This is a genomic window from Streptomyces sp. NPDC102258, from assembly GCF_055584685.1.
The window spans coordinates 193,347-248,353 of sequence record NZ_JBVJLO010000010.1 but is presented as its reverse complement, the minus strand read 5'-3'; the positions used below and the strand labels follow the sequence as shown (position 1 = coordinate 248,353).

The 55,007-nt window shown below is 72.1% G+C and carries 54 protein-coding genes, 1 pseudogene and 2 riboswitches (2 of these 57 cut by a window edge); of the genes and pseudogenes, 18 read left to right on the top strand and 37 right to left on the bottom strand.

Going from position 1 to position 55,007, the window contains the following annotated elements:
• The 4 genes from metF to ACZ6ZT_RS19285 all read right to left on the bottom strand — a co-directional run.
• Position 1, bottom strand: a 1-nt sliver of a protein-coding gene (gene metF, locus ACZ6ZT_RS19300) for a methylenetetrahydrofolate reductase [NAD(P)H] (RefSeq protein ID WP_469720581.1). It extends 914 nt beyond the left edge of the window; only 1 of the gene's 915 nt is visible here; only part of the start codon is in view: it crosses the left edge, with 1 base visible at position 1; its stop codon lies off the left edge, out of view.
• A gap of 68 nt (positions 2–69) precedes the next feature.
• Complete coding sequence (gene thiE / locus ACZ6ZT_RS19295) at positions 70–708, bottom strand: thiamine phosphate synthase (RefSeq protein ID WP_469720579.1); 639 nt, start codon at positions 706–708, stop codon at positions 70–72.
• Positions 709–773: 65 nt separating this feature from the next.
• On the bottom strand, positions 774–1,139 hold the full coding sequence (locus ACZ6ZT_RS19290; RefSeq protein WP_469720577.1) for an Rv2175c family DNA-binding protein: 366 nt from the start codon (positions 1,137–1,139) through the stop codon (positions 774–776).
• Positions 1,140–1,212: 73 nt separating this feature from the next.
• Complete coding sequence (locus ACZ6ZT_RS19285; protein ID WP_469720575.1) at positions 1,213–2,445, bottom strand: NAD(P)/FAD-dependent oxidoreductase; 1,233 nt, start codon at positions 2,443–2,445, stop codon at positions 1,213–1,215.
• A gap of 123 nt (positions 2,446–2,568) precedes the next feature.
• Positions 2,569–2,681: riboswitch (TPP riboswitch) on the top strand.
• On the opposite strand from ACZ6ZT_RS19285, the gene thiO reads away from it, so the two are divergent.
• The 3 genes from thiO (at position 2,679) to ACZ6ZT_RS19270 (ending at position 4,863) form a co-directional block, all read left to right on the top strand.
• Positions 2,679–3,866 (top strand): glycine oxidase ThiO, encoded by a 1,188-nt coding sequence (gene thiO / locus ACZ6ZT_RS19280; RefSeq protein WP_469720573.1) that lies wholly within the window; start codon positions 2,679–2,681, stop codon positions 3,864–3,866. It overlaps the preceding riboswitch by 3 nt.
• Positions 3,863–4,063 carry a sulfur carrier protein ThiS gene (gene thiS, locus ACZ6ZT_RS19275; RefSeq protein ID WP_469720571.1) on the top strand — a complete coding sequence of 67 codons (201 nt, stop codon included), beginning with the start codon at positions 3,863–3,865 and terminating at the stop codon, positions 4,061–4,063. Before thiO ends, thiS begins: the two co-directional genes overlap by 4 nt.
• 5 nt (positions 4,064–4,068) lie before the next feature.
• Positions 4,069–4,863, top strand: a complete 795-nt coding sequence (locus ACZ6ZT_RS19270) for a thiazole synthase (RefSeq protein ID WP_469720569.1) — start codon at positions 4,069–4,071, stop codon at positions 4,861–4,863.
• Positions 4,864–4,942: 79 nt separating this feature from the next.
• Here the strand turns inward: ACZ6ZT_RS19270 and ACZ6ZT_RS19265 are convergent, their stop codons facing one another.
• Positions 4,943–5,524 (bottom strand): HD domain-containing protein, encoded by a 582-nt coding sequence (locus ACZ6ZT_RS19265; RefSeq protein WP_469720567.1) that lies wholly within the window; start codon positions 5,522–5,524, stop codon positions 4,943–4,945.
• 4 nt (positions 5,525–5,528) lie between these two features.
• Complete coding sequence (locus ACZ6ZT_RS19260; RefSeq protein ID WP_469720565.1) at positions 5,529–6,866, bottom strand: hypothetical protein; 1,338 nt, start codon at positions 6,864–6,866, stop codon at positions 5,529–5,531.
• A gap of 120 nt (positions 6,867–6,986) precedes the next feature.
• Between ACZ6ZT_RS19260 and ACZ6ZT_RS19255 the strand changes: the two genes are divergently transcribed.
• The 5 genes from ACZ6ZT_RS19255 to ACZ6ZT_RS19235 all read left to right on the top strand — a co-directional run bounded on the left by ACZ6ZT_RS19255 (position 6,987) and on the right by ACZ6ZT_RS19235 (position 11,252).
• Complete coding sequence (locus ACZ6ZT_RS19255; protein WP_469720563.1) at positions 6,987–7,160, top strand: hypothetical protein; 174 nt, start codon at positions 6,987–6,989, stop codon at positions 7,158–7,160.
• Positions 7,153–7,473 carry a hypothetical protein gene (locus ACZ6ZT_RS19250; protein WP_469720561.1) on the top strand — a complete coding sequence of 107 codons (321 nt, stop codon included), beginning with the start codon at positions 7,153–7,155 and terminating at the stop codon, positions 7,471–7,473. Before ACZ6ZT_RS19255 ends, ACZ6ZT_RS19250 begins: the two co-directional genes overlap by 8 nt.
• Before the next feature lie 333 nt (positions 7,474–7,806).
• Positions 7,807–9,753 carry a Stk1 family PASTA domain-containing Ser/Thr kinase gene (pknB, locus tag ACZ6ZT_RS19245; protein WP_469720559.1) on the top strand — a complete coding sequence of 649 codons (1,947 nt, stop codon included), beginning with the start codon at positions 7,807–7,809 and terminating at the stop codon, positions 9,751–9,753.
• Between the two features lie 13 nt (positions 9,754–9,766).
• Positions 9,767–10,624 (top strand): deoxyribonuclease IV, encoded by an 858-nt coding sequence (locus ACZ6ZT_RS19240; protein WP_469720681.1) that lies wholly within the window; start codon positions 9,767–9,769, stop codon positions 10,622–10,624.
• 91 nt (positions 10,625–10,715) lie between these two features.
• Positions 10,716–11,252: a DUF4396 domain-containing protein gene (locus tag ACZ6ZT_RS19235; RefSeq protein WP_469720557.1), complete on the top strand. Its 537-nt coding sequence runs from the start codon at positions 10,716–10,718 to the stop codon at positions 11,250–11,252.
• 12 nt (positions 11,253–11,264) lie between these two features.
• Here ACZ6ZT_RS19235 and ACZ6ZT_RS19230 read toward each other — a convergent pair whose 3' ends face one another.
• Complete coding sequence (locus tag ACZ6ZT_RS19230) at positions 11,265–11,897, bottom strand: sulfite oxidase-like oxidoreductase (RefSeq protein ID WP_469720555.1); 633 nt, start codon at positions 11,895–11,897, stop codon at positions 11,265–11,267.
• 194 nt (positions 11,898–12,091) lie between these two features.
• On the opposite strand from ACZ6ZT_RS19230, the gene bfr reads away from it, so the two are divergent.
• The gene (bfr, locus tag ACZ6ZT_RS19225) at positions 12,092–12,571 is read left to right on the top strand and encodes a bacterioferritin (RefSeq protein WP_469720553.1); all 480 of its coding nucleotides are present in this window, start codon (positions 12,092–12,094) and stop codon (positions 12,569–12,571) included.
• Positions 12,572–12,649: 78 nt separating this feature from the next.
• Here bfr and ACZ6ZT_RS19220 read toward each other — a convergent pair whose 3' ends face one another.
• Positions 12,650–12,925, bottom strand: a complete 276-nt coding sequence (locus ACZ6ZT_RS19220; RefSeq protein WP_469720551.1) for a (2Fe-2S)-binding protein — start codon at positions 12,923–12,925, stop codon at positions 12,650–12,652.
• Between the two features lie 159 nt (positions 12,926–13,084).
• Positions 13,085–14,440, bottom strand: a complete 1,356-nt coding sequence (locus ACZ6ZT_RS19215) for a class II 3-deoxy-7-phosphoheptulonate synthase (RefSeq protein ID WP_469720549.1) — start codon at positions 14,438–14,440, stop codon at positions 13,085–13,087.
• A gap of 405 nt (positions 14,441–14,845) precedes the next feature.
• Between ACZ6ZT_RS19215 and ACZ6ZT_RS19210 the strand changes: the two genes are divergently transcribed.
• Positions 14,846–16,744, top strand: coding sequence for an anthranilate synthase family protein (locus ACZ6ZT_RS19210; protein WP_469720547.1), 1,899 nt, complete (start codon positions 14,846–14,848; stop codon positions 16,742–16,744).
• 40 nt (positions 16,745–16,784) lie between these two features.
• Here ACZ6ZT_RS19210 and ACZ6ZT_RS19205 read toward each other — a convergent pair whose 3' ends face one another.
• The 5 genes from ACZ6ZT_RS19205 to ACZ6ZT_RS19185 all read right to left on the bottom strand — a co-directional run bounded on the left by ACZ6ZT_RS19205 (position 16,785) and on the right by ACZ6ZT_RS19185 (position 21,773).
• Positions 16,785–17,789 (bottom strand): 2-hydroxyacid dehydrogenase, encoded by a 1,005-nt coding sequence (locus ACZ6ZT_RS19205; RefSeq protein WP_469720545.1) that lies wholly within the window; start codon positions 17,787–17,789, stop codon positions 16,785–16,787.
• Positions 17,790–17,879: 90 nt separating this feature from the next.
• Positions 17,880–18,908 (bottom strand): 6-phosphofructokinase, encoded by a 1,029-nt coding sequence (locus ACZ6ZT_RS19200; protein ID WP_469720679.1) that lies wholly within the window; start codon positions 18,906–18,908, stop codon positions 17,880–17,882.
• 155 nt (positions 18,909–19,063) lie between these two features.
• On the bottom strand, positions 19,064–19,708 hold the full coding sequence (locus ACZ6ZT_RS19195) for a response regulator (RefSeq protein WP_469720677.1): 645 nt from the start codon (positions 19,706–19,708) through the stop codon (positions 19,064–19,066).
• An 80-nt stretch (positions 19,709–19,788) separates the two neighbouring features.
• The gene (gene macS / locus ACZ6ZT_RS19190; RefSeq protein ID WP_469720543.1) at positions 19,789–21,000 is read right to left on the bottom strand and encodes a MacS family sensor histidine kinase; all 1,212 of its coding nucleotides are present in this window, start codon (positions 20,998–21,000) and stop codon (positions 19,789–19,791) included.
• Between the two features lie 38 nt (positions 21,001–21,038).
• Entirely contained in the window at positions 21,039–21,773 is a 735-nt protein-coding gene (locus tag ACZ6ZT_RS19185) for a lysophospholipid acyltransferase family protein (protein ID WP_469720675.1), read from the bottom strand.
• A gap of 166 nt (positions 21,774–21,939) precedes the next feature.
• On the opposite strand from ACZ6ZT_RS19185, the gene ACZ6ZT_RS19180 reads away from it, so the two are divergent.
• The 3 genes from ACZ6ZT_RS19180 to ACZ6ZT_RS19170 all read left to right on the top strand — a co-directional run bounded on the left by ACZ6ZT_RS19180 (position 21,940) and on the right by ACZ6ZT_RS19170 (position 24,297).
• Entirely contained in the window at positions 21,940–22,719 is a 780-nt protein-coding gene (locus ACZ6ZT_RS19180) for an alpha/beta hydrolase (RefSeq protein ID WP_469720541.1), read from the top strand.
• Positions 22,712–23,257 (top strand): hypothetical protein, encoded by a 546-nt coding sequence (locus ACZ6ZT_RS19175; protein WP_469720539.1) that lies wholly within the window; start codon positions 22,712–22,714, stop codon positions 23,255–23,257. The genes ACZ6ZT_RS19180 and ACZ6ZT_RS19175 overlap by 8 nt, the downstream gene beginning before the upstream one ends.
• 182 nt (positions 23,258–23,439) lie before the next feature.
• The gene (locus ACZ6ZT_RS19170; protein ID WP_469720537.1) at positions 23,440–24,297 is read left to right on the top strand and encodes a hypothetical protein; all 858 of its coding nucleotides are present in this window, start codon (positions 23,440–23,442) and stop codon (positions 24,295–24,297) included.
• On the opposite strand, the gene ACZ6ZT_RS19165 is transcribed toward ACZ6ZT_RS19170, so the two are convergent.
• From ACZ6ZT_RS19165 to ACZ6ZT_RS19155, 3 genes and pseudogenes are all read right to left on the bottom strand, one after another.
• Entirely contained in the window at positions 24,288–25,133 is an 846-nt protein-coding gene (locus tag ACZ6ZT_RS19165; RefSeq protein ID WP_469720535.1) for an aldo/keto reductase, read from the bottom strand. The two genes, ACZ6ZT_RS19170 and ACZ6ZT_RS19165, sit on opposite strands and share 10 nt — an antisense overlap.
• Positions 25,067–26,278, bottom strand: a pseudogene (locus ACZ6ZT_RS19160) (JmjC domain-containing protein). The gene ACZ6ZT_RS19165 and the pseudogene ACZ6ZT_RS19160 overlap by 67 nt, the downstream one beginning before the upstream one ends.
• Before the next feature lie 90 nt (positions 26,279–26,368).
• Positions 26,369–26,524 carry a hypothetical protein gene (locus tag ACZ6ZT_RS19155; RefSeq protein ID WP_469720533.1) on the bottom strand — a complete coding sequence of 52 codons (156 nt, stop codon included), beginning with the start codon at positions 26,522–26,524 and terminating at the stop codon, positions 26,369–26,371.
• Between the two features lie 411 nt (positions 26,525–26,935).
• On the opposite strand from ACZ6ZT_RS19155, the gene ACZ6ZT_RS19150 reads away from it, so the two are divergent.
• Positions 26,936–28,294, top strand: a complete 1,359-nt coding sequence (locus ACZ6ZT_RS19150; RefSeq protein WP_469720531.1) for a hypothetical protein — start codon at positions 26,936–26,938, stop codon at positions 28,292–28,294.
• Here the strand turns inward: ACZ6ZT_RS19150 and ACZ6ZT_RS19145 are convergent.
• The 7 genes from ACZ6ZT_RS19145 to ACZ6ZT_RS19115 all read right to left on the bottom strand — a co-directional run bounded on the left by ACZ6ZT_RS19145 (position 28,264) and on the right by ACZ6ZT_RS19115 (position 35,058).
• Positions 28,264–28,797 (bottom strand): NUDIX hydrolase, encoded by a 534-nt coding sequence (locus ACZ6ZT_RS19145; protein ID WP_469720529.1) that lies wholly within the window; start codon positions 28,795–28,797, stop codon positions 28,264–28,266. The two genes, ACZ6ZT_RS19150 and ACZ6ZT_RS19145, sit on opposite strands and share 31 nt — an antisense overlap.
• 783 nt (positions 28,798–29,580) lie before the next feature.
• Positions 29,581–30,360 carry an endonuclease/exonuclease/phosphatase family protein gene (locus ACZ6ZT_RS19140; protein WP_469720673.1) on the bottom strand — a complete coding sequence of 260 codons (780 nt, stop codon included), beginning with the start codon at positions 30,358–30,360 and terminating at the stop codon, positions 29,581–29,583.
• Between the two features lie 85 nt (positions 30,361–30,445).
• Positions 30,446–31,387 carry an ROK family glucokinase gene (locus ACZ6ZT_RS19135; protein ID WP_469720527.1) on the bottom strand — a complete coding sequence of 314 codons (942 nt, stop codon included), beginning with the start codon at positions 31,385–31,387 and terminating at the stop codon, positions 30,446–30,448.
• 61 nt (positions 31,388–31,448) lie between these two features.
• Positions 31,449–31,910, bottom strand: coding sequence for a DUF5304 domain-containing protein (locus tag ACZ6ZT_RS19130; RefSeq protein WP_469720525.1), 462 nt, complete (start codon positions 31,908–31,910; stop codon positions 31,449–31,451).
• Positions 31,911–31,996: 86 nt separating this feature from the next.
• On the bottom strand, positions 31,997–33,142 hold the full coding sequence (locus tag ACZ6ZT_RS19125; RefSeq protein WP_469720523.1) for an ArsA family ATPase: 1,146 nt from the start codon (positions 33,140–33,142) through the stop codon (positions 31,997–31,999).
• Positions 33,143–33,705: 563 nt separating this feature from the next.
• Complete coding sequence (locus tag ACZ6ZT_RS19120; protein WP_469720521.1) at positions 33,706–34,152, bottom strand: SRPBCC family protein; 447 nt, start codon at positions 34,150–34,152, stop codon at positions 33,706–33,708.
• A gap of 123 nt (positions 34,153–34,275) precedes the next feature.
• The gene (locus ACZ6ZT_RS19115) at positions 34,276–35,058 is read right to left on the bottom strand and encodes a metallophosphoesterase family protein (RefSeq protein WP_469720519.1); all 783 of its coding nucleotides are present in this window, start codon (positions 35,056–35,058) and stop codon (positions 34,276–34,278) included.
• 300 nt (positions 35,059–35,358) lie between these two features.
• Between ACZ6ZT_RS19115 and ACZ6ZT_RS19110 the strand changes: the two genes are divergently transcribed.
• Positions 35,359–37,155, top strand: coding sequence for an AMP-dependent synthetase/ligase (locus ACZ6ZT_RS19110; protein ID WP_469720517.1), 1,797 nt, complete (start codon positions 35,359–35,361; stop codon positions 37,153–37,155).
• A 51-nt stretch (positions 37,156–37,206) separates the two neighbouring features.
• Here the strand turns inward: ACZ6ZT_RS19110 and ACZ6ZT_RS19105 are convergent, their stop codons facing one another.
• The 6 genes from ACZ6ZT_RS19105 to ACZ6ZT_RS19080 form a co-directional block, all read right to left on the bottom strand.
• Complete coding sequence (locus ACZ6ZT_RS19105; RefSeq protein WP_469720515.1) at positions 37,207–38,823, bottom strand: GMC oxidoreductase; 1,617 nt, start codon at positions 38,821–38,823, stop codon at positions 37,207–37,209.
• Positions 38,824–39,011: 188 nt separating this feature from the next.
• Positions 39,012–40,154, bottom strand: a complete 1,143-nt coding sequence (locus ACZ6ZT_RS19100; protein ID WP_469720513.1) for a glycosyltransferase family 4 protein — start codon at positions 40,152–40,154, stop codon at positions 39,012–39,014.
• 23 nt (positions 40,155–40,177) lie between these two features.
• Positions 40,178–41,302 carry a hypothetical protein gene (locus ACZ6ZT_RS19095; protein WP_469720511.1) on the bottom strand — a complete coding sequence of 375 codons (1,125 nt, stop codon included), beginning with the start codon at positions 41,300–41,302 and terminating at the stop codon, positions 40,178–40,180.
• Positions 41,303–41,332: 30 nt separating this feature from the next.
• Positions 41,333–42,388 (bottom strand): C40 family peptidase, encoded by a 1,056-nt coding sequence (locus ACZ6ZT_RS19090; protein ID WP_469720509.1) that lies wholly within the window; start codon positions 42,386–42,388, stop codon positions 41,333–41,335.
• Between the two features lie 248 nt (positions 42,389–42,636).
• The gene (locus ACZ6ZT_RS19085; protein ID WP_469720507.1) at positions 42,637–43,689 is read right to left on the bottom strand and encodes a C40 family peptidase; all 1,053 of its coding nucleotides are present in this window, start codon (positions 43,687–43,689) and stop codon (positions 42,637–42,639) included.
• A gap of 287 nt (positions 43,690–43,976) precedes the next feature.
• Positions 43,977–45,341 carry an NYN domain-containing protein gene (locus tag ACZ6ZT_RS19080; protein ID WP_469720672.1) on the bottom strand — a complete coding sequence of 455 codons (1,365 nt, stop codon included), beginning with the start codon at positions 45,339–45,341 and terminating at the stop codon, positions 43,977–43,979.
• Positions 45,342–45,655: 314 nt separating this feature from the next.
• Here ACZ6ZT_RS19080 and ACZ6ZT_RS19075 point away from each other — a divergent pair, with 314 nt between their 5' ends.
• Both ACZ6ZT_RS19075 and ACZ6ZT_RS19070 read left to right on the top strand, forming a co-directional pair.
• Complete coding sequence (locus ACZ6ZT_RS19075; protein ID WP_469720505.1) at positions 45,656–46,378, top strand: rhomboid family intramembrane serine protease; 723 nt, start codon at positions 45,656–45,658, stop codon at positions 46,376–46,378.
• Positions 46,375–46,656: an Lrp/AsnC ligand binding domain-containing protein gene (locus tag ACZ6ZT_RS19070; RefSeq protein WP_030291798.1), complete on the top strand. Its 282-nt coding sequence runs from the start codon at positions 46,375–46,377 to the stop codon at positions 46,654–46,656. Before ACZ6ZT_RS19075 ends, ACZ6ZT_RS19070 begins: the two co-directional genes overlap by 4 nt.
• Before the next feature lie 42 nt (positions 46,657–46,698).
• Here the strand turns inward: ACZ6ZT_RS19070 and ACZ6ZT_RS19065 are convergent, their stop codons facing one another.
• The 6 genes from ACZ6ZT_RS19065 to ctaE all read right to left on the bottom strand — a co-directional run bounded on the left by ACZ6ZT_RS19065 (position 46,699) and on the right by ctaE (position 53,935).
• A complete protein-coding gene (locus tag ACZ6ZT_RS19065; RefSeq protein ID WP_469720503.1) occupies positions 46,699–48,087 on the bottom strand; it encodes an aminotransferase class V-fold PLP-dependent enzyme in 1,389 nt (462 codons plus the stop codon).
• Positions 48,088–48,318: 231 nt separating this feature from the next.
• Positions 48,319–48,435, bottom strand: a riboswitch (SAM riboswitch).
• Positions 48,436–48,515: 80 nt separating this feature from the next.
• On the bottom strand, positions 48,516–49,580 hold the full coding sequence (trpD, locus tag ACZ6ZT_RS19060; protein WP_469720501.1) for an anthranilate phosphoribosyltransferase: 1,065 nt from the start codon (positions 49,578–49,580) through the stop codon (positions 48,516–48,518).
• Positions 49,581–49,745: 165 nt separating this feature from the next.
• Positions 49,746–51,377 (bottom strand): cytochrome bc1 complex cytochrome b subunit, encoded by a 1,632-nt coding sequence (gene qcrB, locus ACZ6ZT_RS19055; protein ID WP_469720499.1) that lies wholly within the window; start codon positions 51,375–51,377, stop codon positions 49,746–49,748.
• Positions 51,374–52,432, bottom strand: coding sequence for a cytochrome bc1 complex Rieske iron-sulfur subunit (qcrA, locus tag ACZ6ZT_RS19050; RefSeq protein WP_469720497.1), 1,059 nt, complete (start codon positions 52,430–52,432; stop codon positions 51,374–51,376). The genes qcrB and qcrA overlap by 4 nt, the downstream gene beginning before the upstream one ends.
• Complete coding sequence (qcrC, locus tag ACZ6ZT_RS19045) at positions 52,429–53,238, bottom strand: cytochrome bc1 complex diheme cytochrome c subunit (RefSeq protein ID WP_469720495.1); 810 nt, start codon at positions 53,236–53,238, stop codon at positions 52,429–52,431. Before qcrC ends, qcrA begins: the two co-directional genes overlap by 4 nt.
• Positions 53,239–53,314: 76 nt before the next feature.
• Positions 53,315–53,935 carry an aa3-type cytochrome oxidase subunit III gene (gene ctaE, locus ACZ6ZT_RS19040; protein ID WP_190182179.1) on the bottom strand — a complete coding sequence of 207 codons (621 nt, stop codon included), beginning with the start codon at positions 53,933–53,935 and terminating at the stop codon, positions 53,315–53,317.
• A gap of 199 nt (positions 53,936–54,134) precedes the next feature.
• On the opposite strand from ctaE, the gene ACZ6ZT_RS19035 reads away from it, so the two are divergent.
• Positions 54,135–54,539, top strand: a complete 405-nt coding sequence (locus ACZ6ZT_RS19035; RefSeq protein ID WP_469720493.1) for a hypothetical protein — start codon at positions 54,135–54,137, stop codon at positions 54,537–54,539.
• Between the two features lie 140 nt (positions 54,540–54,679).
• Here ACZ6ZT_RS19035 and ACZ6ZT_RS19030 read toward each other — a convergent pair whose 3' ends face one another.
• Positions 54,680–55,007, bottom strand: partial view of a L,D-transpeptidase gene (locus tag ACZ6ZT_RS19030; protein WP_469720491.1) — the 3' end only. The gene runs 920 nt beyond the window's last position; 328 of the gene's 1,248 nt are visible here — the last part of the coding sequence; the start codon falls outside the window, past its right edge; its stop codon occupies positions 54,680–54,682.

Sequence of the window (55,007 nt, the reverse complement as noted above, 5' to 3'; positions counted from 1 at the left end):
TACCCGCAGGTTAGACGGGCGGTCCCGCACGCCGAAGCGCTGTCCATCAATTGGACATGTTTTTGGACACTAGGCCAGGCGGGCGCGGATCCGCTTGGAGAGTTCGTGGGCGGCCGCGTAGGGGTCGGCGGCCTCGGTGAGGGCGCGGACGACGACCACGCGGGTGGCTCCGGCGTCGAGCACCTCGTCCAGGTTTGTGCGGTCGATGCCGCCGATGGCGAACCAGGGGCGGGTCTGCTCCAGGGAGGCGGCGTAGCGCACGAGGTCCAGGCCGGGGGCGTGGCGGCCGGGCTTGGTGGGGGTGGGCCAGCAGGGGCCGGTGCAGAAGTAGTCCACGCCGGGTTCGGCGACGGCGGCGGCGACCTCGGCCTCGGCGTGGCAGGAACGGCCGATGAGGACCCCCTCGCCGAGGATGGCGCGGGCGGCGGGGACGGGGATGTCGCCCTGGCCGAGGTGGAGGACGTCGGAGCCGATGGCGTGCGCGACGTCGGCGCGGTCGTTGACGGCGAGGAGCCTGCCGTGGCGGCGGGCGGCCTCGGCGAAGACCTGGAGGTGGTCGAGTTCCTCGCCGGCCTCCATGCCCTTGTCGCGGAGCTGGACGATGTCGACGCCGCCGGAGAGGACGGCGTCGAGGAACGCGGGGAGGTCGCCCTGGCGCTTGCGGGCGTCCGTGCACAGGTAGAGCCGGGCGTCGGACAGCTGCTGCATGGGTGTTCCCCCCGTGATGGTGGCGTACGGGCCGGGGCGGGCCCGTACGCCGGTGGATCAGCCGGTCAGAGGGCGAGCGCCTGGGCGCGTCGCTTCACCTCCGTGCCGCGATTCTCGCTCAGCGCCTGCGCGGGGGTGCCGGGCAGGGTCGGGTCCGGGGTGAACATCCACTCCAGGATCTCCTCGTCGGAGAAGCCGTCGTCGCGCAGCACGGTCAGCAGGCCGACCAGGCCCTTGACGATCTTGTCCCCGTCGATGAAGGGAGCGGGTACCTGGAGGGAACGGTTCTGGCCGCGGCGCACGGCGAGCAGCTGACCTTCCTTGACCAGCTGGCGGACCCGGGTCACTTCGATGTCGAGCATCTCCGCGATGTCGGGGAGGTGCAGCCAGGCGGGAACAAGGGCGTCGATCTTTGCGTCAATCTCGGTCACGGGTACAAGCCTGCCATCTCCCACTGACCGCCGGTACCCGAGCGGCCCCGTCCGGGGCCGGCGGCCCCCGGCATCAGGCCGTGGCCGACTTCAGCGGGACGGCCGGATCGGCGGCCCTGGCCGGATCGAGGGGGACGCCCGATTCGATCAGCCGGCGCCCCTGCGCCAGGTCGCGGGGGCGGCCCACGGCCAGGACCGCGACGAGGGCGCCGTCGCGCAGCCAGCACACCGACCAGGCCGCCTCGTCCGGGTCGCCGCGCCACAGCAGCGTGTCGGCGCCGCCGTGGTGGCCGGCGTACTGGACGAAGCGGCCGAACTGCTCGGACCAGAAGTAGGGCACGGGGTCGTATGCCTGTACGGGCTCCCCGGCGAGGATGTTCGCCGCGACGGCCCGGGGGCCCTGGAGGGCGTTGTCCCAGTGGTGGACCAGCAGGCGGGCGCCGTAGCGGGCCGAGGGGAAGGAGGCGCAGTCGCCGACGGCGTACACCCCGGGCAGGGAGGTGCGCAGGTGGGCGTCGGCGGTGATCGAGCCGTCGGGGCCGCGTTCGACACCGGAGCCGTCGAGCCAGCCGGTGGCGGGGCGGGCGCCGATGCCGACGACCACCGCCCCGGCGGGCAGCTCCCGGCCGTCGGCGAGCCGGACCAGGCCCTCCTCGACGGCGGCCACCCGGGCGCCGGTGATCAGGGTGGCGCCGGATTCGGCGTACCACCGGGCCATCGGGGCGGCCACCTCGGCGGGCAGGGCCCCGGCCAGGACCCGGTCGGCCGCCTCCACGACGGTGACGGCGCGGCCGGCCTCGCGGGCCGCGGTGGCGAACTCGGCGCCGATCCAGCCCGCGCCGACGACGACGAGGTCGTGCGGGGCCGCCAGGACGGGGCGCAGCCGGACGGCGTCGTCCAGGGTGCGCAGCAGGTGCACGCCCGGGACGCCCTCGGCCCCGGGCAGGGTCAGCGGTTCGGCGCCGGTGGCCAGCACGAGGACCTCGTAGGAGAGGGGGCCGGCCGGGGTGTCCAGCTCGCGCGCGGCGGCCCGTACGCCGGTGACCTCGACGCCGAGGCGCAGGTCGATGCGCAGGTCCTCGAAGTCCACGTCGAAGGCGACGTCGAAGGCGGAGTCCTCGGCCTTGCCGAGCAGCACCGCCTTGGACAGCGGGGGCCGGTCGTAGGGCTGGTGGGGTTCGGCGCCCAGGAGGGTCACGGGGCCGGTGTAGCCCTGTTCCCGCAGGGCCACCGCGGTCTGCACCCCGGCCATTCCGGCGCCGACGATCACGACACCGGGCTTCGTCTGCTGCGTCTGCTCGCTCACGCGCCCAGCCTAATGAACTGACGGTCTGTCAGGAACGGCGGGAGCGCCACGAGGGCACCACGGGGGCGTGGCGCCCGGGGAGGCAGCCTTACCCGCCACCCCCGCCGGGGTTAGTCTGGCCACCGTACCTATCGCGGGAGTCCGGGCGCACCGGGCTGAGAGGGAGGCTGGCCGGCCTCCGACCGTACGAACCTGATCCGGGTCATGCCGGCGAAGGGAGGGGCTGGACGCCCATGCACTCATCCGGAACATCCGGGACGTCCCGGACGGGAAGCGACGTCCTCGTCATCGGGGGCGGCATCATCGGCCTGGTCACGGCCTGGCGGGCGGCCGGACGCGGACTGCGCGTCACCCTGGCCGACCCCGATCCCGGCGGGGGCGCCGCCCGCGTCGCGGCCGGCATGCTCGCCGCCGTCACCGAACTGCACTACGGCGAGGAGACGCTGCTCGGGCTCAACGTCGATTCCGCCGCGCGCTACCCGCGCTTCGCCGCCGAACTGGCCGACGCCAGCGGCGGCATGGACATCGGCTACCGGGCCTGCGGCACCCTCGCCGTCGCCCTCGACGCCGACGACCGCCTCCACCTGCGCGAACTGCACGCCCTCCAGCGCCGCTGCGGCCTGGACGCGCAGTGGCTGACCGGCCGCGAGTGCCGCCGCCTGGAGCCGATGCTGGCCCCGGGCGTACGCGGCGGGCTGCGCGTCGACGGCGACCACCAGGTGGACCCCCGCCGGCTCGCCGCCGCGCTGCTCACCGCCTGCGCCCGGGCCGGGGTCACCGTGCACCGGGCGGCGGCGGCCCGGCTGCTGACCGGGGCCGGGCGCGCGCTGGGCGCCGTACTGGAGGACGGTACGGAGCTGCGCGCCGACCAGACGGTCCTCGCGGCCGGCTCGCTCAGCGGCCGGCTGGCCGGGGTGCCGCCCGAGGTGGCGGTGCCGGTGCGGCCCGTGAAGGGGCAGGTGCTGCGGCTGTCGGTACCGGCCGCCTACGCGCCGTTCCTGTCCCGGACCGTACGGGCCGTCGTGCGCGGCAGCCACGTCTACCTGGTGCCGCGCGAGAACGGCGAGCTGGTGGTCGGGGCCACCAGCGAGGAACTCGGCTGGGACACCACCGTCACCGCGGGCGGGGTGTACGAGCTGCTGCGCGACGCCCACGACCTGGTGCCCGGCATCACCGAACTGCCGCTGGTCGAGACCCGGGCCGGACTGCGCCCCGGCTCCCCCGACAACGCGCCCCTGCTGGGCCCGACCGAGCTGCCCGGCCTGCACCTGGCCACCGGCCACTACCGCAACGGGGTGCTGCTGACCCCCGTCACCGGCGACGTGATGGCGGAACTGCTGGCCACCGGCACCGTGCCGGAGGCCGCCCGCCCCTTCACCCCGCGCCGCTTCTCCCCCACGCGTCAGGAGTCCTACGCATGAGCATCTCCGTCAACGGCGAGCCGCGCGAGGTCGCGGCCGGCACCACCCTCGACGCCGTGGTCGCCACCCTGACCGCCGCCCCCTCCGGCGTGGCCGCCGCCCTCAACGAGACCGTCGTCCCGCGGGGACGCTGGCCGCACACCCCGGTGGGCGACGGCGACCGGGTCGAGATCCTCACCGCGGTACAGGGGGGCTGACGGCCATGGCGGACGACCTCTTCACCCTCGGCGGCCGGACCTTCACCTCCCGCCTGATCATGGGCACGGGCGGGGCCCCGAGCCTGGACGTGCTGGAACGCGCCCTCCTCGCCTCCGGCACCGAGCTGACCACCGTGGCCATGCGCCGCCTGGACCCGACGGTGCAGGGCTCGGTCCTCTCCGTCCTGGACCGGCTCGGCATCGCCGTCCTGCCGAACACGGCGGGCTGCTTCACCGCGGGCGAGGCCGTGCTCACGGCCCGCCTGGCGCGCGAGGCGCTCGGCACCGACTGGATCAAGCTGGAGGTCGTCGCCGACGAGCGCACGCTCCTGCCGGACGGAGTCGAGCTGCTCGACGCCGCCGAGACGCTGGTCGACGAAGGCTTCACGGTCCTGCCGTACACCAACGACGACCCGGTGCTGGCGCGGAAGCTGGAGGACGTGGGCTGCGCGGCGATCATGCCGCTCGGCTCCCCCATCGGCTCCGGGCTCGGCATCCGCAACCCGCACAACTTCGAGCTGATCACGGAGCGGGCCGGGGTCCCGGTCATCCTGGACGCCGGGGCCGGCACGGCGTCGGACGCCGCCCTCGCGATGGAACTCGGCTGCGCGGCGGTGATGCTCGCCTCGGCGGTGACCCGGGCCCAGGCCCCCGTCCTGATGGCGGCGGCCATGCGGGACGCCGTCACGGCGGGCCGCCTGGCCCACCGCGCCGGCCGCATCCCCCCACGCCGCTTCGCCGCCCCCTCCTCCCCCACCACGGGCCGCGCCACCCTGGACCCGGAACGCCCGGCGTTCTGAGGGCGCGGGGACCGGCAAGCCGCCTCCGGGAGGTACTGGGGGCTACGAAACAGCGCCCAGGCCGATCCGTCGGCGGCCGTCAACGAGGGAGGAAGGTCTGTCGCCAGGCCAGGGACGACATGCTCAGTGCCGCCTCGGCCAGGGCCTTGGCCGAGGTGGTCTTCAGGGCGCTGAGGCTGGAGTCGATCCAGTTCTGCACGTTCACGTTGCCCTGTTCGCGGTACTCGACGGCCTGGATCAGGCATTCGAGCTTGTCGGCGTCGTGGGCGATGACCACCTCGGGATCGGTGCCGTTCTCGTAGTCCGCCACGACGGCCTGGATGCCGGCCGCGACGGCCGGGTGGGCGGTCGCGAGCTGATCGGCGGTGATCTCCTCGTTCGAAGCGGCCTTGAGGTAGCGGCGGCCGATGTGCGGGATGTCGCCGATGCGGGTTTCCTGGGTGTCGTGCATGACGCACATGAGCGTGACCCTGGCGGCGTCGGCGCCCTCCATCATCGCGAGCACGGCCCCGATGGCGGCGACGCGAAAGCTGTGCTCGGCGATGCTCTCCGGATCCCTGACCCCGGTGTGCCACCACCCCGACCGACGCTCGCGCTTCAGCACGCCGAGCTCGAACAGGAACCCCGCGGTGCCCTGGGCGTGGGTTGTCTCGTCTGCCATGGGGTCAGCCCTTCAACGTGCCGACGAGCTGGGCGCGTTCGTGGAGGTCGCGGACCGCGCGGACCGTGTGGTGGGGGCGGAGGCGGAGGTTCATCAGCTCGAAGTGTTCGTCGCCGCGCGCCGAGGACAGCACCTCGTACTCGTCCAGGAACCGGCCCCAGGATTCGCACGCGGCTTCCACGTGGCCGATCGACAGCTGCCGCTGGGCGAGGAGTCCGTAGGCGTGGAGACGGCCCTGCCGTTCGTTCGCCGGTTGCACCCGGATGGATTCCCGGAGCGTCCGGACCGAGCCCGGTACGTCCTTCGTCTCGTTCTGGACGTGCGCCACGTGGAAGAGGTACGCGGTCCGGTCGTACCCGCCCACCGACTCCCTCCGGTCGTCGGCCCGGGCGAGCGCCTCTTCGGCCTCGCGCAGCCGGGTGAAGGCCTGGCGCTTGTCTCCCACCATCGCCGCGCCGTGAGCCTGCTGCCCGCGCAGGAACGCGACCAGCCGAGGTCCGGCCACGGGTGCCGCCTCCGCCGCCGAGTCGGCGAGTTCGAGGGCGCGTCGGCCGTAGCCGAGGTTCGAGGCCTGGAGGGACATGCCGCGCAGGGTGCGGCAGTACGTGACGTGGTCGTCCGCCTCCCCGGCGAGCTTGAGCGCGTTGACGTAGTACTCCTGGCCGAGGCGATGCTGCCGCTCGTACATCGCCATCCAGCCGGTGAGGTACACGAGGTCGGAAGCCGCCGCCAGCATGCTCCGGCGTACGGGTGCGGCCGCTTCGGCCTTCAGCCAGGGCCCGACCGTGTTCACGAGGAAGGCGGCCGCCATCGGCCGGGCATGACCTGCGCCGAGCTCGTCGAGGATGTCCGCGATCCGGTCGGTCATCGCCTCCACGGCGGTCACCTGCGCCTGCCCGATCCGCGTCGTCGCCTTGCCCGGCCTTATCGGCTCGGGGGTGTCGGCCCGCGCCAGGCTCGGAAAGAGGGGGATGGCGAGCGCCGCGGAGAAGACTCCTGCGGCGATCACGCCGCGTCGCGTTGGATCCATGTCGGCCCTTCCCAGGTCTACGAGGTCCCGCACGGTGTCCGCCGCTCCGCCCGGCGGCCTGAGGCCGGCCTCGGCGTAGGTCACCGGCCGGGCCAGTTTCCGTTCGAACGCCTCGATGATCAGCGGCCTGACCTGCGGCCGGGGCTGGTGACCCGCCACCCACTGGGAGACGGCGGGCTGGCCGTACTTGAGAGCGATCCCGGCTTCGGCCCCGACCCGGTCGACGATCGAGGCGAACTGGCTTCTTGACCATCCAGCCTGCTCAAGAAGCGTCGACAGGCCGGTATTCGCGGTGCGTGAGCGTTGCGCCATGAGCAGCTCCCGACAGGTGCATGGCTTGCATGCTTCTCCGAGCCTCCAACGGTACTCGCGGAGGGTGTGCGCGCGGTTACCTATTCACACCGGCCGCCAGCACCGACTCAGGGAGTACCCATGACCAGCCGGATCATCCACAGCTGTGCCCACGGCGTGCTCGAACTCGACACGGCGCACGATCCGTGGCCCGCGCCCAAGGCTCCTCCCGCTCCGAGCCAGGCCCTCCTTGATCGCGCCCGCACCGGCTGGGAACTCTTCATCGACTCCTTCCAAGAGGCGTCCGATGGCTGAGCAGTACGAGTACGTGCGGCACCGGCTGCTGGGCCGTCGGGTACGGGACATCGCGTCCGGGGTCGAGGGCGAGCTGATGGCCGTGGTCAACGAGAACGTCGCGGGCAGCGGTGCGGAGCGGTGGGTGCGGCTCGCCTACATCCGCGATGCGACCGGTCTCGAATTCACCACCGCCGTCCGCAACATCGTCCCGACCGACTACCTCGACACCCTGGAAGCCTGCCTGGACCAACGACGGCGGCGGGATCAGCGGTTGAGCGGAGACGGCTCGGGCAGCGGTGAGGTGCCCGCTTCTGGCTGTTCTGGCCCCTGACCGTTCCTCCGGGGGGTTCCCGGCAGTCTTCGGCTTTTCGTGGCGGGGTGGTCGGTCAAGGGTGGCCGGAGGCCATCGCGGAGCGACGCGACCGGAGGGAGCGCCCTTGAGGGACCGGTCCGGCGCGGAAGGACGATGGGACTGGCGGGAAGCCCCCAGCCCTCCGCGAGGCGGGCCGGCGGGGTGCGGCTCGCCGGAGCCCCCGGGCAAGGGCCGTCGGCGCTCCTCCCGAGGGGGCGCCCCCACGGCCCCCGGCCGTCCGGCCGTGTCACGGCTGCGCTGCAACCTGGACGCCCCGGACGGGGCCGACGCGTCGGCTCGTAGAATCGGCGGGTGGATACGACCCTGGATGACCCCCTCGTCGGGCGCGTGCTCGACGGCCGCTACCGCATCGACGCCCGCATCGCGGCCGGCGGCATGGCCACGGTCTACCGGGCCGTCGACACCCGCCTCGACCGCGTCCTCGCCCTCAAGGTGATGCACCCCGCGCTCGCCGCCGACGCCGCCTTCGTGGACCGTTTCATCCGCGAGGCCAAGTCCGTGGCCCGCCTCGCGCACACCAACGTGGTCGCCGTCTTCGACCAGGGCACGGACGGCCCGTACACCTACCTCGCGATGGAGTACGTCTCCGGCTGCACCCTGCGCGACGTGCTGCGCGAGCGCGGTGCGCTCCAGCCCCGGGCCGCGCTCGACATCTTCGAGCCGGTGCTCGCGGCCCTCGGCGCCGCCCACCGCGCCGGTTTCGTCCACCGGGACATGAAGCCCGAGAACGTCCTGATCGGCGACGACGGCCGCGTCAAGGTGGCCGATTTCGGCCTGGTCCGTTCCGTGGACGCCGTGACGAACACCACCGGCTCGGTGCTCGGCACCGTCTCCTACCTCGCGCCCGAGCAGATCGAGAACGGGGTCACCGACACCCGCGTCGACGTCTACGCCTGCGGCGTCGTCCTGTACGAGATGCTCACCGGCACCAAGCCGCACACCGGCGGCTCCCCCGCCCAGGTGCTCTACCAGCACCTCAACGAGGACGTCCCGCCCCCCTCGGCGGCCGTCCCCGGGCTCCCCGAGGCCCTCGACGCCCTCGTCGCCAGCGCCACCGCCCGCGACCCCGAGCTGCGTCCGGCCGACGCCGTGGCGCTGCTCGGGCTGGTCCGCGCCGCCCGCGCCGCGCTCGGGGACACCGAGCTGGACGCCGTACCGCCGCAGGCGCGGGCCAGGGACCGGGCGGCCACCGAGGACCGCACCAGCGTGATCCCTCGCCCGCTGGAGAACCCCCACCCCGTGCACCACACCTCGCGCCTGGAGCACCCCCCGGCGCAGGCGACGCAGACGACCCACATGACGCAGACGGCGCACGCATCACACGCGACCCCCGCCCCGCCCGCCGGTCCGCGCCGCCGCGGCCCGGTGCTCGTCATCGCCGCGGTCCTGCTCGCGCTCGGACTCGGCATCGGCGTCTGGTACATCAACTCCGGCCAGTTCACCAAGGTCCCCAACCTCCTCGGCAAGACGGAGGAGCAGGCCCGCTCCCAGCTGTCCGCCGCCGGTCTCGGCGTGAAGGGGGTGGACCGCAAGTTCAGCGACGCCTTCGACCGCGGGACGGTGATGAACACCGATCCCGGCGGCGGCAAGCGGATCCGCGGCAACGGCGCCGTCACCCTCACCGTCTCCCGCGGCCCCGAGGTCATCAGCGTCCCCGACCTCAAGGGCAGGCCGCTGGAGGAGGCCAAAGCGGAGCTGACGCGGACGGGCCTGGCGCCCGGCATCGTCACGCAGGCCTTCAGCCAGGACGTCGCCCAGGGCTCGGTGATCGAGAGCAAGCCCGGGGGCGGCCAGCGGCTGGCCCCCGACACCGCCATCGCGCTCGTCGTCAGCAAGGGCCGCCCGGTGCCCGTCCCGGCCGTCACCGGCAAGCCCGTCGAGCAGGCGCGCGCCGCGCTGGAGGCCGTCGGGCTGAAGGCGGCGACGGCGCAGGAGCAGGTCAACTCCGCCTCGCCCGCCGGTACGGTCGCGAGCCAGTCGCTCGCCGCCGGCGCCCAGGCCGCGGGCGGCGACACGGTCACGCTGACCGTGTCCAAGGGCCCGCGCCAGGTCCAGGTGCCGGACGTGACCGGCCAGGACGCGGACGCGGCCCGCAAGACGCTGGAGGGCCTGGGCTTCAAGGTGAAGGTGGACCGGCCCTTCCTCTCCTTCAGCAACACGGTGGACACCCAGTCGGTGCCGGGCGGCCAGGGCGCCCCCGAGGGCAGCACCGTGACGCTGCGGACGAAGGGACTGTGAGGTGGCACCCGTGATACGCAACCCCGTGGGCGGGCACGTCCCCGTCGCCGGCGGCCTCGCCTCGGTCGGTCTCCCGTACGCCCGCGCGATGGGCGCCGAGGCCCTCCAGGTCTTCGTCGCCAACCCGCGCGGCTGGGCCACCCCGGCCGGCAGCCCGGCCCAGGACGAGCTGTTCCGGGCGGGCTGCGCCGAGGAGTCCCTCCCCGCGTACGTGCACGCCCCGTACCTGATCAACTTCGGCTCGCACACCGAGGCGACCGTGGAGAAGTCAGTGGAGTCCCTGCGCCACTCGCTGCGCCGGGGCCGCGAGATCGGCGCGCTCGGCGTGGTCGTGCACACCGGTTCGGCGACCGGGGGCCGACCGCGCGAGGCGGCGTACGCGCAGGTCAGGCAGTACATGCTGCCCCTGTTGGACGAGCTGGTGCACGAGGACGACCCGTTCCTGCTGCTGGAGTCCACGGCCGGGCAGGGCTCCTCGCTCTGCTCCCGGACCTGGGACTTCGGCCCGTACTTCGAGGCCCTCGACCACCATCCGAAGCTGGGCATCTGCCTGGACACCTGCCACATCTTCGCGGCCGGGCACGACCTGGCCGAGCCGGGCGGCACCAAGCAGACGCTGGACCTGCTGGTGGACACGGTGGGCCCGGGCCGGCTGAAGCTGATCCACGCCAACGACTCCCAGGAGGGCGTCGGCGCCCACAAGGACCGGCACGCGAACATCGGCCAGGGCCACATCGGCCGGGAGGCCTTCGCGGAGCTGTGCGCGCACCCCGAGACGGAGGGCGTGCCGCTGATCATCGAGACCCCGGGCGGCAAGGAGGGGCACGCGGCGGACGTGGCCCTGCTGAAGGAGCTGCGCGGCGCCCACTGATCCGCAGGTTCCTTGAGGAATACCCCTGGGGGGTATACGGTTCTGTCTCTCGGCAGGACCGTACACCCGGCTTTTCCCTCAGGGGGTCGTCATGGACCAGGACCAGGCACACGCCCACGACCACGAGCACGCCCACCACCACGAACACCCGCACGGAGTGCACCCGCACGGTGACCACGCGCACGGCGCCGCCCCCGCCGGCTGGGCCACCGCCGCGCGGGCCACCCTGCACTGCCTCACCGGATGCGCCATCGGCGAGATCCTCGGCATGGTCGTCGGCACCGCCCTGGGCTGGGGCAACCTCCCGACGATGGTCCTCGCGATCGTGCTCGCGTTCGTCTTCGGTTACGCGCTCACCCTGCGCGGGATCCTCGCCGCCGGAGTGGACCTCCGTTCGGCCGTCCGGGTGGCGCTGGCGGCGGACACCGTCTCGATCGCCGTCATGGAGCTGATCGACAACGGGGTCATCGCCGTGTGGCCCGGAGCCATGGACGCCCACCTCTCGGACGCCCTGTTCTGGACGACGCTCGCGCTCTCGCTCGCCCTGGCCTTCGTCGTGACCACCCCGGTCAACAAGTGGCTGATCGGCCGCGGGAAGGGCCACGCGGTGGTCCACCAGTACCACTGACGAGGTGCTGCCTTAGAGCTCCGGACCGTCCCCCGGGACCTCCTGGTACGAGTAACGCTGCTCGCGCCAGGGGTCGCCGATGTTGTGGTAGCCCCGCTCCTCCCAGAAGCCCCGCCGGTCGGCGGTCATGTACTCGATGCCACGGACCCACTTGGGGCCCTTCCAGGCGTAGAGGTGCGGGACCACGAGCCGCAGCGGGAAGCCGTGCTCGGCCGTCAGCAGTTCGCCGCCCATGTGGGTGGCGAACACGGTCCGCTCGGCGTTGAAATCGGCCAGCCTCATGTTGGAGCTGAAGCCGTACTCGGCCCACACCATCACATGCGTGACCTGCGGGGCCGGTGGTGCGAGGGCGGTCAGGGTTCGCGCCAGCACGCCGCCCCATTCGGCGCCCAGCATGCTGAACTTGGTCACGCAGTGCAGGTCCGCGACGACGGAGTCGAACGGCAGGGCCGCGAACTCCTCGTGGTTCCAGCAGTGCTTCTCGCCGTCGGCCGTGGCACCGAAGACCCGGAACTCCCAGCGGTCCGGCTTGAACTTGGGCACGGGACCGTAGTGGGTGACGGGCCAGCCCCGCTGCAACCGCTGCCCCGGAGGGAGCTCGAACTGCTCTGCTCCCGGAGATTCCCGGCGTTCCGGCTGACCCATGTCTCCATGGTGACAGACGGGGCCGGGTGGTCACGACCAGGTACGCGCGGGCGTACCCCCGGTACACCCGCAGAGGGGCAAGTCGTGGCAACTCCCACTAAGGAGGTACTTACTGGACGGCCTCCGGCGGCGGTGCAAAGATGCGCGCACCTGCCCCGTCACCTAGCTGACACTGCCTGGAAGGAGCCTCTGCGATGCAGGGCGACCCCGAGGTCCTTGAGTTTCTCAACGAGCAGCTGACCGGCGAGCTCACCGCCATCAACCAGTACTGGCTGCACTACCGCATCCAGGACAACAAGGGGTGGACGAAGCTCGCCCACTACACCCGTGCCGAGTCCATCGACGAGATGAAGCACGCGGACAAGATCACCGAGCGCATCCTGATGCTCGACGGCCTGCCGAACTACCAGCGCCTCTTCCACGTACGCGTCGGCCAGACCCTGACGGAGATGTTCCAGGCGGACCGGCAGGTCGAGGTCGAGGCCATCGACCGTCTCAGGCGGGGCATCGAGGTCATGCGCGGCAAGGGCGACGTCACCTCGGCGCGGCTGTTCGAGGAGATCCTGGAGGACGAGGAGCACCACATCGACTACCTCGACACCCAGCTGGAACTGATCGAGACCCTCGGCGAGCCGCTCTACCTCGCGCAGCAGATCGAGCAGCCGGAGAGCTAGGCGGGGGCAGCGGACCCGGGGCAGAGGAGCCAGGGCAGTGGCCCGGGCTCCGGCGCAGCGAGGCGCGGCGAGCCGCAGCTAGGCCGCGTCGGCGAGCGCGGGCTCGGGCGCGGACCCGGCGCCGGCCACGAGCCGGGTGTCGGCCGCCAGGACGGCCGCGGCGTCGCCCTTCTCCAGCAGTTCCCGGCGCGGGCACGCCCCGCGGCCGAGGATCCCCTGGATGGTGCGCACACAGGAACCGCAGTCCGTTCCCGCCTTGGTCACCGAGGCGATCTGGCGCGGGGTGCACGCCCCGGCGGCCGCGTGTTCCTTGACCTGCCGGTCGGTGATCCCGAAGCAAGAGCAGACGTACACGCGGTTCACCTCCCAAGGGGTGGAACGGTTCGGCAAGGCCATCCCGTATTCGGTGAGGCTTACCTAACCGTACCTGGAGTGAGGGTCGCCTGAAAGACCCGGATACGCCGATGGGGCGCGGATCACAGCGATCCGCGCCCCATCGTCGTACGAAGCCACTTACTGATCGCGGTACATCTCCGCGACGAGGAACGCCAGGTCCAGGGACTGGCTGCGGTTCAGGCGCGGGTCGCAGGCCGTCTCGTAGCGCTGGTGCAGGTCGTCGACGAAGATCTCGTCGCCGCCGCCCACGCACTCGGTGACGTCGTCACCGGTGAGCTCGACGTGGATGCCGCCCGGGTGGGTGCCCAGCGCCTTGTGGACCTCGAAGAAGCCCTTGACCTCGTCGAGCACGTCGTCGAAACGGCGCGTCTTGTGGCCGGAGGCCGCCTCGAAGGTGTTGCCGTGCATCGGGTCGGTGACCCAGGCGACGGTCGCACCGGACGCCGTGACCTTCTCGACCAGCGTGGGGAGCTTCTCGCGGACCTTGTCGGCGCCCATGCGGACGACGAAGGTCAGCCGGCCCGGCTCGCGCTCGGGGTCCAGGCGGTCGATGTACGTCAGCGCCTCGTCCACGGTGGTGGTCGGGCCGAGCTTGATGCCGATCGGGTTGGCGATCCGCGAGCAGAACTCGACGTGCGCGTGGTCCAGCTGGCGGGTGCGCTCACCGATCCACACCATGTGGCCCGAGGTGTCGTACAGCTTGCCGGTCCGCGAGTCGGTGCGGGTCAGGGCGCCCTCGTAGTCGAGGAGCAGCGCCTCGTGGGAGGCGTAGAACTCCACCGCCTTGAACTCGGCCGGGTCGGTGCCACAGGCCTTCATGAAGTTCAGCGCGTTGTCGATCTCCCGCGCGAGCTGCTCGTAGCGCTGCCCGGACGGGGAGGACTTCACGAAGTCCTGGTTCCAGGCGTGCACCTGGCGCAGGTCTGCGTAGCCGCCGGTGGTGAAGGCGCGCACCAGGTTCAGCGTCGAGGCCGAGGCGTGGTACATGCGCTTCAGCCGCTCGGGGTCCGGGATCCGGGCCTCTTCGGTGAAGGGGAAGCCGTTGACGGAGTCGCCGCGGTAGGTCGGCAGGGTGACGCCGTCGCGGGTCTCGGTGTCCTTGGAGCGCGGCTTGGAGTACTGGCCGGCGATGCGCCCGACCTTGACGACGGGCACGGAGGCCGCGTACGTCAGGACGGCGCTCATCTGGAGCAGCGTCTTCAGCTTGGCGCGGATGTGGTCGGCGGACACGGCGTCGAAGGCCTCGGCGCAGTCGCCGCCCTGGAGCAGGAACGCCTCGCCCTTGGCGACGGCTCCCAGACGGGCGCGCAGCTGGTCGCACTCACCCGCGAAAACGAGGGGAGGATACGATTCGAGGTCCGCGACGACAGCGCGCAGTGCCTCGGCATCGGGGTACGAAGGCTGCTGCGCCGCGGGAAGGTCTCGCCAGGTCGCCTGATGGGCGGGGGCTTGGGTTTCAGCGTTCACGGTCACCCCGTACACATTACGTCGTCCCCCGTGCCGTCCGGCCCAGCGCCCACCTGGTGAGACGGCGTGGCTCCAAGGCCCGGGCCCCGGAAAACGGACGGATTCCATGGTTCACATCCCGGTCCGCCACGGATGCGGCGGGATGGCGCCGGCTTCGGCTAGGGTGCCCCGCATGTACGCACACGCACAGTCCCACCTGAACTGGTGGTGGTCCGCTCCCGGCGGCCCACCCCTCGTGCGTACCCACTGACACGAGCGACGCGAAGGCCGCCCCGAGGGGCGGCCTTCCGCGTTCGCGCGTCCGGGCCGTCCCTCCTGCCGACAAGCCACCCGATCCGCCGGTCCACCGGTTCACCGGTTCACCGGTTCACCGGTTCACCGGTCCGCGGATCCGCCGGAAGGACACCCACCATGCCCCAGCCCCCCTTCGACCCGAGCCGGCTCCTCGACGCCGCCTGCCCGCCCTTCGCCCTGCTGCGCCGCCGCACCCCGGGCCGCGACCACGACACCGTCGAGGTGCTGCTCGGGCCGGTGCACGAGGCGGCGCACCTGGCCGACCTGCCCGTCCGCGAGCTGCCCACCCTCGCCCTCGTCCCGTTCCGGCAGATCCGCGAGCGCGGCTTCGACGTCCGCGACGACGGCACCCCGCTGAGCGTGCTGAGCGCCGAGGAGGCGTACGAGATCCCGCTCGACGCGGCGCTGGCCGCCCTGCCCGCCCACCCGGTGCGGGTCCGCGACGGCGGCTTCGACATCCCCGACGCGCGGTACGCGGCCACCGTCGAGCGGGTGATCCGCGACGAGATCGGCCGCGGCGAGGGCGCCAACTTCGTGATCCGGCGGACCTTCGGGGGCCGGATCGACGGTTTCGGCCGGGCCGACGCGCTCGCCCTGTTCCGGCGGCTGCTGGAGGGCGAGCGGGGCGCGTACTGGACGTACGTCGTGCACACGGGCGAGCGGACCCTGGTCGGGGCCAGTCCGGAGGTCCACGTACGGATGGCGGGCGGGACGGTCGTGATGAACCCGATCAGCGGCACCTACCGCTATCCGGCCGGGGGCCCGACGGCCGAGTCGCTGCTCTCCTTCCTCGGCGACCGCAAGGAGACCGAGGAGCTGTCGATGGTGGTCGACGAGGAGCTCAAGATGATGTGCACGGTCGGCGACCGGGGCGGGGTCGTCGTCGGGCCGCGGCTCAAGGAGATGTCCCACCTCGCGCACACCGAGTACGAACTGCGCGGACGCTCCTCGCTGGACGTCCGCGAAGTGCTGCGGGAGACCATGTTCGCGGCCACCGTGACGGGCTCGCCCGTACAGAACGCCTGCCGGGTGATCGAACGCTACGAGAGCGGCGGCCGCGGCTACTACGCGGGCGCGCTGGCCCTCCTCGGCCTGGACGCGGCCGGCGGCCAGACCCTGGACTCCCCCATCCTGATCCGCACCGCCGACATCGCGGCCGACGGGACCCTGCGGGTGCCGGTCGGCGCCACGCTGGTGCGCCACTCCGACCCGCTCGGCGAGGTCGCCGAGACCCACGCCAAGGCCGCCGGGGTGCTGGCGGCGCTCGGCGTACGGGAGGCTGCGCCCCGCCCGGCCTTCGACGGGACCCGGCTGGGCGACGACCCCCGGGTCCGGGCCGCCCTGGCCGCCCGCCGCGCGGACCTGGCGCCGTTCTGGCTGCGGATGCGGGAGCGGCCCGCGGCGCCGGCCGGGCACGCGCTGGTGGTCGACGGGGAGGACACCTTCACCGCGATGCTGGCGCACATGCTGCGGGTGACCGGCCTGGAGGTGACCGTACGCCGCTACGACGACCCCGGACTGCGCGCGGCGGCCCTCGCCTGGGACGGGCCGGTCGTCCTCGGCCCCGGGCCGGGCGATCCGGCCGCGGCGGACGACCCGAAGATGCGTACGCTGCGCACCCTGACCGGGGAGCTGCTGGCCGGGCACCGGGGCGGGATCCTCGGCGTCTGCCTGGGCCACGAGCTGCTCGCCGCCGAACTGGGGCTGCCGCTGGTGCGCAAGGCGCGACCGGCGCAGGGGGCGCAGACGCGGATCGACCTGTTCGGGGCGCCGGAGGTGGTCGGGTTCTACAACACCTACACGGCGCAGTGCTCCGACGAGTCGGCGGTGCGGCTGGCGGCCGGGGGCGTCGAGGTCTCCCGGGACGCGGTGACGGGCGAGGTCCACGCCCTGCGCTCCGCGGCCGGCTTCGCAGGCGTGCAGTTCCACCCGGAGTCCGTGCTCACGCTGCGCGGGGTGGACCTGCTGCGCTCGCTGCTGGAGGCGGTCCGCGCCCCGGCGCGGGAGCGGGCCTGAGGGCGCGCCGCCGGGAGCCGGACGGGCCCCCGGCGGCGGCTCACGCCGGGGGCGCGTCGGGGACCAGGGTGTTCTCGGAGCGGCGGCCGGCCAGGTAGTCGGCCACGTTGGCGACGGTGGTGTCGATGATCTGGCCGACCGCGTCGCGCGTGTAGTACGCCTGATGGGAGGTCACCAGTACGTGCGGGAAGGTGACGAGGCGCGCCAGCGTGTCGTCCTCGACGGCCTCCAGGGACTTGTCCAGGAAGAACACCCCGGCCTCCGCCTCGTACACGTCCAGCCCCACCCCGGCGAACCGGCCCGCTCGCAACTCCGTGACCAGCGCTTCCGTGTCGATCAGACCGCCGCGGCTGGAGTTCACCAGGATCGCGTCGTCCCGCATCGCCTTCAGGGCGGCCGCGTCGATGAGGTGGTGCGTGGACTCCATCAGCGGTACGTGCAGGCTGACGAGGTCGGCGCCGGCGAGCAGCGTCTCCTTGTCCACGTACTCCATGCCCAGCTCCAGGCAGGCCGGGTTCGGCGTGGCGTCCCAGCCCAGCAGGTTCATCCCGAAGCCGTGCGCGATGCGGGTGAAGGCCTCGCCGATCTTGCCGGTGCCGAGGACCCCGGCCGTGCGTCCGCGCAGGTCCCGGCCCATGAGGCCGTTGAGCCGGAAGTCGAAGTCGCGGGTGCGGTTGGCGGCCCGGACGATCCGCCGGTTCACGGCCATCGCCAGCGTCCAGGCGAACTCGGCGACCGAGTAGGGGGAGTAGTACGAGACGCGGCCGACGGTCAGGTTCAGCCGCCGGGCCACGTCGAGGTCGATGTTGTTGAAGCCGGTGGAGCGCTGGGCGATCATCCGGGTCCCGCCGGCCGCGAGGACGCGCAGGACCCGGGCGCCGAGGTCGGCGTTGACGCTGGAGGAGATGACCTCGTAGCCCGCCGCGATGGGCGCGGTGTCCTCGCTGAGGAAGACGTCGAGGCAGCGGACCTCGTGCCGTCCCGCGAAGGCCCGCTCCAGCAGCGGCTTCTCGTCGGCGGTCACGCCGAAGGCCAGGATCTCCACAGGTGCTCCCCGTACGTCGGGCCGGTCGGACCATGGGTCGTTTCGTCACGATACGACCCATGGCCCGGCCACGCCGCGCACGCCGCCCGGTCAGCCGAAGAAGACCGAGACCTCCTCGTACAGGGCGGGGTCGACCGTCTTCAGCTTCGCGGTCGCCTCCGCGATCGGCACCCGGACGATGTCCGTCCCCTTGAGCGCGACCATCTTGCCGAAGTCGCCGTCGCGCACGGCGTCGATCGCGTGCAGCCCGAAGCGGGTGGCCAGCCAGCGGTCGAACGCGCTCGGGGTGCCGCCGCGCTGGATGTGCCCGAGGACCGTCGTACGGGCCTCCTTGCCGGTGCGCGCCTCGATCTCCTTGGCCAGCCATTCGCCGACGCCCGAGAGCCGGACGTGCCCGAAGGAGTCGGTGGTGGCGTCCTTGAGCACCATCTCGCCGTCCGTCGGCATCGCGCCCTCCGCGACGACCACGATCGGCGCGTAGCTCGCCTTGAAGCGGGAGGTGACCCAGGCGCAGACCTTGTCGATGTCGAAGCGCTGCTCGGGGATGAGGATGACGTTGGCACCGCCCGCGAGCCCGGAGTGCAGGGCGATCCAGCCGGCGTGCCGGCCCATCACCTCGACGACGAGGACCCGCATGTGCGATTCGGCGGTGGTGTGCAGCCGGTCGATGGCCTCGGTCGCGATGCCGACGGCCGTGTCGAAGCCGAAGGTGTAGTCGGTGGCCGACAGGTCGTTGTCGATGGTCTTCGGCACCCCGACGCAGGGGATGCCGTACTCCTCGTACAGCCGGGCGGCCACGCCCAGGGTGTCCTCGCCGCCGATCGCGACGAGCGCGTCGATCTCGGCCTTCGCGAGGTTCTCCTTGATGGCGCGGACGCCGTTCTCCGTCTTGAACGGGTTGGTGCGCGAGGAGCCGAGGATGGTCCCGCCGCGGGGCAGGATCCCGCGGACGGCGGGGATGTCGAGGGGGACGGTGTCCCCCTCGACGGGCCCCCGCCAGCCGTCCTTGAACCCGGTGAACCCGTACCCGTACTCCTGGACGCCCTTGCGGACGACCGCCCTGATCACCGCGTTGAGTCCGGGGCAGTCGCCGCCACCCGTGAGCACTCCGACCTTCATGGAATCTCCCTTCGCCATGACGGTCACGCTAGTGGTGACACAGGTCACAGCAAGGGGCCTGGACGGGTCAATTCCGGTGGAATCGCGAGGCGTTGCGTACGCGTGTTCACTCGTACGGGGACGTAAGTACGACGGACGTCACCCGCCGGGCGCGTTCACGCGTCGTCGAGGCCGCGCTCGATCGCGTACCGGACCAGCTCGACCCGGTTGTGCAGCTGGAGCTTGCCGAGGGTGTTCTGCACGTGGTTCTGCACCGTGCGGTGCGAGATGACCAGGCGCTCCGCGATCTGCTTGTACGAGAGCCCCTTGGCCACCAGCCGCAGCACCTCGGTCTCCCGGTCGGTCAGCCGCGGTGCCTTCGGCTCGTCGGCGGTGGCGGGCGCCGGGCCGGTGGCCAGGCGCCGGTACTCGCCGAGGACCAGGCCGGCCAGGCCCGGCGTGAACACCGGGTCGCCGGCGGCCGTGCGGCGCACCGCGTCGATCAGCTCCCGGGCCCCGGCGGACTTCAGCAGGTAGCCGGTCGCCCCGGACTTGACGGCCTCCAGGACGTCCGCGTGCTCCCCGCTGGCCGACAGGACGAGGACGCGCAGCGCGGGATCGGCGCCGACGAGCTCCTTGCAGACCTGGACGCCCGGCATCCCGGGCAGGTTGAGGTCGAGGACCAGCACCCCGGGGGTGACGGCGCGGGCCCGGCGCACGGCCTCCGGGCCGTCCCCGGCGGTGGCCACGACGTCGAAGCCGGCGGCGGCCAGGTCCCGGGCGACGGCGTCGCGCCACATGGGGTGGTCGTCGACGACCATGACCCGGATCGTGCGGAGCTCGGCGTGCTCGTCGGGCCCCTCCTGCTCGCCGTGCTCCTTGGTCCCGTTCATCGGCTCGGTCACTGGGTCCTCCCCCTCGGTACTTTCAGTTCCACTTCGGTGCCCTGTCCGGGGACGGACACCAGCTCGGCGCTGCCGCCGAGGTCGCGCAGCCGGCCCCGGATGGACAGGGCCACGCCCATCCGGCCCTCGCCCGCCGCCTGGTCGAGCCGCCCGGCCGCGATGCCGGGGCCGTCGTCCCGTACGGTCACGAGGACCTCGTCGCCCCAGTCCTCGACCAGGATCCAGGCCCTGGCCCCGGCACCGGCGTGCCTGCGTACGTTGTCCAGCGCGGCGGCGACGGCGGCCGCCAGCTCCCGCGCCGCGGGCGGGGGCAGCAGCACGGGGGCGCCGGGCTCGGCGAAGCTGACCCGGGAGCCGGCGTACGGGGCGAGCAGGGAACGCAGGTCCAGCTCCCCCTCGTCGGCGCCGGGCTCCTCCACCTCGTAGCTGTCCACCAGGGCGCCCCGCGACCCGTCTCGCGAGACCCGGGAGGGCGGGAGCAGACCGCTGGAGACCAGGGTGCGCAGGGCGACCTCCTGCTCCCCGGCCATCCGGCCCAGGTCGGCGGCCTCGCCGCCCAGCTCGGTGCCGCGCCGCTGGACCATGGCGAGGACCTGGAGGACCCCGTCGTGGATGTCGCGGGCGAGGCGTTCGCGCTCGCGGGTGGCGGCCTCGATCTCCAGGGCGCGGGCGAGGGTGGCCTCACTGGCCCGGGCGACCTCGACGACGTAGCCGATCGCTATCGAGGCGACCCAGACCAGCAGCACGTTGTGCAGGGTGTCGCGGGTGGGGTCGCCGCCGTGGATGACGATGTTGGCGACGGCCACGAAGGTGGAGGCGATGCCCGCCCAGCGCCAGCCGCCCTTGAGGGCGAAGGCGAGGACGGACCCGGCCGTCCAGATGCTGGGGAGCGTGGGGCCGCCCGCCGCGATCCGCTCGTGGGTGTCGGCGAGCGGGGTGAGCAGGATCCCGGCCAGCGCGACGGTGAGGTCGAGGGCGAGGAAGCCGCGGGTGCAGGCCGCGGCGGAGGCCGCCCGGCGGCGGGTCGCCGCCGTCCAGACGGCGAGCACCCCGAGGTAGCCGACCACGACCCACGGCCGGTCGTAGCTCCGGTACGCGGAGGCGAACAGGAGCACCGCGTAGACGGTGGTGAGCAGCCGGTAGGCCGTCAGGGCCCGCCACAGCGGCTGCTCGACCGACATCCGTACGACGCGTTCGCGCCTGGCCATCTCCCCCACCCCCGTGCGGGCGCGCCGACCGCCCGCCGCTACTCCCCGCCGTCCGCCTTCTCGACGGCCTTGGCCGTCTTGGCGGCCTTCTCCGCGGCCTTCTCGGCGTCCGCGATCTGCCGCTTGGCGGCCGTCGCGTAGATGTCCACGTACTCCTGGCCGGAGAGCTTCATGATCTCGTACATGACCTCGTCGGTCACCGAGCGGAGGATGAAGCGGTCCCCCTCCATCCCGTGGTAGCGGCTGAAGTCCAGCGGCTTGCCGATCCGGATGCCGGGACGCATCAGCTTCGGGACGACCTTGCCGGGCGGCTGGATCTTCTCGGTGTCGATCATCGCCACCGGGATCACGGGGGCGCCGGTGGCGAGCGCCACCCGGGCCAGGCCGCCGGGCTTGCCGCGGTAGAGGCGGCCGTCGGGCGAACGCGTGCCCTCGGGGTAGATGCCGAACAGCTCCCCGCGTTCGATGACCTCGATGCCGCTCTTGATGGCGGCCTCCCCCGCGCCGCGCGCGCCGGAGCGGTCCACCGGGAGCTGGCCGACGCCCTTGAAGAACGCCGCCGTCAGCTTGCCCTTGACCCCCGGGGAGGTGAAGTACTCGGCCTTCGCGATGAAGGTGACCTTCCGGTCCAGCACCGCCGGCAGGAAGAAGGAGTCGGAGAAGGACAGGTGGTTGCTCGCGAGGATCGCCGGCCCCTCGGCGGGGATGTTCTCCAGGCCCTCCACCCACGGCCTGAACGCGAGCTTCAGGGACCCGCCGATGGAGAACTTCATTGCGCCGTAGATCAACTCGAAAGCCTTCCTGTGTCTGTCGAACAGACCTTATCCTCTGCCTCCCGCCGGAGCGGCCCGACGACCCTGGTCGGTGTCACGCCGGTCGCGTACGGTGAAGTCACACAGAGCAACGCACCCGCCAACCCTCATGACCAAGGAGACCCTGGTGCCCGTCCTCCCTGGAGCCGAGCCGTTCCGCCACGAGGGCGGAGAGGTCGGCGTCCTCCTCTGCCACGGCTTCACCGGTTCCCCGCAGTCCCTGCGCCCCTGGGCCGAGTACCTGGCCGCGCGCGGGCTGACGGTCTCCCTGCCGCTGCTGCCCGGACACGGGACGCGCTGGCAGGACATGCAGCTCACCGGCTGGCAGGACTGGTACGCCGAGGTGGACCGCGCGCTGCGGGAGCTGCTGGAGCGGTGCGAGCGGGTGTTCGTCTTCGGGCTCTCCATGGGCGGGGCGCTGACGCTGCGGCTGGCGGCCCGGCACGGGGACGCCATCAGCGGGATCGTCCTCGTCAACCCGGCCAACAAGGTGCACGACCCGCTGGCGTTCGCCCTGCCGGTGGCTCAGCACTTCCTCCGCTCGACGGCGGGCATCGCCAGCGACATCGCGAAGCCGGGCTCGGTGGAGGTCGGCTACGACCGGGTCCCGACCCGGGCCGCGCACTCGCTGCGGCAGTTCTTCCGGCTGGTGGACACCGAGCTGCCGCAGGTCACGCAGCCGGTGCTGCTGCTGCACAGCCCGCAGGACCACGTGGTGCCGCCGGTGGACTCGGCGCGGATCCTGGCGCGGGTGTCCTCGACGGACGTCACCGAGACGCTGCTGGAACAGAGCTACCACGTCGCGACGTTGGACTACGACGCGGAGCGGATCTTCGCGGACAGCTATGCGTTCGTCGGGCGGCTCGCGGAGAGCGTCGGCAGGGAGGGGGCGGCCAGCGGTGGCTGAGCACGAGGAGACCTCGGGAGGTGTGCCCCCGCTGGACGAGGAGGCGGCGTGGGCCGCGATCGTCGCGGGGTACGGGCAGGAACCGCCGGACCCGCCGGGGTCCAGGCCGTTCCGGCCGATCGAGAACGTGATGCTGCCGGAGGAGGACGTGAAGCCGGCGCCGCCGGCGGCCCCGGAGCCGGAACCCCCGGCCCTGGGCAGCTCGGTCACCTTCGCCCCCGGCGTGGGTGCGCCGGCCGCCCCGGTCGCCGGGCCGCGGGACCACACGCCGGCCGAGCCGAGGGGCGAGGACGAGGGCCACTTCGTCCCCCCGGAACCGGAACTCCCGCAGGCGGACACGACGGCGAAGTTCGCGTGGCTGGCGGTGGTCGGCGGCCCGGTACTGCTGCTGGTGGCGGTGCTGCTGCAGTGGGACATGACCTGGTGGCTGACCACCCTCGGCATCGGCGGCTTCCTGGGCGGCTTCGCCACCCTGGTGGCCCGCATGACCCACGACGACAACGACCCCGACGACCCGGGCCGCGGCGCGGTGGTCTGACCCCGGGGGGTACGGGCGGGCCGGCGACTGCCGGCCCCGCCGACCCGGAACCGGGAGGCGGGGCCTGGGCAGGACTGCCTCAGAGCAGGTATGGGGGGTCCCGTCAGTCTCATCGTCCTTCGAACGGGTCGTGTCGGAGAGACCGCTGCTGCTACGGTCATCCGTTCGCCGAGGAGGTCATGATGGCTGTTTCCCTGCCTGTCGCCGCCCGTGTAGACCTGCGCCGTCAGCCGGTCGAAGGCGTGCTGGAACGTGTGGAGGAGGCCCTGCACGTGCTGTTGGACCGGGAGGCACTGGTACGCAAACGCCGCTCCTTGGGGGGACGTACGGACCGGGGCACGTGGGTGCGTATCGAGCGGCGGGGATTCGAGCGGATCGGCTCGCAGGGCTGGAACGGGACCGAGGCCGCTGCCGTTCTGCAAGGGGTGGCGATGCCCGAGTGGTACCAGGGCGTGGCGTGGCGCGAGCCGGGGGAACCGGTGATGTGGCGTGCGGATGAGCTGGAGCTGCTTGCTTCGCCGTCAGTCGCCAAGGGCGCCATGGTGCTCGAAGACCCGGGCCTGCCGGATGCGTGGTGGTCGGCTCTCAACGCGTCTTTGGACGCCCTCGCTGAACAGCAGACGCCGCGAACCGCGACGCCGGACACGGTGACGATCACCCAGGAGCAGGTGACGCAGACACTCGGCGAGGTCTTCCCCGGCATCACCGATACGCGGATCGAGCGGTGGGCGCCTGCTCATGCCGATCTCACCTGGGCCAATGTGATGGGGCCGGAGTTCTCCATTATCGACTGGGAGGACTGGGGCATGGCGCCCCGAGGCCTGGACGCCGCCACGCTGTGGGGTAACGCGCTGGCCGTCCCGGCGCTGGCGGACCGCGTCCGCCGGGAACGGCACGCGGACTTGGAGGGCCGGGACGGCAAGCTGATGTCGCTGTTCTTCCTGTCGAAGATCGTCGGGCCCCACGCGTATGAGGAGGACCCGCTGCTGGCGCCGGCCCGGAAGGAGGCCGAGCGCCTGCTGGCCGAGCTTCAGCTCTGACGGTGCCCAAGGAGGGCGCGCAGGTACTGACTGACGGCGGTGGTGTCCACCTCCGCGTCGAGGGCCGTGACCAGCTGGAGCAGGTGACCGGGATTGTCGGTGCCGACGGCCACTGCGGCAGCACTCGGCAGATGGAACGCCGTACGGAGTGCTGCCTGCACGCGGGACAAGCCATCGTGGGGCGGTCGCAGGAACGGGCGAGGGTCGAAGTCCTCCCACGCCTTGCCGTTGCCGCCCCCGAACGGGCTCATTCCCCAGGTCTCGCCCGCCTGCCATGCATTGCGCAGGACGGCCGCGGTGCCGAGGAGGTCGATGCCCACGAGGAACCCAGCCCGGACCATGAGGACGTCCGGAGACGGCAGGTCGTCCACCCCGACCATGCCGAGCGGCCGGGTGTCCCAGGAAGACACACCCCATGTGCGGCACAGGCCCTCGCGGGCCGCGTCGACCAGGGCGGTGCAAGCGCTGCCGAGGAGGGCGTGTCCATCGGCCGGGGACAGGCTCGTGAGGCTCCGTTCGGGGTTGTGGAGGAGCACGGTGTCAGGTTCTCTGCCGAGTTCCTGGGCCGCCTTCTCGATGGCCAGGCGCAGCCGACTTGGATCGAGGGAGTGCTCAGCACCTCCGGCGCCCGGGAAGAAGCCCACCTTCGTGGACAGGGCGAACTTCGGCAGCAGATCAGCAGCCGTCTCGGCCAGCACCGCGTGCGAGCGGAAGCCGAGGTAGGAAGCAGCGGTGTCCAGGGCCGTGACGCCGAGGTCGAGTGCGGCCTTCAGGATGTCGCGGTGGTGACGAGACCGGTGTAGGCCGAGGACAAGGCGGTGGTCAGCTCCGTGCACAGTTCCTCCTTCAGCAGGATCTCGGCGAGCTGTTGCACGTCCAAGCCGGTCTGCTCGGCAGCGGCGGCGATGTCGACGGGGTGGCCGCTCAGCAGCAGGGCGAGCGCGGGGTACGCCTTTCCGGAGAAGGAGACCTTCTTGCCTCCCGCGAGGACGTCCACAGTGTCGGCGTGCTGCTCGATCACGGGCTCGAAGTCGGTGATGCACACGACGGCCGCGGGCTTCCCGAACAGGCCGGTGGCCGGGACATGCCGGGCGGCCAGGCGTTCCCGCTCGCGGGCATCGAAGAAGTCCTGCGGCGTCAGCTTCGTAGCCATCTCGGAAACAGCGTCGGCCAGGAGCCGCTGTTGCCCGTCCCACTGGCCGGGGGAGTTCCAGCGGTCCAGGTCGTACCGGAACAGCTCCTGCGTGCGGGCCTGGTCGGCGAGCCAGGCCAGCCAGTTCACGCCGACGCGCTTCACGATGCCGAAGGTGGCGTGCAGGCTATAGCCGTCGCCTTGGTCGTCCCGAGTGGCCTGGTGCCAAAAGCCGCGCGGGATGTGCATGACGTCGCCGGGCTCCATGACGCCCTGCCACACGCTCTCGTCGCTGGGCTCGGAGTTGGGGGCAGAGTCGCGGTACATCGGTGCCTTGCGCGAGGCATTGCGGACTTCCCAGCTCTTGCGGCCGGCGAGTTGGACGATCACGACGTCGTGGTCGTCCCAGTGGAGCTTGAAGCCGCTGGCGTCCTGGGTGGTCAGGTAGGCGTTCACCTGCACCAGCTCACGGGCTCACCACTGGAGCGCACGGCAGGTGGCTTCCATGGCCGGGTCGAAGAAGTCGACCTCGTCCAGAACCATGGTGCAGCCCTCGCGCATCAGCGCACCGACACGGTTCATGTCGGCCATGGGGATGGCTTGTCCCCGCCGAGTGACGGAGGGGTGGATGTAGCGGCCGGGGTGCAGTTCGGCGCCGTCCTGGAAGATGCGGAACTGGGGGGTGGTGACGCTGCGGCGCATCACCAGGTCCAGCAGCTTCTTGGGGTTGAGCAGGCGATCGAGCAGGTCAAGATCCTCGATCGTTCCCCGGGCAAAAGCGGCTCCGAGTTCCCTGGGGCCGTCCCATCCGAGGGCCTTCTCCATCGCGGTGACGAAGTGGTGGTCCACGTGTTCCTCCAGCCTGCTTCATGGGGGTGAAGGCCGGGGGCCCGGCTTGGCTGACGAGCCCCCGGGTGGTGCTGTGGTGCGCTGGTGGTGCTACTCCTGCGGGAGGTTCAGCCCGTCGCGGTTCTCACCGTCGTCGCCCGCTGAGGTGCCGGTGGAGTCGGACTCCGCCGCCGCAGCGGTGAAGCGGTCCTGGACCCTGATCAGGCTCTCGACGCCGATCAGAAGGTCTTCCTTCTGCGTTGCCATGTGTGTCTCCCATTTCCTTAAGTCCAGAGCCGACGGGTGCCGGCCCAGCCCTGTTGGGGGCATGCCTCACCAGCCCGGGGTTCGAGCCGGTGAGGAGAGGAGGGTGGCCTAAGGCCACGGATCGAGCGAGAGCGGGATTCGGTCCGGAAGCCGCTTGCCGGTCAGCGGCCGGGGTTGGAGAGGATGTCGAACGGGTGGCCCAGACCAGAGGACTTGCCCAGGGGAATTCGCTCTGCGTCAGGAGTGCCCACCGGATGGTTCAAGGCGGTCGACCTCGGTCGCTCGCCATGTGCAGAAGGATCGCGATCAGGACGACGCGCCAGAAAGGCCCAGCGGATTACCCAACTTGGGTAACATCACGCACGGTTGAGACCATGAGGCGATCCGTAGTCTTCCTCCGGAGCGTGCCCGATGCCCGAGTCACGTTGCACGAAGGAACTACCGGCAAGTCTGCTCACCGATCCCGAGATGATCGACGCGTGTGGCATGCGCGACTTCGCGAGGGTCTTTCGCCTGGTCAAGGCACGCGCAGGCATCTATCCGTCGATGATCGCGCGTGAGTGTGAGCTGACGCCGAGCCGAGTGGGAGAGGTGATCGCGGGACAGCGGCAGCTACTCCACATGGATGTGATCGAGCGGATTGCCGACGGGTTGCGTATCCCGGGGCACATGCTCGGGCTTGCCCGACGGGAGTGGGAAACACCGGCCGCGCTTGCCTTGGCGAAGCGAGAGCCAACGGTGCCGGTGCATCCTCCCGCAGGGCTTGGCCCGCTTGCGGCCTTACCCGGCGTGGAGGTCGACAGCATTCTTGCCCTGGCTGCCGGGACCAAGCCGAGCCCTTCCACTCTCCAGGCGCTCCGATCTTCGATCGAGGACTACTGGCGACGCGACGACGAGCACGGAGGAGAGAGCCTTCGACCGGCGGTCGTCGGCCAGCTGCGCTACGTCGAAGGGCTGTTGAAGGGCCAGCGGCCGACGCGGATACAGAACGGCCTTTACGGCATCGCGGCGGAGCTGGCGCGGCTGACGGGTTGGATGTACTTCGACGCCCGGCAGTACCAGCAGGCCCGCGCATACTTCTCGGAGGCTCTGCAACTGGCCAGAGTGATTGACGATCATCCGTTCATGGCCAACGTGCTGGCCTGTATGAGCCTGCAAGCGACCTACCAGGACAAGCCGGCGGACGCGCTCGCACTGGTGTCTGCTGCCCAGGACCAAGCCCGTGCCGCCAGCGGGGCGACGCCGAGAGTACGGGCGATGCTGGCCATGCGCGAAGCCTTCGCCCAAGCGACCTTGGGGGACCGGAAGGCGACGCATAGCGCGATCTCCGAGGCTCACAGTCAGTTTGAGCGCACCCGCGAGGGCGACCCGGACCCGGCATGGGTGACGTACTTCGATGAGCCGAAGCTCATCGTGGACACCGGCATTGCACACGGCCGTCTTGGCGAGGCAGCGATTGCCGAACCGCTGATCGCGGGTGCACTGGCGCGGGAGGACCCTGCGAACCAGCGTGGCCGGGCCTTCCATGCCTTCTGGCTGGCCCGCACGCAGCTCCAGCGGGGCAAGCTCGACCAGGCGTGCCACACGGCCATAGAAGCCCTGGTGCCTGCCGCAGCGGTATCGTCCGAGCGGGTGGCCGGGCACCTTCGCGAGTTCTACGAGCAGCTTGCGCCGTATCGCGAGGTGCCGGCCGCGGTTGCTTTCGAGGCACGTCTACGAGCGATGCTTCCCCCGCAGGGTCAGCGGACCCTTTCGTCCATCAGGACGTAGAGGAGGCCGACCAGGGAGCCACTGCTGACGATCTCGCGGCGGTCGATCATGCCCCGGATGTTCGCCAGCGGGATCCACTCGACCCGGTCCGACTCGTTTTTCTCGGTCGGCGGCCCGTCGTACGTCGCACCGTCCGCGCGGAACAGGTGGTGCTGGGAGTCCGTGATGCCATTCGCCGGTTCGGCGTAGATCAGCGGCTTCATCGGGCCCGGACGCCAGCCTGTCTCTTCGAGGACTTCACGCGCGGCGGCCTCGCCGGGGGTCTCGTCCGCCTCCACCAGGCCCATGGGCAGCTCCCAGGCCCACGCGTCCGTGATGAATCGGTGGCGCCACATCATCAGGACCTCTTGGCGGTCGTTGAGCACTGCGGCCACGGCCAGATGGCGGAGCTTTACGACGTGGTGTTCCCAGCGGCTACCGTCTGGCGTCTCCACATCGGTGAGCCACAGGTTCACCCATGGGTTCTCGTAGATCGGACGTTCCCCGTGGATCTTCCACTGCATCGCTGCGGCCCCTCTCGATCGGCCTCCAGCATCGCAGAGCCACCGGGAGTAGTCCCCACGTTCCGAAAATCGCGTCAGTGTGACGAAATGGCGACCCAGCCTCCGACCTGCTTGAGGAAGCCCGTGACGAATGGAACGCGCCGGACACGTCCACATCGGTCGAAATAGTGGGCGCCTCTCACCGGACCACCTCACGGAGGTAACGCAATGGGCCTCCCCTCCGGAGCTCGTTTCTTGGGCACCAGCACCAGACGGACCGTGGACGCTGACCTATGAGAAGCGCGTGGCGACCTGGCGCCGAGGGCGGCTCCGGACGGCCTCCGTCGGCCCGGATGTTGGGGCTGCCGGCCCCCGACCACCTCGGCTGGTCGCTGATCCGGCCGTGTGTCCAGGGAACGACCGGCCCGTTCTCTTGGGGGTTTCCCGGCGGTCTTCGGCTTTTCGTGGCGGGGCGGTCTGTCAAGGGTGGCCGAAGGCCATCGCGAAGCGACGCGACCGAAGGGAGCGCCCTTGACGGGGCGGCCCGACGCGGAAGGAAGATGAGACTGACGGGAAACCCCCACCCCTCCCTGAGGCCGCCGAGCGGAACCCGGCCTCCCCCGGCCCCGCGCCGCCCGCCGGAACACCGGCCCCTTGGGCGCCGGGCCACCGTCGGGTCACCGCCCGGCGGGACCCGTTCCCCACCCGCCGACCCGCGCCTCGGGAGGCGGGCGGGCAGCCGCCGCCCCGCCGCCAGCCCCTCGCGGGGGCGATGGCCGGCCCGCGCCGCGAGCCCGTACCGCCTCAGCGTCCCGCCCGCAGCCGGAGCGCCGCCAGGACCGGGAGGTGGTCCGTTGCTGTGTGGAGGTCGGTCGGGGGGAGGGCCGTGGGGACTCCGCAGGCCAGGACCTCCACGTCCGGGGAGGCGAAGACCGCGTCGATGCGGCGGGACGGGGACGTGGAGGGGAAGGTGTCGCCGCCGCCCCACGGGGCCGTCGTCCAGCAGTCCTGGAGGGTGTCCGACAGGCGGCTGAAGGCCGGGCCGCCCGGGGGCTCGTTGACGTCGGCGGCGGCGATCACGTGCGGGGCGTCCAGGGCCGCGAGCCGTTCCAGGAGCAGTTCGGCGTGGGCGGCCCGCTCGGCCGGGTCCAGTGAGAGGTGGGCGCTGAGCACCCCCACCCGGGCCGCCCCGAAGCGGACCACCGCCGTGGCGAAGCCCCGCCGGTGCAGCCCGGGCGTCAGCGGGAGCAGGACGTCCTCGGTCCGCTCCACGAAGGCCCGTAGCGAGCAGAGCAGCAGCGGCCCCGCCGCCGTCGCTCCGCCGCCCAGCACCACCAGGTCGGTCTTGGCGGCCAGCCGGGCGGCGTGCTTGCGCCAGCGGAAGAACCTCGGCGCCTCCTGGACGAAGACCAGGTCGGGCGCGCACGCCCGGATCACCCGGGCCAGCGCCTCCTCGTCGTCGCGCAGCGAGCGCACGTTGTAGCTGAGGACCCGGATCACGGCTGAACCGTCCGGCTCGGTCCGGGACTTGGGCAGTGCGTCGGGCAGCGCGCCGGCGTCGGGCAGCGGCGGGGGCGGGGGCATCGTGTCGGGCACCATGCTCCGCAAGATACGCAGCCGCCCGCCGCTCCCACAGGGGGCGCGGCGGGCGACCGTCATCCGGGGGCGCTCAGCCCTGGCGCGCCAGGTCCGCCGCGCCGACCAGTCCGGCCTCGCCGCCGAGCTGCGCGGCGAGCACCTGCGCGTGCGGCCGCCACGCGCCGCCGATCAGCCAGCGCTTGAAGGACTTGCGGATCGGGTCGAGGACGAGGTCGCCCTCGTCGGAGACGCCGCCGCCGACGATGAACGCCGACGGGTCAAAGAGGGAGGCCAGGTCCGCGAGGCCCGCGCCGGCCCAGCGGGCCAGCTCGCGGAAGGAGTCGACGGCGACCAGGTCGCCCTGCCGGGCGGCCTGGCTGATGTGCTTGCCCTCGATGCCCTCGGGGGTGCCGTCGCCGAGGCCGAGCAGGATCGCCGCGTTCTCGGGGGTGGCGTTGGCGCGCTGCTTCGCGTACCGGACGAGCGCGCGGCCGGAGGCGTACTGCTCCCAGCAGCCCTGGCTCCCGCACCCGCACAGCAGGCCGTCCGGCACGACCCGGATGTGGCCGAACTCGGCGGCCACGCCGAAGCGGCCGCGGCGCAGCTTGTTGCCGATGATGATGCCGCCGCCGAGGCCGGTGCCCAGCGTGATGCAGATGACGTCGTCGTGGCCCTGGCCGGCGCCGAAGCGGTACTCGCCCCAGGCCGCGCAGTTCGCGTCGTTCTCGACGACGACCGGCAGCCCGATGCGCTGCTCGACCTTGTCCTTGAGCGGCTCGTGGCGCCAGTTGATGTTCGGCGCGAACAGGACCGTGGCGCGCTTGTCGTCCACGTAACCGGCCGCGCCGATGCCGACGGCGTCGATGGTGTGGTTGCTGCTGACTTCGGAGACGGCGGCGCAGATCGCCTCCGTCACCCCGTCCGCGGTCGGCGGGGTGGGCACCTTGTACGTCTCAAGGATGGTGCCCTCTTCGTCGACCACGCCGGCCGCGATCTTCGTGCCGCCGATGTCGACGCCGATGGTGAGTCCCATTAGTCCCTCGGTTTCCGGTCAAACCCCGCCACGGCCCACCGTACCCGAGGCGGGCGGAGTCTCAGTCGAGATCGATCCGCTCGGACGGGCCGGCCTCGGGGCCCTCGTCCTCGCCGCCGGCGGGCCCGCGCGGGGCGGGCGGCTCGTCCCGGGTCCAGCGGCGCTCGTGGCCCTCGACGGCGGAACGGTAGGCGGCCAGCAGTTCGGATCCGGCGGCGGCGAGGTGGCCGAAGACCTCGGGGTTGCGTTCGACGACGGGTTTGGCGGCGCTCTTCGCCTGGTTGACGAATTGGCGTACGGCGTCCTGGGCGGTGGCGGCGAGGAGCGGGTTGTTCAGGCCGGAGACCTTGTCGGCGACGGCCTCGAAGAGCTTGAACAGCTCCTCGGCGGCCGTGCCCGTCGGTGCTCCGGCCCCGTCGGCTCCCCGCTCGGCGCGGCGGCGGGCCTGCTCGGCGGCGAGGTCCTCGGCGCAGGCCTTCGCCCAGGCGTCGTCATCGGTGGGGCGGTCGGTGGCCTCGCTCATGGCGGACTCTCCTGCGGCGGCGGGACGTGCGGTGCGGTACTGGCGTACCGCCTCCTTCCGACGGTACCCGAACGGCGGTACGGGTCTCAGCGCGACCGGGGCCACTGCTGCGGGTCGGGGGTGAAGCGGACGCGGAGGGCGCCTTCGGCGAGGGCGGCGCCGGAGACGGTGCAGCGGCGCAGCGCGGCGGGCAGCGGAACGATCCTGCGGTGCGGGCCCACCGCGAGGACCAGCTCGTCCCCGCGCCGGATCAGGTCGAGCTCGCTCTTGCGGACGCGGGGCAGCGGAATCACCCAGACCAGTACCCCGTCGGCGGCGAGCCGGTCCTCGACGCGCCAGTGGGGGCGGGGGCGGGACTCGGCGGGGGCGGGGTTCATGCCGGGGGCGGCGGCGAGGAGCGCGAGGTCGTCGGGGCCCTCGGGGTCCCGGCCGAGGTGGGCCGCCCGGACGACGGGCAGGCCCGGGTCCCGCCCGGCCAGGAAGGCGTCCTGCCGGGCGGCGATCCCGGCCACCCAGGGGTCGGCGGAGTCGCGCGGGACGAGCCGGTTGGCGACGAGGTCGAGGACGGGCAGCCCGTGCAGGGCGAGGCCGAGCTCGCCGGTGCGCAGGGCGGTGTCGGCGGCGGGGCCGGGTTCGGCGACCAGGCGGACGGCCGTCGTGCCGGCTTCGACGACGGCCTGGACGGCGGCCAGCTCCTCGTCCCAGCGGGCGGCGGCCTCGTAGAGCCACTGCGCGGGCATCGGGACTCCGGCGAGCTGGGCGAGTACGGGGCGCAGGGCGCGGGCCGCCTGGCGTTCGGCGGGGAGCAGCCGGGCGAGGTAGCGGCGCAGCTGGGCGGGGAGGGCGAGGGTGGTGAGCGCCTGGTGCAGTGGGGGCATGTCCACGACGACGAGGTCGGTGGCGGGGGTTGCGGCGGCCCGGCGCAGGGCGCGGAGCAGGGAGAACTGTTCGGCGCCGGGCAGTTCGGTGAGCTCCTCGGCGCCGAGGGGGCGGCCGCCGAGCATGCCGATGAGGGCGGCGCCGCGGTCCTGGAGGGCGGCGAGTTCGCTGCGGAACTCCGCGCCGGAGTCGAGGCGGGCGGTGTGGAGGGTGGCGGGGGCGCCGGGTGGGGGCGGCTCGGCGGTGACCAGCAGGGGCCGGCGGCCGGCCTGGGCCGCGGCGAGTGCGGTGGCGGCGGCGACGGTGCTCCGCCCGCCCCCTCCGGGGCCGGTGACCAACAGGACCTGCGGCATGCCGTTCCTCTCTTTGGCGGCCCGCGTGTGCGGGGCCACCACGTGTCCCCGCTCAGCGGGGCCGTGCCACCCGGCTGGCCGGGGCGGGCCGCTGCGCGGGGCTGTCCCCTACCCGCCCTTCCCCCGTTCCCGCCTCAATCGCCGGCGCGGCTCACCACACGACGCTCCGCGCCCGCGCCTCAAACGCCGGCGAGGCTGGAGGGGCGGGGCTGTCCCCTACCCGCCCTTCCACCGTTCCCGCCTCAATCGCCAGCGCGGCTCACCACACGCCGCTCCGCGCCCGCGCCTCAAACGCCGGCGGGGCTGGAGGGTCCCGGCGCGGCTCACCACACCACGCTCCCCGCCCGCGCCTCAAACGCCGGCGGGGCTGGATTGCCCTGCGGGCAAGTCCAGCCGCCGCCGGCACTTTGCAGCGCCGACCGGCAAAATCCAGCCTCGCCGGCGTTTGAGGCGCGGGGGTCCGGGGGCTGGCCCCCGGCAGCGGCGTGGTAGCCGACAACGGCGGTTACATCCAGCCCCGCCGGCGTTTGAGGCGCGGGGTCTGGGGCGGAGCCCCAGGGGGGTCAGGCCGGGCGGGATTCCACGCGCTTCTTCAGGCCTGCCAGCGCCCGGTCGATGATGACCTTCTCCGCCTTGCGCTTGATCATGCCGAGCATCGGGATCTTGACGTCCACCGTCAGCTGGTAGGTGACCTCCGTACCGCGGCCCCCCTCCAGCGGCACCAGCCGGTAGGAGCCGTCCAGCTGCCGCAGCATCTGGGACTTGTCCAGGGTCCAGCTGACCTCGTCCGTGCCGGTCCAGCGGTAGGCCAGGGTGTGGTCGTCCTTGATCGCGCCCGCGTCGAGCAGCAGCCGCACCTTCACCGCGCGCCCCTCGGCGTCGGTGGCGAGCACCTCGGCCTCCTTCACCTCGCCGGTCCACTCGGGGTAGCGGGCGAAGTCGGCGATCACGGCCATGACCTCGGCCGGCGCGGCCTCGATGGTGATGCTAGAGCTGGTGTGTTCCGCCATCGCGGTCGCTCCTCCGGGGAGTGTTCGACAAGTGTGCGGGCGGCCCCCGGCCGCCGCGTGAAGGCTACCGTGCGTGTGGACGCCGCCACTCCCGCCCCTCTCGCAGCTCCCCTCACCGCACCCTCACCACTCCAGCGCCCACGGCCGCCCCGTCGCCGCGAAATGGCCCACGTTGACGCATTCCGTCCCCCCGATCCGCACCCGCCGCGCCAGCGGCTGGTGGACGTGTCCGAACAGCGCGTACCGCGGCCGGGTCCGCCGGATGGCGGCCAGCAGGGCCTCGCTGCCCCGCTCGAAGCGGCGCGCGACGGTGTCGTAGCAGAGCTCGGGGACCTCCGGCGGGATGTGCGAGCACAGCACGTCCACCTCCCCGAGCGCCTCCACCTTGGCGGCGTACTCCTCCTCGTCGACCTCGTACGGCGTCCGCATCGGCGACGGCAGCCCACCGCCGACGAAGCCGAAGACGCGGCCGCCGATCTCCACCCGCTGCCCGTCGAGGACGGTGGTGCCGGGTCCGGCGTACTCCGCCCACAGACCCGGCATGTCCACATTGCCGTAGGTGGCGTACGTGGGACTGGGGAAGGCGGCGAACATCCGCGCGTACTGCCGCCGCACCGCTTCCTCGATCATGCGCTCCCTGTCCAGCCCGTCCCACAGGTCGCGGCCGAATTCCCTCGCCTCCTCGAACCGTTTCGCGGTGCGCAGGGCGACGATCCGGTCGGCGTTCTCGACACCGAAGAGGTCGGGGAAGATGCCGCGCGAATGGTCGGCGTAATCGAGGAAGAGCACCAGGTCACCGAGGCAGATGAGGGCGTCGGCGCCCTCTCCGGCCCGGGCCAGGGCTTCGGTGTTGCCGTGGACGTCGCTGACGACGTGGACCCGCGTACGACTCTTCGTGCCACCCATGCGGCCACCCTAGGCGGCGCCCGGGCCCGGCCCGGTAGAGGGACCCTCGCAGGCGGTCGACCTGCGGTTACTTCCGAGTCGTGAACCGGGTCGACTACTGTCGGCAAGGCGGTTCCGGGTCCGCCGGTGCCTTTGCCGGGTCCCCGCCCGGATCCTCGCCCGGGTCCCGACGGAATACGGCGTTGTACAAAATGTGACGCACGGAACATCTGGCCGGTTCCCTCTATCCGGAACCCACTACCGGTGGGTAACGTCCGGTCGGTCCACACGGTGGCGATGGCGCCCAGAGGAGCAGCAGTCTTGCGCGAGTTCAGCCTTCCGGCCCTGTACGAGGTCCCTTCGGACGGGAACCTGACGGATCTCATCCGCCGCAACGCCGCCCAGCATCCCGACACCGCCGTCATGAGCCGCAAGGTCGGCGGCCGGTGGCAGGACGTGACCGCGACGGAGTTCCTCGCCGAGGTGCGGGCCACCGCCAAGGGCCTGATCGCGGCCGGCGTCGAGCCGGGCGACCGGGTCGCGCTGATCTCCCGTACCCGCTACGAGTGGGTGCTCTTCGACTTCGCGATCTGGACCGCGGGCGGCATCACCGTCCCCGTGTACGAGACCAGCTCCGCCGAACAGGTCCAGTGGATCCTCGGGGACTCCGGCGCGGTCGCCGTCATCGTGGAGAGCCCGGCGCACCGCGCGACCGTGGCCGCCCTGCACGACCGGCTGCCGGAGCTGCGCGAGGTCTGGGAGATCGAACAGGACGCCCTGGGCACGCTGAAGGCCGCCGGCGCGGAGGTCACCGACGCCGAGGTGGACGCGCGCAGCACCCTCGCCAACGCCGACGACCCCGCCACCATCGTCTACACCTCGGGCACCACCGGCCGCCCCAAGGGCTGCGTGCTGACCCACCGCAACTTCTTCGCCGAGTGCGGCAACGTGGTGGAGCGCCTGAGTCCGCTCTTCCGGACCGGCGAGTGCTCGGTGCTGCTCTTCCTGCCGGCCGCGCACGTCTTCGGGCGCCTGGTGGAGGTGGCGGCCGTGCTGGCGCCGATCCGGCTGGGCTGCGTACCGGACATCAAGAACCTCACGGACGAACTCCAGTCGTTCCGGCCCACCCTGATCCTCGGGGTGCCGCGCGTGTTCGAGAAGGTCTACAACTCGGCCCGCGCCAAGGCCCAGGCCGACGGCAAGGGCAGGATCTTCGACGCGGCCGCCGAGACGGCGATCGCCTACAGCCGCGCGCTGGACGCCCCGGGCGGCCCGTCCCTCGGCCTGCGCCTGAAGCACAAGCTCTTCTCGAAGCTGGTCTACGGCAAGCTCCACACGGTGCTCGGCGGGCGCGGCGAGTACGCGATCTCCGGCGGCGCCCCGCTGGGCGAGCGGCTCGGCCACTTCTTCCGCGGCATCGGCTTCACGGTGCTGGAGGGCTACGGCCTGACCGAGTCCTGCGCGGCCACGGCCTTCAACCCGTGGGACAAGACGAAGATCGGTACGGTCGGCCAGCCGCTGCCCGGCTCCGTGGTGCGCATCGCGGACGACGGCGAGGTGCTGCTGCACGGCGAGCACATCTTCAAGGAGTACTGGAAGAACGAGACGGCCACCGCCGAGGCGCTGACCGACGGCTGGTTCCACACCGGTGACGTCGGCACCCTCGACGAGGACGGCTACCTCGCCATCACCGGCCGCAAGAAGGAGCTCATCGTCACGGCGGGCGGCAAGAACGTCGCCCCGGCGGTGATCGAGGACCGGATCCGGGCGCACGCGCTGGTCGCGGAGTGCATGGTGGTCGGCGACGGGCGGCCGTTCGTGGCGGCGCTGGTCACCGTCGACGAGGAGTTCCTGGTCCGCTGGGCGGCGGAGCACGGCAAGCCGGCCGGGGTGACGGCGGCGGAGCTGCGCGAGGACGCGGAGCTGATCGCCGCCGTGCAGCAGGCCGTGGACGACGGCAACGCGGCGGTTTCCAAGGCGGAATCGGTGCGGAAATTCCGTATCCTCGGCTCCCAGTTCACCGAGGAGTCGGGCCACATCACGCCCTCGCTGAAGCTGAAGCGGAATGTGGTGGCCAAGGACTTCGCGGACGAGATCGACGCGCTGTACCGGGGCTGAGACCGGGGCTGAGACGGCAGCCAGGACAGCCGAGGCGGCCCGGCCGTACGGCTACCGGGGGTCCTCGGCGAGGATCCGGGCCATGTTCCGCTCCGCGAGCGCGGTGATGGTGACGAACGGGTTCACCCCGAGCGACCCCGGGACGAGCGAGCCGTCGACCACGTACAGGCCCCGGTAGCCCTTGGCGCGGCCGTAGGTGTCGGTGGCCTCGCCGAGGACGCAGCCGCCCAGCGGGTGGTAGGTGAAGTCGTCGGCGAAGGCCCTGTTGCCGCCGAAGAGGTCGTAGCGGTAGATCGTGAAGTTGGCCCGGTTCACGCGGTCGAAGAGGTTCTTGGCGGCCCGCACCGCCGGGGCGTTCTGGTCGCTCCGCCAGTTGAGCCGCGCCGAGTCGGTGGCGGCGTCGTAGGTGAAGTGGCCGCGCTCCGGGTTCTTGGTGATGGCCAGGTACATCGAGATCCAGTGCTCGAAGCCCATCGGGAGCGGGGCGATCTCCGCGAAGACGGGGTTGGCGGGGTTGTCCCAGTCGTCGATGCCGAGGGCGGGCATGGTGGCCTGGTTGGCGCCGACCGTGTCCCACAGGTGGTTGGCCCGCGCGGTCATCACGTTGCCGTTGGGCCCCCAGCCGAGCCCGACGCGGTCGCTGAGCGCGGGCAGCGCGCCGGTCTCGCGGGCGCGCAGCAGGATCTCGGTGGTGCCGAGGCTGCCGGCGCCCAGGAAGAGCTGGGCGCAGCCGAGTTCGCGGACCTGGGTGACCTTGCCGGTGACGTCGCTGGTGCGCACCGTGAGGACGTAGCCCCCGGCCGGGTCCGGGCGTACGCCGACCACGCGCTGCATGGTCTCGATGGTGACGTTGCCGGTGCCGATCGCGGCGGCCAGGTAGGTCTTGTCGACGCTCTTCTTGCCGTGGTTGTTGCCGTAGATGACCTCGCCGGCGAGGGCGGACTTCGTGGCGGTCCCGGCGGCCTCCCGCCGCATGTAGTCGAAGTCGTAGACGTTGGGCACGAAGGTGGTCTTCAGACCGGTGTTCTGGGCGTGCTTACGGGAGATCCGGGCGAAGCGGTACCACTCCGTGGACTCGAACCAGCCGGGGTCGATGTCGTTGACGCCGAGCATGGCGCGGGCGCGCGGGTAGTAGGTCCCGTACATCTCGTCGGCGTCGACCTGGGGCAGCACCTCGGTGAAGTACGAGCGCCGGGGGGTCGGCGACATGCCGCCGTTGACGAGGGAGCCGCCGCCGACGCCCCGGCCGACGTAGACCGACATGTCGCCGTAGTTCACCCGGTCGAGGACGCCGGGGTACGGGCTGATGTCGCGGTTGACCACGTCGAGCCAGAGGAACTGGGCGAGCGGCGCCTCGGTGCGGGTGCGGAACCACATGGAGCGCTGGTCGGGCGCCGAGGTGGAGGGGAAGACCTTGCCGTCGGGGCCGGGGGTGTCCCACAGCCGCCCCATTTCGAGGACGACGGTACGCACCCCCGCCTGTCCGAGGCGCAGCGCGGCGACGGCGGACCCGTAGCCGGAGCCGACGACGATGGCGGGCGCGTACTGCGCGGCGGCGGGTTCGGCGGCGGCGGCCGCGGAGAGCCCGATGCGGGTGAATCCGAGGGTCGCCGCGGTCTGGAGTGCGCCGATCCCCAGGAGGTGACGGCGCGTCAGGTTGGGTGTCATGGCCGCATCATGAGCGGATTCCGCCCAACCGGCCATAACCCGCGCTGACACGTATGTGAGTGACAGTCAGACATGGCTCGACCGTAGCCGGACCCCGCCCGGGGCCACCGGATTCCCCGGACCGCACCCGCGAACGCCGCCGACGCGCGATAATTCCCGCCCGCCCCGGCGCGCGCCCCCGCGTACGCCTACAGCAGCGCGCGCAGGCGCTCCGCCAGGAGGTCCCAGCGCCACTTCTCCTCGACCCAGGCCCGCCCGCGCTCGCCCATGCACCGCCGCAGCTCCGGGTCCTGGAGGAGGGCGACGATCCGCTCGGCGGCCTCGTCCGGGGAGCCGCCGCGCACCACCCAGCCGGTCTCCCCGTCGAGCACCGCGTCGGGCGCCCCGCCCGAGTCGCCCGCGACCACCGGCAGGCCGGTCGCGGAGGCCTCCAGGTAGACGATCCCGAGCCCCTCCACGTCCAGTCCGCCCCGGCGGGTCCGGCACGGCATCGCGAAGACGTCACCGGCGCCGTAGTGGGCCGGGAGCTCCTCCCAGGGCACGGCCCCGGTGAAGACGACGCAGTCCGCGACCCCGCTCCGCGCGGCCAGCGCCCGCAGGTCCGCCTCGTACGGGCCGCCGCCCACGACCAGCAGCACCGCGTCCGGCACGGCGGCCAGGATCCGGGGCATGGCCTCGATCAAGGTGTCCTGCCCCTTGCGCGGCACCAGCCGCGAGACGCACACGACCACCGGCCGGTCGGTCAGGCCCAGCCGGGCCCGGACCCCGGCGCCGCCCGACCCGGGGTGGAAGGTCTTCTCGTCCACCCCGGGCGGGAGCTGGACCATCCGCTCCGCCGCCCGCTCGGTGAGGGCGGAGGCGATCCGGGAGCGCGTGTACTCCCCCAGATAGGTCAGGGTGTCGGTGCCCTCGCCGATCCGCCGCAGCAGCTGCCGCGCGGCCGGCAGCTGCGCCCAGCCCGCCTCGTGCCCGTGGGTGGTGGCGACCAGCCGGCGGGCGCCCGCCCGGCGCAGCGCCGGGCCCATCAGTCCCAGCGGGGCCGCCGCCCCGAACCACACCGACTCGCAGCCGTGTTCGCGCAGCAGGGACACCGCCCGGCGGGTCACGCGGGGGGTGGGCAGCAGCATGGTGGTGCGGTCGCGCACCACCGGGAAGGGCTGCTCGGCGTCGAAGGCGGCGGTGGCCGCCCGGCCCTCGGCGCCGTGCTTCCAGGTGGAGGCGTAGACGACGACCCGCTCGGGGTCGAGGCGCAGCGCCATGTTGTGCAGGAAGGCCTGGATGCCGCCCGGGCGCGGCGGGAAGTCGTTGGTCACGATCAGCGTCTTGTGCATCGCTGCCAACGTACCGGACGGCGTCAGCCGAGATCCCGGCGCAGGGCCTCCCGCCAGGCCTCCGTCAGCCCGGCGAGGTCCGTCCCGAGTACGGTCTCCAGCGCGGCCGGCAGCGGTGTGCGTCCCGCCTCCTCGTAGAGCCGTACCAGGGCCGCCTCGCCCCACCGGTCCGCGATGAGCCGGCAGGCCAGCCAGGCGCCCTCGTACGCCCGGGCGGTGGCCTCCGGGTCGCCGCCGAAGGCGAAGGCGGAGTCGGCCGGGAGCGCGCCGGGCGGCTCCCCGCCGCGGACGGCGCGGGCGAGGGTGGGCGCGGCGTCGGGCGGGGCGAGCGGACCGCCCCGGTACGCGGCCCAGTCGGCGAAGCCCTCGGACAGCCACTGCGGGGTCATGGCCGTGGTGGCGGCGCGGGTGGCGACGTGGGTGGTCTCGTGGGTCAGGACGACGTCCTTGCCCACGGCGCTGAGCTGCGCGTACCCCTCGGGGTTGACCACGACCCGGTCGGCCGGGGCCGGTCCGCCGCCGGTGCTTCCGGTGGTGACGGCGCCCAGCCCCCGGTAGGCGTCGGCGGGCTTCCCGAGCAGCGCGGCCATCGCGTCCAGCGAGCCCGGCACGAGCACCACCACCCGCCGGGCCCACGCGCGCGGCCAGGCGGCGCTCACCGCGGGCACCGCCCGGTCGGCCTCCCGGCCCACCTCGGCCAGGACCCCGGCGCTCTGGCCGACGCCGAGCACGAGGGAGGCGGCGCCGCGCACGACGGCCACCCGGCCCTGGTCCCACAGCTGCGGCGGCGCCCCCGGGGCGGGCCCGTCGGCGGTGACCTGCCAGGCGGCGCCCTCCCGTGTCAGCTCCACGGCGCGGGCGGGGGCCGCGTCGTAGCCGGCGAGCCGGTAGCGCAGTTCGGCGCGCACGTGGGCCCGTACGCCGTCCAGCCGGACGGAGCCGACCTCGTACGCCCATCCCTCCAGGGGGATCCCGGCGAGCCGCGCGGGCGGGGTCCGCGCCCAGGCGGCGACGGCCTCCCGCACCCCGGCCTCCTCGGCGCCGCGCCCGCCCGGCGCCCCGCACGCCCCCGCCGCGAGCAGCAGCAGCAGCAGCAGCACGCACAGCAGCACCGGCAGCGCGCGCGGGATCCGGCGGAGGGGGGTCATCCGCCGATCGTACGCAGGGCCCCGCCGGGGCTACGGCCGGGTCACCGAGGAGATCGGCATCATCCCGACGGGGTCGTAGCGCACCCGGGCGCCCGGATAGGGGGCGTGCACCACCTGGCCGTTGCCCACGTACATGCCGACGTGGCTGGCGTCCGAGCGGTACGTCACCAGGTCCCCGGGCCGGGCCTGCGACAGCGGCACCTGCCGGCCCGCGTACCGCTGCGCCTGCGAGGTGCGCGGCAGGGAGACCCCCGCCTGCCGGTAGGACCACACCATCAGCCCGGAGCAGTCGAAGCCGGAGGGTCCGGTGGAGCCCCACACGTACGGCCGTCCGACCGCCGAACGGGCCGCCATCACGGCGGTCATCGCGCGGCCCGAGGCCTGGCCGCCGTCCTCGGAGAACGCCGGGGCGGGCAGGACGTCGGCGCGGCCGCCGGAGCGCGAGGCCCGCTCGAAGTCGGCCCGTTCGGCCGAGGGCATGGCGTTGAGCAGCTGCCGGGCGGCGGCGAGCTTCGCCGTGACGGAACGCTTGCGGGTGGCCACCTCCGTGCGCAGCGCCTCCAGTTCGGCGAGCTTGCGGGAGGCCTCCTGGCGCTGCTGGCCGATCCGGCGCTGCTCCTCGCGCAGTTCGCCCAGCTGCAGGGCCTGGCGGCCGCTGAGCCGGTTGAGGACGGCCGACTTGTCGAGGTAGTCCCGGGGGTCGTCGGACAGCATCAGCTCGACGGTCGGGTCGAGGCCGCCGGAGCGGTACTGGGCCCCGGCGAAGGCGCCGAGGACCCGGCGCATGGCGTTGACGCGGTCCTGGGCGCGGGCGACCGCGTCCTGGGCCCGGCTGATCTCGGCCCGCAGCCGGTCGGCCTTCTCGCCGGCCTCGTTGAAGCGTTCGGTGGCCTGTTCGGCCTCTTCGAAGAGCCGGTCGACCTGGGCGCGGGTACTGGTGGGGGGGTCCTGCGGGAGCCCGGGGGCCGCCTGCGCGGCCGCGCCCGTCAGGGCCACGGCGACGGTGGCCGCCGCGGCGGCGGTCAAGACGGTGACTTTGGTGCTCCGGTCGAGGCCGCTGAGCCCGGGCCGGCGATGGGACGCCACGTGGAACCGCTCCCTTCCGCTGCGCGGAGCCCGGGTCCGCCCCCCGTAGGACGGCCGTGTACCGGGTCTCGCGGTGGCAGACAGTAGCGGCGCCACCACGCACCGGCCAACGACCGCCGCGGGGGCGCACATGCCGACGCCCCGCCTCAGACGCAGGTCACCGGCGGGGCGTGGGGTCAGGGCGGCTCCGCGCAATTCGCCCGGATGGGCGGTGTACGGCGCGCCTCCGCGGAAGCGGAGCGGTCGGCTCAGCCGACGCGGACACCGAACTGGAACGGCATGTTTCGCATGGCCTCGTACTTGACGCCGCCCCGGGGGTTGGAGGCGTGGAAGACCTGGCCGTTGCCCGCGTAGAGGCCGACGTGGTGCAGGTCGTCGTAGAAGAAGACCAGGTCACCGGGCCGGAGCTCGCTCATGCCGATGCGCGTGCCGTCGTTGACCTGCGTGTAGGTGGTGCGGCTGATCTGGGCGCCGGCCTGCCCGTAGGCCCACTGCGCCAGGCTCGAACAGTCCCAGTACGCCATGCCGGTGGAGCCCATGTTGTAGCCCTTGCCCTCCTGCGTCACCGCGGCGGCGAGGGCGGCCGCGGCCAGCCCCGAGCCCTTCACCGCGCCGGGCTTGGCGCTGCTCCCGCCGCCCCCGCCCGCGGCCTTCGCGGCGTCCGCGCCCTCCTTGGCCGCCTCGCTCTTGAGCTGGCCGCGCTCCTCCGCCGTCAGGGAGTTGAGCTGGGCCTGGGCGTCGGCGAGCTTGCTCTGGGCGGTCGCCTTCTTCTCCGCGAGCTCCTTGCGGACGGCGGCGAGGTCGGCGAGCTTGCCGGAGGCCTCCTGGCGCTGCTGCGCGAGGCTGCGCTGCTTGGCCTGGATCTTCGCTATCGCCTCGACCTGCTTGCCGCTCAACTGCTGGAGCGTGGCGGCCTTGTCGAGGTAGGTCTCCGGGTCGCCGGAGAGCAGCAGCTCCACGGACTGGTCGAGGCCGCCGCCGCGGTACTGGGCGGTCGCCATCGAACCGAGGGTGTCGCGCAGTGCGTTGAGCTCGTCCTGGCCGCGCGCGACCTGGTCCTGGAGCTGGGCGATCTCCTTCTCCAGCTTGTCCTGGCGGTCCTTGGCCGCGTTGGCCTTCTCGCCGGCCTGCTCGGACTCCTCGTAGAGGCCGTCGACCTTGGTCTTGACCTCGTCCTTGTTCGGCTTGTCCGGGGCGGCCATCGCCGACTGGGAGGAGAGGGCGACGGCCGCGGTGGCGAGGGCGGTGAGCACGCTCACGCGGGCGCGGGTGGGCGGCTTGGGTCGACGGTGGGACGCCACGGACGCCAGCTCCTTCTTCCTGGAGCCGCCGAAGACGGTCGCAAAGCTCGGCAGCGCACCTCCGCCGTCACCCCGAATGGGTGAACTACCGCACGAAGGTTTGAACAGACCCTAGTGACCCTCCTGTGATCAGTTCAAATCCCCACCGGGAAAATTCCGCTTCCCGAGCGGCCTTTTTACCCGTGGCGCACGCTGCGTGCCGGGGAGTTGACGGTACGTCTCCCCGCCCGGCACCCAATTCCGGCATTGCGCGCAGCAGTTACGAAAGCGGCGAAGGCCGCGCCCGGTTACGAAACCCTCGACAGCCGCTTCAGCAGCAGCGCGGACGTCACCGGCCGGGCCCCCGCCTTCGCCACCCCGTCGGCCACCTCACGGTCCGTGGAGACCACGACCACCGGCCGGCCGGGCGGCTCGGCCCGCACCAGCTGGCGGATCAGCTCATCGGCCGTGACCCCGGCCTTGGAGAACAGCACCCGGACCCCGCGCGGCGGCGCGAGAAGCACCGGCGCGGCCAGCTCCGCCCCGTCGAACACACAGGTCATCTCGGCGCCGGTCTGCGCGGCCAGCATGGACAGCCCGCCCAGCAGCCGCAGCCGCTGCTTCTCCAGCGGCATGGTCGGGTACCCGGTCTTGGTCACGTTGTAGCCGTCGACCACCAGGTGCGCCTGCGGCAGTGCCAACAACTGGTCCAGCAGCGCCGGATCGGTCTCCGACAGGGCGCGCGCCGCGATGTCCTTCGGCGTCATCCGGCCCGGCTGCACGGCCTCCACCGTGTCGGCGGGCCGCGTCGAGACCGGCGGCAGCGCCAGCTCGCGGCGCAGTCCCGCCGCCGCGTCCAGCACCGTGTCCAGCAGCAGCCGCAGCCGCATGTCCTCGATGCTGCGCCCCTCGCGGGTGGCCCGGCGCGAGGTCTCCAGCGCCGACTCCACCTCCGCCAGCCGGGCCCGGAGCCGCCGCGTCTCGCTCTCGGCGGCGGCCACCTGCGCGGCCGCCTCCGCCCGGAACCCGTCGATCTCCGCCGTCACCTTGCGCAGGGCCGCCTCGCCCCGCTTGACGTCGCTCAGGGCGCTGCGCAGTTTGCGCTGAAGCGATTCCGCTTCCTTGCGGGAGGCGTCCAGGTCGGCCCGCACCTGGTCACCCCCGGCACGCTGCTGTTCCCGGGCCTGCGCCAGTTCGCCGCGCAGCCGCTCGACCTCGCGGCGGGTCTCGTCGCCGACCCGCTCGGCGTCGGCGCGCTGCGCCTCCTCGCCCGCGGCGGCCACCAGCTTGACCCAGCCGGCCGGGCGCAGCACGTACGCGGCGGCCGCCACGTCCAGCGGGTCGGCCGCGGCGGGCGGGGCGCACGCGTCCAGCGCACCCGCCAGCTCCGGCTGCGCCTCGCGCAGCTTCTCCGCGACCCGGCTGCGGAAGGCGCCGTCGGTCTCCACGGCGGCGGCCATGGCGTTCCCGGCGAACTTGGCGCGCCGGGTCGGGGTGAAACGGGCGTACTGCCGCAACTGCGCCGGCAGGTCCGCGACCGTCAGCCCGCCGAAGGCGTCCGAGACGAGCGCGACGACCCGGCGCCGCACGCCCTCCGGCAGCGGGCGGTCGAGCACCTCGGCGGCGTCGCCGGCCGCGTCGGCCGGCTCAGCGCCGCTTGCTGGCTCCACAATCCGTCACCCCTACCGTGATCTACTGTGGGCCCGGCTCCCTCAGGAGCCGGTGCCCGGCCTGTCCACGAGCTCGATCTGGTCCACCGCGTCGCACCAGCGACAGCGCACCGACTCGATGGTCTCACTGACCACCTCGCGCTCCGCGACCTTGGGCTCCCCGGCGAGGTCCAGGTGGGCGTACTCGACGGCCCTCTGCTTGGTAACTCATTCAATTAAAGCGTTTCCAGCCCGCCGCGGGGGACGCGGACCGCAGCACGTAACCCTACGGCCTGGCACCACCACGGAGCGGGTGGTCCTGCGTCATGCTCTGTCTCATGATCGTAAAGTGGCGGACGGTACGCGAGGCGGCCCGGGGCCCGGTGGTCACGTACGCGCTGATCGGCGGCTGCTGCCTGGCCTTCCTGTGCGGCCCGGCATCCGGCCTGAACCCGTCCTTCGGCACGGGCGAACGGCTGCTGTCCTCGGGCACGGCGTACTTCCGGCACTGGGGGGTGGTCCCCGACGAACTGTTCTCGGGGGCCGGACGCCCGCTGCTGACCCCGCTGACCGCGCTCTTCGTCCACGGCAACTGGCTGCACCTGCTCGGGAACATGCTCTTCCTGCACGTCTTCGGCGCGATGACGGAGGAACGGATGGGCCGGGCGCCGTTCCTGGTCTTCTACGTCTGCACCGGATACCTGGCGCTGGCGGTCTACGCGGCGGCCAACGCCTCCTCCGACCAGACCCTGGTCGGCGCCTCCGGGGCCATCTCGGCCGTCCTCGGGGCGTTCCTCTGCCTCTTCCCGAAGGCACGGGTGACGAGCCTGTTCCCGTTCCTGCTCTTCCTGCCGCTGCGCTTCCCCGCCTGGATCGTGCTGCTGTTCTGGTTCGCCCTCCAGTGGCTGGCCGCGCACCGCGCGGAGAGCGGGCCCGGGGTGGCGTACCTGGCCCACGTGGTGGGCTTCTCGGTGGGCTTCCTGTACGCGTGGGCGCGCTATCGGCGTACGACTAGAGTGAGGCGACCAGTGACTGCCGGCGAGGGAGACAGCCAACCGTGATCACCGCGATCGTGCTCATCAAGACCAGCGTGGACCGCATCCCCGAGATCGCCGAGTCCATCGCCGCGCTGGACAACGTCAGCGAGGTCTACTCCGTCACCGGAACGTACGACCTGATCGCCCTGGTCCGCGTCGCCCGCCACGAGAACCTGGCCGACATCATCCCCGGGCGCATCAGCAAGATCCCGGGCGTCGAGGCCACCGACACCCACGTGGCGTTCCGTACGTACTCCCAGCACGACCTGGAAGCCGCCTTCGCCATCGGCCTGGACGCGTAGCACCCGGCCCACGCCGCGCGGCGGCCCGGCGTCGCCCCGGCGTCAGGAAGCCGGCACGCAGCGGCCGTCCTCGGTGCGGTACCGCCACCGGGCGCCGTCCGTGACGAGTTCCCGGACCGCGCGGACGAAGCGCTCGACGTGCTCGTCGGGGGTGCCGGCGCCGAAGCTGACGCGGATCGCGTTCAGCGAGCGTTCGCCCGGCGCGGCCTCGGGGGCCCCGCACTCGCCCTGGGCCTGCGGCTCGCTGCCCAGCAGGGTGCGCACCAGCGGGTGGGCGCAGAACAGGCCGTCGCGGACGCCGATCCCGTACTCCGCGGACAGCGCGGCCGCGAAGTGCGAGCTGTTCCAGCCGTCCACCACGAACGAGATGACGCCGACGCGCGGCGCGTCGTCCCCGAACAAGGACAGCACCCGCACCGCCGGGACCTCCGCCAGGCCCTCGCGGACCTTCGCGATCAGGTGCCGCTCGCGGGCGACGAGCTCCTCGAACCCGGCCTCCTTGAGCGCCCGGCAGGCCGAGGCGATGGAGTAGACACCGATGACGTTCGGCGAGCCGGCCTCGTGGCGGGCGGCGCTGGTGTGCCACTCGACGTCGACCCCGCCGTCCTCGCGGCGGGCCACCGTGCGGGAGGCGCCGCCGCCCGCGAGGTACGGCTCGGCCCGCTGGAGCCAGTCGGCGCGCCCGGCGAGGACGCCCGAGCCGAAGGGCGCGTACAGCTTGTGGCCGGAGAAGGCGACCCAGTCCACGTCCAGCTCCCGCACCGAGACCGGGTGGTGCGGCGCCAGCTGGGCGGCGTCCAGGACGATCCGCGCGCCGTGGGCGTGCGCGGCGGCGGCCAGCTCCTTGACCGGCCACAGCTCACCGGTGACGTTGGACGCGCCGGTGACGCAGACCAGCGCCGGACCGTACGGGTCCCGGTCGGCCAGCGCCCGCTCCAGGGTGGCGACGGCCTGGCCGGGGGTGCGGGGGGCGTTGAGGTAGGTGACCCGCGCGTCGCCCCAGGGCAGCAGCGAGGCGTGGTGCTCTGTCTCGAAGACGAAGACCTGGCAGTCGGCCGGCAGGGCGGCGGCCAGCAGGTTCAGCGAGTCGGTGGTCGACCGGGTGAAGATCACCTGGTCGGCGGGGCGGCAGTCCAGGAACTCCGCGACCGTGACACGGCTCTGCTCGAACAGGTCGGTGGACAGCTGCGAGAGGTAGCCGGCCCCGCGGTGGACGCTGCCGTAGTACGGGGCGTACGCGGCCACGTCGTCCCAGACCCGCTGGAGGGCGGGGGCGCTGGCGGCGTAGTCGAGGGCGGCGTAGGTGACCTCGCCACCGGTGACGAGCGGCACGGTGACGTCCCGGCCGAGCACCGGCAGCGGCGCGCCACAGGCGGGGTCGACGGAGGGGGCAGCGGCAGAGGTGGTGGCGGCGTTCAGGGATGCGGACATGGCGGTATCTCCCGGCAGGCAGGGCTGAATGGCTTCGTCGGTGCCCGTACGCGGCCGCGGCTCGGCGGCGCTCGGCGGCCGCCGCGGGGGTACGGGAAGTGCCCCGGAAGGGTGCGGGCGTACGCCACGGCGACCCTGGTCCGAGGGGTGAAGAAGGGGCGGAGTCGCCCTATCGCATTCGCTTGCTCACGGAAAAAGCTCCTCGAAGACCCAGGACCCCTGGTATCGAGGGATCCGCGCTTGCCGTAGACCTCGCTGCCTACGGCCTGGTCATCACCCGGGGCACCCCGCCACGGAAGGAGGGTTGCCGGACAGCGAGCCGGGGCCAAAACGCTGTCACTCGTGACCTGGTCAGCATCCTGCCACAAGATCCCCCGCGCACAAGACCCCGGTCCACGATGTGGACCGGGGTCTCGTCACGGCGGCGGCTACGCGTTGCTGGCGGCCACCCAGCGCTCCAGCGCCGCCCGCGCCGCGCCCGAGTCGATGGACTCGGCCGCACGGGCGATGCCCGCGGCGATCTGCTCCTCCAGCGAGCCGGTGCCCGGATCCAGCGCCACCAGGGCCGCCGCCGAGTTCAGCAGCACGGCGTCGCGTACCGGACCGGTCTCGCCGGCCAGCAGCCGCCGGGCGACGTCCGCGTTGTACGAGGCGTCCTCGCCGCGCAGGGCGGCGACACCCACGATCGGGATCCCGACGTCGCGCGGGTCGAACGGCAGCTCGGTGACCGTGCCCTCGCGGACCCACCAGACCCGCGAGGTGGCCGTCGTGGTCAGTTCGTCCATGCCGTCGTCGCCGCGGAAGACCAGCGCCGAGGAGCCCCGCTCCGCGAGCACCCCGGCGACGATGGGCGCCACCCGGGGATCGGCCACGCCCGTGGCCTGCGCGCGCACCCTCGCCGGGTTGGTCAGCGGGCCGAGGAAGTTGAAGGTGGTCCGGATGCCCAGCTCCTTGCGGGCCGCCGCCACGTGCCGCAGCGCGGGGTGGAACTTGACGGCGAAGCACAGGGTGATGCCGGCCTCCTCGGCGACCTCCGCCACCCGGGCCGGGGTGAGGCCCAGGTTGACGCCGAGCTTCTCCAGCACGTCGGAGGAGCCGCTCGCCGAAGAGGCGGCCCGGTTCCCGTGCTTGACCACCTTGGCGCCCGTTCCGGCCACCACGAGCGCCGACATGGTGGAGATGTTGACCGTCTTCGCGCCGTCCCCGCCCGTACCGACGATGTCCACCGTCCGGCCCGGCACCTCGATGAGGTTGGCGTGCGCGTACATGGCGCGCACCATGCCGTTGATCTCCGCGACGGTCTCCCCCTTGGCCCGCAGCGCCACCATGAAACCGGCGATCTGCGCGTCCGTGGCCTCGCCCCGCATGATCCGGTCCATGGCCCAGGCGGTGTCGTCCGGTCCGAGGTCCCGGCCGGTCAGCAGGGCGTCGAGGAGACCCGGCCAGCCGCGGGCCGCCACGCTGTCGCCGCCTGCCGGGGTCACAACGTTCATGGTCCGCTCCTGCTGCTCGGAAAAGTTCCACGTCGAATGGGTGCGGAGGCCAGCCTATCCAGGCCCGCAGACGGCGAAGAGCCCCGTCCAGACACTGGACGGGGCTCTCACCGTGGCGACACCGGGATGGGCCGGAACCGATCCCTCGAATGGTCCTGCCGGAGATCAGTGGTGGCCGTGGCCGCTCTGGATCTCCTTGTACTCCTCCACCGTGGGCTTCGGAATGTGGGTGTTCTCCCCGTAGAAGCCCTTGCTGAGCTTCGCGCGGAGCTTCTCCGTGGCCTTCACCTTGCGCTCGACACCGTTCTCGTCGACCGTCGGGCCGATCTCGATCGGCTCGTACTGCGTGTGCGAGGTGAGGGTGTGCAGCTGGCCCTGCGAGAGCGGCTCGTGGACCTCGACGAACTCACCGTGCGGCAGGCGCTTGATGACGCCGGTCTCCCGGCCGTGCAGCACCTTGTCGTGGTCCCGGCGCTGGAGGCCGAGGCAGATCCGCTTGGTGATGACGAAGGCGACGACCGGGCCCACGAAGAAGCCGATCCGCGCGAACCACGTGATCGAGTTGATCGACAGGTGGAAGTACTGCGCGAACATGTCGTTGCCGCCCGCGATCAGCAGGATCACGTACCAGGTGAGCCAGGCGACACCGAAGGCCGTACGGGTCGGAACGTTGCGCGGGCGGTCCAGGATGTGGTGCTCGTTCTTGTCCCCGGTGACCCAGGACTCGATGAACGGGTAGACCGCGATCGCGACCAGGATCAGCGGGAAGATCACCAGCGGTACGAACACGCCCAGGACGAGCGTGTGGCCCCACAGGTTGATCTCCCAGCCCGGCATGGCACGGATCAGGCCCTCGGAGAAGCCCATGTACCAGTCGGGCTGCGCACCGGTGGACACGTGGTCCGGGCGGTACGGGCCCAGCGCCCAGATCGGGTTGATCGACGCGAGCGCCGCGATGGCCGCGATGACACCGAAGACCAGGAAGAAGAAGCCTCCGGCCTTGGCCATGTAGACCGGCAGCAGCGGCATGCCGACGACGTTGTTGTTCGTCTTGCCGGGACCCGCGAACTGGGTGTGCTTGTGGTAGAAGACCAGGATCAGGTGGGCCACCAGCAGGCCCATCATGATGCCGGGCAGCAGCAGGATGTGGATCGAGTAGAACCGGGCGACGAAGTCGCCGCCGGGGAACTCGCCGCCGAAGAGGAAGAACGACAGGTACGTGCCGACGATCGGCACGGACAGGATCGCGCCCTCCATGAAGCGGACACCGGTGCCCGAGAGCAGGTCGTCCGGCAGGGAGTAACCGGTGAAACCGGTGAACATGCCGAGGACCAGCAGCAGGAAGCCGAAGACCCAGTTGACCTCGCGCGGCTTGCGGAAGGCGCCCGTGAAGAAGACGCGCATCATGTGCACGAGCATGGCCGCGACGAAGATCAGCGCCGCCCAGTGGTGGATCTGCCGGATGAGCAGACCGCCGCGGACGTCGAAGCTGATGTCCAGGGTCGAGGCGAAGGCCTCGGACATCTGGACGCCCTGCATCGGCACGTACGAGCCGTGGTACACGACCTCGTTCATGCTCGGGTGGAAGAACAGCGTCAGGTACACACCCGTGAGGATGATGATGATGAAGCTGTAGAGGCAGATCTCACCCAGCATGAAGGACCAGTGGTCCGGGAAGATCTTGCGCATGTTGGACTTGGCCAGGCTGTAGATGCCCAGGCGGCCGTCCGCCCAGTCCGCTACGCGCTCGCCGGCCGGCGCTTTGCGCGCCGTGTTGGATTCGGTGGCAGTGCTCATCCGCGCTCCCAGAAAGCAGGACCGACGGGCTCTTCGAAGTCGCCCTGCGCTTCGAGGAAGCCTTCGTCATTGACGCCGATCCGCAGCTGCGGAAGCGCGTGACCGGCCGGGCCGAAGATGACTCGGGCGCCGTCGGAGAGGTCGAAGGTGGACTGGTGGCACGGGCAGAGCACGTGGTGCGTCTGCTGCTCGTACAGGCTGATGGGGCAGCCGACGTGGGTGCAGATCTTGGAGTAGGCCACGATCCCCTCGTGGGACCACTCCAGCTCCTGCTTGTCCTTGATGTCCTCCGGCTTGATCCGGACGATCATCAGGGCGGCCTTGGCGATCTGCGTCTGGAAGTCGTGCTGGTCCTCCTCCAGGCCTTCCGGCCGGGCGAAGGTCAGCGACCCGACGAGCACGTCCTCGGGACGCAGCGGCTCGTTCGTGTTGTCGTTGATCAGCAGCTTGCCCTTGGCCCACACGGTCTTGCGCAGCTTGTCCTCGGGCAGCGGCCCGAGGTCGCGCAGGATCATCACGGCGGACAGCGGCAGCATGGCCAGCGCGCCCAGCATCGTGTTGCGGATCAGCGGGCGGCGGCCGATGCCGGACTCGTTCGCGCCGTCGGCGAAGTCCTGCAGGACCTTCGCCTTGACCTCCGGCGCCGCCGCGATGGCGTGGCGCTCGTCGGCGACCTCCACGTCGGACATCAGGGTGCGGGCCCAGTGGACCGCGCCCGCGCCGATGCAGAAGAGGGCCGTGCCCAGCGTCAGACCGAGCGCGAAGTTCAGCGCGCTCACCTTCCCGATGGGGAAGATGTAGACGATCTTGTCGACCGGGAGGGTCACGTACGAGGCGATGAAGCCGATCGTGGCCAGCATCGACAGCGTGAACAGCATCGCCACCGTGCGCTCGGACCGCTTGGCGGCCCGCTCGTCGATGTCCTGGATGCGCGGCTTGTGGACCGGAAGGCCCGGGTCGGCGAACGGTGCGTCCGCGACCGCCACGCCACCGTGGTGCGCGTCGCCCTGCTCGCTCGGCAGGTGCTTCTCTTCGGGAATGTCTTGGCTACTCATGACTTCTTGGCCTTAGCGGTGTGGGCCGCGACCCAGACGGCGACAGCGATCAGCGCACCCAGACCGAAGATCCAGCCGAACAGACCCTCGGAGACGGGGCCGAGGCCGCCGAGCTTGAGGCCACCGGGGCTGGTCGACTTATCGCCGTTGACGTTCTGGAGGTACGCGATGATGTCCTTCTTCTGCTTCTCCGGCATGGTGCTGTCGGGGAAGGAGGGCATGTTCTGCGGGCCGGTGAGCATGGCCTCGTAGATGTGCTTCGGCTCGACGCCCTCGAGGTTCGGGGCGTACTTGCCGTTCGTCAGGGCGCCGCCCTCGCCGGTGAAGTTGTGGCACTGCGCGCAGTTGTTGCGGAACAGGACGCCACCGTTGGCGATGTCGGCACCGGCCGGGTCGTACTGCTTCTCGGTCGGCACGATCGGGCCGGCACCGAGGGAGGAGACGTACGCCGCGAGCTGGTCGATCTGCGCCTGGGTGTAGACGACCGGCTTCTTGGGGATCTGGGCGCCGGGCTGCTGGGCCGGCATGCGGCCCGTGCTCACCTGGAAGTCGACGGCCGCGGAGCCGACGCCGACCAGGCTGGGGCCGTCAGTGGAACCCTGACCGCCGGTCCCGTGGCAGCTTGCGCAACCCACGGCGTACAGCTTCTTGCCCTCCTCGATGGCGAGGGACTGGGCGGTTTCATCGGCCTGCGCCTTGCCCGCGGGCGCGAAGGCGGCGTACAGCCCCCCCGTGACCGCCAGCGCGAAGAGTAGAACGACGACCGCCGCCAGCGGATGGCGTCGTCGTGCGGAGAGCTTTTTCACGGATTACCCCGGTGTCAGGATCTTCTGCGTCGGTGTTTCTGGATGGAGTGCCGGGCCGGGCCCGGCGACGTGTTCGCTACTTGATCAGGTAGATCGTCGCGAAGAGGCCGATCCAGACGACATCGACGAAGTGCCAGTAGTAGGACACGACGATGGCCGACGTGGCCTGTTCGTGGGTGAACCTCTTGGCCGCGTACGTCCGGCCGAGGACCAGCAGGAAGGCGATGAGACCGCCCGTCACGTGCAGACCGTGGAAGCCGGTGGTCAGGTAGAACACCGAGCCGTACGGGCCTGACTTGAGAGACATGCCCTCGTGCTTGACCAGCTCGGTGTACTCGAAGACCTGACCGCCGATGAAGATCGCACCCATGACGAACGTGATGATGAACCACGTCCGGAGCTTCTTCACGTCACCGCGCTCGGCGGCGAATACGCCGAGCTGGCAGGTGAGCGAGGAGAGCACCAGGATCGTCGTGTTCGTCGCCGAGAAGGGCAGATTCAAGGCCGAAGCCTGCTCTGTCCAGTACTCGGCACCCGTCACTGATCGCAGGGTGAAGTACATCGCGAAGAGGGCCGCGAAGAACATCAGCTCGGAACTCAACCAGATGATGGTTCCGACGCTGACGAGGTTCGGCCGGTTGACCGTCGGGTGCGCGTGCCCGGTATCTACTGTCGTTGCTGTCGCCACGACCGACATTATGTCGGTCGCTTATCCCGCCCTCACCCCGGGGGGTGCCGTTCGGAGTGTCAGCGGCGTGTGCAAGGCCCGAACGGCCCATCAGATCGCCCCCTCGGCGTCTTGTCCGAGGGTGGCGGAACCGATGTTGACGGCCGGTCGGACGGAGTAGCATCCCGCGCAACATCAACGTGATTCACGTGACACGTGGAGGAACGAAATGCGGGCGACTGCGCGGGTTCTGGTCTACAGCGACGACGCGGGCACCCGGGAGCAGGTGCGGCTGGCGGCCGGGCGCAGGCCGGCGGCGGACCTGCCGCCGGTGGAGTTCCTGGAGTGCGCAACGCTTCCTGCGGTCCTGGCGGCGCTGGACGCGGGCGGCGTCGACGCCTGCGTGCTGGACGGCGAGGCCGCCCCGGCCGGGGGCATGGGCGTGTGCCGCCAGATCAAGGACGAGGTCTTCCGGTGCCCTCCGGTGCTGCTGCTGATGGGACGCCCCCAGGACGCCTGGCTGGCCACCTGGAGCCGCGCGGACGCCGCTGTCACCCTTCCGGTGGACCCGGTGGAGTTCCCGGAGGCCCTCGCGCGTGTCCTGCGGGCCCGGCTGGCCTCCAGCGCGGCCTGAGCCGCTCTCCGGCCGGGCGGGCCGCGGGGACCCGCGCCGGCGCGGAGGGCGGGCGCCCGGGGGACGCGCGCCGAGCGGCGCGTCCCGGGGGCGTACGCCCTCCCCGGCGGCGGGGGCGGCTCCGCGGGCGGAGCCGGCCATCAGACCTGCGGCCGGAGGCGGGCCTGGTCCATGGGGCTGCGGCCCTCCTGGGTGCCCTTGAGGAGGGCGCTGCCCTCGCGCCAGTCCTTCCAGTCCATGTTCCAGTCGCCGAAGCCGTTGCCGAAGGTGTCCATGTCTTCGCCGATGCTGTTGATCACACGTACGATGTCGCCCTCGGTGATGTTCTCGTAGAACCAGGCGGCGTTGCCGGTGCTCATGCCGGTGCACCCGTGGCTGACGTTCTCGTAGCCCTGGGAGCCGACCGACCACGGCGCGGCGTGCACGTACTCCCCGCTCCACGTCACCCGGGTGGCGTAGTAGACGGGC

Coding starts and splice junctions, on each gene's coding strand:
- thiE (WP_469720579.1), bottom strand. CDS start 708: ATGCAGCAGCTGTCCGACGCCCGGCTCTACCTGTGCACGGACGCCCGC.
- thiO (WP_469720573.1), top strand. CDS start 2,679: ATGCACTCATCCGGAACATCCGGGACGTCCCGGACGGGAAGCGACGTC.
- thiS (WP_469720571.1), top strand. CDS start 3,863: ATGAGCATCTCCGTCAACGGCGAGCCGCGCGAGGTCGCGGCCGGCACC.
- ACZ6ZT_RS19270 (WP_469720569.1), top strand. CDS start 4,069: ATGGCGGACGACCTCTTCACCCTCGGCGGCCGGACCTTCACCTCCCGC.
- ACZ6ZT_RS19265 (WP_469720567.1), bottom strand. CDS start 5,524: ATGGCAGACGAGACAACCCACGCCCAGGGCACCGCGGGGTTCCTGTTC.
- ACZ6ZT_RS19260 (WP_469720565.1), bottom strand. CDS start 6,866: ATGGCGCAACGCTCACGCACCGCGAATACCGGCCTGTCGACGCTTCTT.
- ACZ6ZT_RS19255 (WP_469720563.1), top strand. CDS start 6,987: ATGACCAGCCGGATCATCCACAGCTGTGCCCACGGCGTGCTCGAACTC.
- ACZ6ZT_RS19250 (WP_469720561.1), top strand. CDS start 7,153: ATGGCTGAGCAGTACGAGTACGTGCGGCACCGGCTGCTGGGCCGTCGG.
- ACZ6ZT_RS19235 (WP_469720557.1), top strand. CDS start 10,716: ATGGACCAGGACCAGGCACACGCCCACGACCACGAGCACGCCCACCAC.
- ACZ6ZT_RS19230 (WP_469720555.1), bottom strand. CDS start 11,897: ATGGGTCAGCCGGAACGCCGGGAATCTCCGGGAGCAGAGCAGTTCGAG.
- bfr (WP_469720553.1), top strand. CDS start 12,092: ATGCAGGGCGACCCCGAGGTCCTTGAGTTTCTCAACGAGCAGCTGACC.
- ACZ6ZT_RS19210 (WP_469720547.1), top strand. CDS start 14,846: ATGCCCCAGCCCCCCTTCGACCCGAGCCGGCTCCTCGACGCCGCCTGC.
- ACZ6ZT_RS19200 (WP_469720679.1), bottom strand. CDS start 18,908: ATGAAGGTCGGAGTGCTCACGGGTGGCGGCGACTGCCCCGGACTCAAC.
- ACZ6ZT_RS19195 (WP_469720677.1), bottom strand. CDS start 19,708: ATGGTCGTCGACGACCACCCCATGTGGCGCGACGCCGTCGCCCGGGAC.
- macS (WP_469720543.1), bottom strand. CDS start 21,000: ATGGCCAGGCGCGAACGCGTCGTACGGATGTCGGTCGAGCAGCCGCTG.
- ACZ6ZT_RS19185 (WP_469720675.1), bottom strand. CDS start 21,773: ATGAAGTTCTCCATCGGCGGGTCCCTGAAGCTCGCGTTCAGGCCGTGG.
- ACZ6ZT_RS19170 (WP_469720537.1), top strand. CDS start 23,440: ATGGCTGTTTCCCTGCCTGTCGCCGCCCGTGTAGACCTGCGCCGTCAG.
- ACZ6ZT_RS19155 (WP_469720533.1), bottom strand. CDS start 26,524: ATGGCAACGCAGAAGGAAGACCTTCTGATCGGCGTCGAGAGCCTGATC.
- ACZ6ZT_RS19150 (WP_469720531.1), top strand. CDS start 26,936: ATGCCCGAGTCACGTTGCACGAAGGAACTACCGGCAAGTCTGCTCACC.
- ACZ6ZT_RS19145 (WP_469720529.1), bottom strand. CDS start 28,797: ATGCAGTGGAAGATCCACGGGGAACGTCCGATCTACGAGAACCCATGG.
- ACZ6ZT_RS19140 (WP_469720673.1), bottom strand. CDS start 30,360: ATGCCCCCGCCCCCGCCGCTGCCCGACGCCGGCGCGCTGCCCGACGCA.
- ACZ6ZT_RS19135 (WP_469720527.1), bottom strand. CDS start 31,387: ATGGGACTCACCATCGGCGTCGACATCGGCGGCACGAAGATCGCGGCC.
- ACZ6ZT_RS19130 (WP_469720525.1), bottom strand. CDS start 31,910: ATGAGCGAGGCCACCGACCGCCCCACCGATGACGACGCCTGGGCGAAG.
- ACZ6ZT_RS19125 (WP_469720523.1), bottom strand. CDS start 33,142: ATGCCGCAGGTCCTGTTGGTCACCGGCCCCGGAGGGGGCGGGCGGAGC.
- ACZ6ZT_RS19120 (WP_469720521.1), bottom strand. CDS start 34,152: ATGGCGGAACACACCAGCTCTAGCATCACCATCGAGGCCGCGCCGGCC.
- ACZ6ZT_RS19115 (WP_469720519.1), bottom strand. CDS start 35,058: ATGGGTGGCACGAAGAGTCGTACGCGGGTCCACGTCGTCAGCGACGTC.
- ACZ6ZT_RS19105 (WP_469720515.1), bottom strand. CDS start 38,823: ATGACACCCAACCTGACGCGCCGTCACCTCCTGGGGATCGGCGCACTC.
- ACZ6ZT_RS19100 (WP_469720513.1), bottom strand. CDS start 40,154: ATGCACAAGACGCTGATCGTGACCAACGACTTCCCGCCGCGCCCGGGC.
- ACZ6ZT_RS19095 (WP_469720511.1), bottom strand. CDS start 41,302: ATGACCCCCCTCCGCCGGATCCCGCGCGCGCTGCCGGTGCTGCTGTGC.
- ACZ6ZT_RS19075 (WP_469720505.1), top strand. CDS start 45,656: ATGATCGTAAAGTGGCGGACGGTACGCGAGGCGGCCCGGGGCCCGGTG.
- ACZ6ZT_RS19065 (WP_469720503.1), bottom strand. CDS start 48,087: ATGTCCGCATCCCTGAACGCCGCCACCACCTCTGCCGCTGCCCCCTCC.
- trpD (WP_469720501.1), bottom strand. CDS start 49,580: ATGAACGTTGTGACCCCGGCAGGCGGCGACAGCGTGGCGGCCCGCGGC.
- qcrB (WP_469720499.1), bottom strand. CDS start 51,377: ATGAGCACTGCCACCGAATCCAACACGGCGCGCAAAGCGCCGGCCGGC.
- qcrA (WP_469720497.1), bottom strand. CDS start 52,432: ATGAGTAGCCAAGACATTCCCGAAGAGAAGCACCTGCCGAGCGAGCAG.
- ctaE (WP_190182179.1), bottom strand. CDS start 53,935: ATGTCGGTCGTGGCGACAGCAACGACAGTAGATACCGGGCACGCGCAC.
- ACZ6ZT_RS19035 (WP_469720493.1), top strand. CDS start 54,135: ATGCGGGCGACTGCGCGGGTTCTGGTCTACAGCGACGACGCGGGCACC.